The following is a 57,671-nucleotide window of genomic DNA, read 5'->3' as shown; positions in this document are numbered from 1 at the left end:
CTAATGGTGTACATATCCTGACTTTAGGCCAGTACTTACAACCCACACGTAACCACCATCCGGTTGTAGACTGGATACATCCTGATCAATTTGCAAAATACAAGGAAATTGGAATGCAGAAAGGTTTGAGATATGTAGAAAGCGGTCCGTTGGTCCGTTCTTCTTACCATGCAGAAAAACACCTTTTTGATTTTTAATCCGTAGCAAACAAGTTCAAACAAAAACACCTTTGAACTTGTTAAACATTCTGTATATTAGCAAACATTGGCACCGAATAAAAAAATATCCCTTACAGAAGATGATCTGGTGCGTGCACTGAAAGGTCAGGAGACTATCGCTATTCAGGCTTTATATGATATGTATTCTGCAGCACTGCTGGGGGTAATTTTCAGAATTGTACAACATTCGGAAATAGCTGAAGATTTATTACAAGACACTTTCATTAAGATCTGGCATTCGGCAGAAAGCTACGACAGTAGCAAAGGCCGTTTATTTACCTGGATGATTAATATTGCCCGTAATCTGGCAATAGATAAAATCAGATCCAAGGACTTTAAAAATGCCAGTAAAAACCAAGACCTTGAAAATAACGTAGATTTCATTGACCTGCAAAGAAAGGTAACTTTCAACGCGGATACACTGGGAATCAAAGACATGGTTACTGCACTTAAACCAGAATTTAATAGTGTATTAGACATGGTTTATTTTAAAGGTTATACCCATGTAGAGGCAGCAGAAGAACTGAATTTACCATTAGGTACGGTTAAAACCCGGATCAGGATGGCTATTATGGAATTAAGAAAGCATTTTAATTAAAGTGGAAGAGGCAAAAGCATATATCGAAACAGGCATACTTGAACTTTACGTTTTAGGGCATCTCAATGCTCAGGAACAACGTGAAGTAGAGAAAATGGCGGCAAAGTATCCTGCGATAAAAGAGGAGATTACCGCTATTGAAATTGCTATGGAACAATATGCGGTCAAACATGCTATTGAACCAACCAAAGGACTGGATAAACAGATATTCGAAAAATTAGGTATACCTGCTGATACGGTACCTGTTCATGAAGTACCTGTTCCAAAGGAAACTATTCCAGTACCAAATCACGAAGCTAAAATTATTCCATTGGTGGCAGACCATGCAGCTTCGACAATCAGAACATTAAGATATTCATTAGTAGCCTGCGTTGGACTATTGGTCGTGAGTGTGGCCGCACTTTATGCAACGCACGATAAGTTAACTATTGCCAATCAGCAAATCATTGCGATGAATGTTGACAAAGAAAAGTTTGCCAGTACGGTAAGTTTCATGAAAGATGAAAACAAAGATTTACAGGAAATCGCAGCTATTTCTGCAGACCCAACCTGGACAGCTGTAAAGCTTGCAGGAACAAAAATCTCTCCGCAAGCGAATATGATGGTTTACTGGCACAAAAAGGGACAGCATGTAATGGTAGATAATACTAAAATGGCTCTTCCTCAAAATGATGCTGCACACCAATACCAGTTATGGGCTATCGTAGATGGCAAACCGGTAGATCTGGGTGTATTTGATGCCAAATCAGGACCTGGAAAATTATTGCTGACGATGAAAGAGGTTGGCCATGCACAGGCTTTTGCTGTTACACTTGAAAAACGTGGTGGCAGTCCAAGTCCGACTATGGAAAAGATGATTGCTATGGGCGGCGTATCTATCTAGTTAATCCTTTTACTACTTCAGGAAGATGTTCAGCAATCGCTGATGCTTTGACAGAAACCCTGGTCATAGCAAGCTGATCTCCAGACGTTCCATGTATAAAACAGGCCGCATAGGCTGCTTCAATAGCTTTATAGCCTTGTGCAGCGAGTGAGGCAACTAAACCCGTCAGTACATCTCCCATCCCCCCCTGCCCCATTGCAGGATTACCAGTTGGATTAATCATAACTTTTCCTTGCTGATCAATTATAAAAGTATACTGATTTTTAAGTACGATCACGCATTTTAACTCCACAGCTTTTTCTCTTGCAGTTTCTAAACGCGCCCACCAGGATTCATGCGCACCGAAAAGGTGATCAAATTCCTTCATATGAGGAGTTAAAACAGAATCTTCAGTCAATTGCTTCATTAAGCTTTCATCATTCCCTAAAAGATGCAGCGCATCTGCATCAATAACCAGGGGAACTTTTAGCTTTAACAAACTTTTTAACAATTCAATAATTGTAGCATCAGTACCCAAACCCGGCCCAATAGCGATGATTTTGAATTTATCCAATCCGGATGATGCAATGGTGAGTTCTTTCCGGTCGAGATACATCACTTCAGGAAGGGCCGTATTTAAAGCTGTCAAACCACTTTCAGGAATGGAAAGCGTTGTTAAGCCTGCTCCACCATATAAACACCCTTTAGCGGCAAGGATTGCTGCGCCCATAGTTTCCTTTTGACCAGCGATGATCAGGGCATGCCCGTAAGTCCCTTTATGGGTAAAAGGTTTACGAGGTTGAATCAGGTCTTTGATATCATGCTGTTCCAAAAGCTGATAAGGAGAAACTTGCTTTTCGATAAATTCTTCATCCAGACCAATTGACACTACACGGAAACGGTTTAATGCCGCTGCCGACTCAGGGAAAAAGAAGTTGATCTTTGGCCGCTGAAAACAGATGACCAGATCTGCTTTGATAAAGTGATCAGTTTTTGTGATTGCGCCTTCAGCAGGAAATCCAGTAGGGATATCCACTGCAATTACCTGGCGGTTTAAGCCGTTGATAAATGTAGCAAGTTCCACATAAGCACCACTCAAAGGCTTGTTTAAGCCTGATCCCAGAACGGCATCAATAATGACTCCGTCTTTTATATTTTTGAGGTCCCCTACAGTTTTAACCGCGGTTAAAGGAAACCACAAATCCTTTAACCGGTTGAGGTTCGTTTGATATTCTGCAGTCTCTTTCTCAGAAAAATCAATCAGATAAACTGCAGCTGCGGTATACCCTTTCTCCTGCAGTATTCTTGCAATAGCTAACCCATCTGCGCCATTATTACCCTTACCACATAAAATATTGATGGGAGTTTCTACAACCTTTATTTCTTGTACAAACTCACTTACAAATGCCATAGAGGCAGTTTCCATCAATTCTATGGAAGATATATCCAGGTTCTTAATTGTAAATACGTCTGCCGAACGCATCTGCTGCTGATTGATTAGCTTCTGCATGTGATGTATAAGTTAGTGTTTCATTTCTTTTTTCAGGAACTTTCCTGTCAGACTGATTGGATTTTGAATCAGGCCTTCGGGTGTACCTTCAAAAATGATTCTTCCACCACCAGCACCGCCTTCTTCTCCCAAATCAATTACCCAGTCGGCCACTTTGACTACGTCCAGGTTATGTTCAATGACTAATACGGTATTTCCTTTATCTACCAACTCATTTAATACGCCCAGCAATACATTGATATCTTCAAAGTGAAGGCCGGTTGTCGGCTCATCCAGGATATAGAAAGTTTTTCCAGTATCCTTTTTGGATAATTCAGTAGCCAGCTTAACCCGCTGTGCCTCTCCGCCAGATAAGGTAGTAGAAGATTGTCCTAAAGTGATATAGCCTAAACCAACGTCCTTTAAGGTCTTTATCTTACGGTAAATGACAGGCATGTTCTCAAAGAATGCACAAGCATCTTCAATACTCATATCCAGTACATCACTGATTGACTTACCACGGTAACGCACTTCCAGTGTTTCCCGGTTGTATCTTCTGCCACCACATTCTTCACAAGGTACGTGCACATCAGGAAGGAAATTCATTTCGATAACCTTCATTCCGGCACCCTGGCAAGTTTCACATCTTCCGCCTTTTACATTGAAAGAGAAACGACCAGGTTTATAACCTCGTATTTTGGCTTCCGGTAATTGCACATACAGATTCCTGATATCAGAGAAAACCCCGGTATAGGTAGATGGATTTGATCTTGGTGTTCTGCCAATCGGCGCCTGATCAATTTCGATAACCTTGTCTATTTCCTTAATCCCATTGATCTTCTCATAAGGTAAAGGATGTTTTTTCGCTCTGAAAAAGTGATGGTTTAATATTGGATATAAAGTCTCCGTGATCAAACTTGACTTACCACTTCCGGAAACTCCGGTCACTGCAATAAATTTACCTAACGGAAAGTCTACAGAAACTTCTTTCAGGTTATGACCGCTGGCTTTGATGATAGATAATTTATGTCCGTTCCCTTTTCTTCTTCTAGCAGGAACAGTAATTTCTTTCTTTCCATTCAGATAGGCTGCAGTGAGCGTTCCTGATTTCAGAATCTCTTTTGGTGTTCCCTGTGCAACAATCTGTCCTCCGCGTAAACCTGCCGCCGGACCAACGTCAATAACGTAATCAGCTTCCAGGATCATGTCTTTATCATGTTCCACAACCAATACTGTATTTCCAAGGTCACGCAGATTTTTCAATGCACCAATCAAACGTTCATTATCGCGCTGGTGAAGTCCGATACTTGGTTCATCCAGAATATACATGACGTTCATCAGTTGTGAGCCGATTTGTGTAGCCAGACGAATCCTTTGTGCTTCACCTCCCGACAGGGTTCTTGCTGTTCTGTCCAATGAAAGATAATTTAACCCCACATCGGTCAAAAAGCCCAGTCTGGTTCTGATTTCTTTCAGGATTTCTTTAGCGATTATATTTTGTCTTTCATTTAAACGGCTTTCTAAATCATTAAACCAGCCCTTAAGGCTATTAATGTCCATTTCTGCCAGTTCAAAGATATTCTTGCCGTCTACTTTAAAGTGAAGACTTTCTTTTTTCAGCCTTGCGCCATTACAAGAAGGACAGGTTTTAAGTTTACGGAAGGTTTCCATATCATCAACGGCACCCTCTCCTTTTTTCTCATTCTGTTCTTCCAGTAATTTAATAATCCCATCAAACGTAATCTGATAGTTCTGTACATTCCACTTGTTATATTCAACAGCTACCGACAGTAAGTCAGGGCTACCATTAAGCAGAATATTTATATTTTCTTCTCCTAATTTCTCAATTGGAGTGGAAAGAGAAAAGTTGTATTTTTTGGCCAGTGCTTTAATCACCTGGAACATCCAGATATCACGGTATTCACCCAATGGGGCTAATCCACCGCTCATGATACTTAATTTAGGATTAGGCATTACCGATTCTCTGTCTACCACGAAGATATAGCCTAAACCATCACATCTTTCACAAGCTCCATAAGGAGAGTTGAAAGAAAAGCTGTTTGGCTGTGGTTCATCATAAGAGATCCCTGTAGTAGGGCACATCAGAAACTTGCTGAAATGAGAAACATTATTCTCCTTATCGCTGATTTTAATAATTCCTTTACCCACACGCATAGCAGTCTGGACAGAATCGATTAACCGTTTATGATCTTTTCTGTCTACCAGTAAGCGGTCTACAACAATTTCTATATCATGTATTTTGTACCTGTCAACCTGCATTTTTGGAGTCATATCCTGTATTTCTCCGTCAATACGCACTTTAACATATCCTTGTTTACGGATTTGTTCGAATAATTCCCGGTAATGTCCTTTCCGGCCTTTAACTACAGGTGCCAGGATATTAACAGCAACGCCCTCATATTTATTGTAAATATTATTCAGAATCTGATCCTCGCTCATCCTTTCCATTTTCTCTCCTGTATTGTAAGAGAACGCATCGGCAGTACGGGCGTACAGCAGACGCATGAAATCATAGATTTCTGTGATGGTACCCACAGTTGATCTTGGATTTTTGCTGGTAGTTTTCTGTTCAATGGCAATTACAGGACTCAGTCCTGATACTTTATCTACATCAGGCCTTTCCATGCCTCCCATAAATTGACGGGAATAGGCGCTGAAAGTTTCCATGTAGCGACGTTGTCCTTCGGCATAAATTGTATCAAATGCCAGTGATGATTTACCACTGCCACTTAAACCAGTTATTACAACCAGTTGATTACGCGGAAAAGAAATATCTATGTTTTTAAGGTTGTGAACCCTTGCACCGTATACTTCAACATCTTTTTGTTCACCCAGATCGATGGTATTTTTGCTCATATATATCTAAAAAATGCGATTGAAATCTTTGAAATAAAGAAAGCAAATTTGCAGCCACAAAAGTACCCATTTTTCTTTGAATAGCCTATCGCGGTTTATTTATTGTAAACTTTGAAATCCCTGTTCTTTTCAAATTAAAAGGGTTCCTTGATAGCAAACAATTATTTGACGTTAATGTTACTTTAAATATGAATTACAAAAGCAAGATTTTGGCATTATTCCTCCTGATTGGAGGAATTTCCAGTAGTAAAGCTCAGGATATACATAAAAAAGATGTTCCGGACGCAGTGAAAACTGTTTTCATTAAGGCTTACCCAAAAGCAACTGATGTAGACTGGAAAATGAAAGGCTCAAACTATGAGGCGAAGTTTGATTTGGGGAAAGTGGATCACAAGGCAACTTATACTGCTTTGGGTAAAACAATATCTTTTGAAAAGGATATACCCAATTCACAACTTCCGGCTGCAATAGCCAAAAGCATCCGGACCAAATATCCAAAAGGGCGGATAGATGATGTAGACTGGATTAATACTGGCGGCAAAATCACTTACAAGATTGATATTGAAGGTACGCCAGATGTAAATGTCTGGTACAGCGTTGATGGTAAGTTTATCAAAGAGGTTGCTGACTAAGACCAGGAATAAAGAATTAAAGCCATTGAGAAATATTCAATGGCTTTTTTGTTCAGCAAAACGGGACTAAATATTCGCCACAAGATTTCCGGCTGCTTTCTGCTGAATATGTGACAGGTAAGCTGCCGACATCATTTTTACACTATTCAAATGACTGTCAATATTTGATTTCAAATCTTTTTTATCCAGATCCCCCTGAATGAAACCAAGAAACTCTGCAATCACAGCTGTTTTGGCTTGTTCTGTTAACAGCTTGGAGTCATCAAATTTATGCAGCGCTGACAAGTCTTTCATGGTAATCACTTCCAACGGATGTTTCCCGCCCAGCATTCCTATATTCCGGAAGATATAGATATCAAAATGATTATTCCCGCCAACTTTATAATCTCTCTTGTCATTATGCTGGTGCTTATCTTTTGCCTGATAAGAGTGAATCTGAATATTTTGAAAAGGACCTTGCTGAATATTATGATATTCATGTTTTACCCGTCCATTCCCTTTATACAGATCTGCCCCGGGAATTACCCAGTCTCTTCTGCTAAAGCTGTTGTGCAATAAATTAATAGTAATATTCGCCATGTTTACGCCATCTTTTAACAAGCGTACCAATACAGTGGCGTCAATTTCTCCATAATCTTCAAATATATTCACCAGTTCTGCATCATCGTATACTTTCACCTGTTTATAATCCCCTTTAAAATTCGCCTCATAATCCTGCTCATTAAGTTGTTTGATAAATCCTTCAGGCAGAACCAAAGAACTGATGACTTCCATCTCATCCGGGGTTTTCGCCGCTATTGCAGGAGCATCATAGAACTGGCTGACAATATCAAATATATGATATCCACTATGCGACATCTTTCCATGGCCTTTATTATAGGAATGATAATCCTGTAAGACTATTTCTGAGGGCAAACGCCATTGCCCATCGCTATGACTGGAATGAATTGCTGTGACCGGGCAATTGGTAGCTGCACTCACCTCCTTGATTCTTTCCATGACATACTGGAAACCCGGATGATATCTACGCTGCACATTGATAGAAAAAATAGTAGATTTTTCTTGTTGAAAGTCATTATAAAGCTGTAGCAACTGCTGATAATCATCGAGGATTCCATTTGCTTGTAGCGGATCTGAGACTGCATTTTCCCTGGTGCTGACAGGTTTGTCCATCAGGATATGCAATTTCAAGCTCAATGCCCATTCTGCATAGGCATGATGAACTGATGGTTCCGTAGCAATAATTACTGCATTTATATTATTCTCTTTCACAAATTCATTTAAATCATCCCTTAAAGCACCTGGCAATTGTCCTGTAAATGGGTCAATAAATAGTGTCTTAATCTGATAATCATTTTTTTCAAAATGATGTGCAATCTTTGAAGCTTCCGGCTTAATATCAATTGCGAGTGAAATTTCGACTTCGAATTTTTGCTTCAGCTGAGTGAGTGCAGGGAGATATACGCGTTTTGAATGGGGACCGATACCCACTAAAATTATTCGTGTAACAAATTTCATCAGGAGCACATTTTTTAAACTCACTAAATATATAAGTTTTCAATTACACTAAAAGCCTTTCTAAATTAAAATAAAGTAAACGAATCGTAACCTGTAAGAATAAATTTTCAAGGTAGACAAAGGCCATTCAGGGAAGAAACTGCATAAAAAAAGCCGGCTATTGCCGGCTTTTAATTTCATATCAGTACTATTGTTACTCCCTGTTTGTATTGGTGTCGCTATGCATAGCCAATACGCCTTTGGACTCGCGGTAACCATACCGGGAAGGATCCCTGATGATTTCTTTCATCGAGATCAGTTTGTAAACATAACCGGCTGTTTCACGATTCAGTTTCATTTTGAAATAATTATCCTGATTTTGTCTGTTGATCTGCTTTCTCATGTGGTTGTCACCAACATTATAGGCTGCAGCGACTAATGTCCAGCTATCAAAAACACCATACAATTCTTTGATGTATTTGCAGGCTGCTATAGTAGATTTACGTAAGTTCTTACGTTCGTCAACTTCTGAGTTTACTGTCAGTCCGTAAGTACGGGCTGTACCCGGCATAAATTGCCAGAATCCATTAGCTCCTTTTGGAGACATTCCACCTTGTAAACCAGACTCTACAAGAGGCATGTATTTAAAATCGTTTGGAATCCCATAAGCAGCAAGAATAGGCTCGATAATCGGAAACCATTCTGCAGCCATTCGGTGCAGGCGATTTGTCTGGAGGTTACTGTAATTATACCCCGCAAGAGTTTTCTTCATTTTTTTCTGCACCCTGATGTCACCCAGAGGTAAAGTTTCTTCTGCGAAATTTAGCTGAGCTATTTGATTTACAGGCTCTTCTGTGATAATAGTGGTAGTCGTTGTAATGCTTTTTGTCGTGTTGTTAAGTCCTTTTTTTGAACTTTTAAATGCTTGGGGCATGTTGTAAGCAAACACTTTTGCCATAACCAATAATCCTAAAATTATTGAACATGTTATTATGTGTTTCTTTATCATTTTCCTCCTTTTTTTGGTGAACAATTATAAAACGCCTGCAAATGTACCTTATATTTATCTAATAATCAACATTTTACAGAAATAAGCAATAAAATCAAGGTTTAAACACCAATAGGCCGCGATTTTATTTTTAATAGACATCCTGAAAATATAAATGACTAATTGCGCGATTTTTATTAAATTTGCACCCCGCATTAATTATGTGGTTAACAGCGTATCATGACAAATAACAACAACAGGAACAGTCGGGATGACAAGTCCAAACCGGGAAACCGAAGCACAACAGGTAAAGGCCGTAGTGGAGCAGATAGTGCTTACAAGGGTAAAAGCAAGTTTGGGGATAAAGAGGGGAACGACAAGAGTAAATTTGGTGCTGGTAAAGATAACTACAGACCAAGAGCCAGTAAAGATGGTGATGATTTTAAAGCAAGACCTCCAAGAGACGGTGATAGTAGTTTCAGACCAAGACCAGGTAGAGATGGCGAGGCAAAAAGCTTCTCATCAAGACCTCCAAGAGACGGTGAAAGACCAAGAGCAGGCAGAGACGGCGATGCAAAAAGCTTCTCATCAAGACCTCCAAGAGATGGTGACAGACCAAGAGCAGGCAGAGACGGCGATGCAAAAAGCTTCTCATCGAGACCTCCAAGAGATGGTGACAGACCAAGAGCAGGCAGAGACGGCGATGCAAAAAGCTTCTCGTCAAGAGGTGGTGCTGGCGGCAAAACATTCAAACCACGTGCATTTAAAGAAGGCAGTTCTAAAGAGATGCCAAGAAATGAAGGCCGTAGTTATATAAAGAAAGACAATTTCAGTACTGATGGAGAAAGACCATTCAGAACTTTTGAAGATAAAAAAAGCACTTCCAGAAGTACAGATAGCAGACCATTCAGAAAAAGAGAAGAAGGTGCCCCCGCAAAACCATATTCTGGTGCGCCAAGGCCTTTTGCTGAAAAAGCGCCTGTTATGCGCAGCAGAAAGGAAAGCAGCTTTAATACTGTAGACGACGGAAAAATCCGTTTGAACCGTTACATTGCCAACTCTGGTATCTGTTCACGCCGTAAGGCAGATGAGCTGATTGCTGCAGGTGTGGTTTCTGTAAATGGGGTACCGGTTTCTGAACTGGGACATAAAGTAGATCCGGGTAAAGACGAAGTACGTTACAATGGCGAATTGCTGAAACGTGAAAAGAAAGTTTACGTGATCTTAAATAAACCTAAAGACTACATTACTACAACCGATGATCCTCAGGAACGTCGTACGGTAATGTCCTTGGTAGAAAAAGCAAGCAGAGAACGTATTTATCCCGTTGGTCGTTTAGACCGCAATACAACAGGTCTTTTATTAATGACAAATGATGGTGATTTAGCAGATAAGTTATCTCATCCAAAAAATGGAATTACTAAAATCTACCATGTTGAGTTAAGTAAAAGTTTAAGTCAGGGTGACCTGAACAAAATTCAGTTCGGATTAGAATTAGAAGATGGTATTATTAAACCAGATTCTGTATCTTACGTAGCCGGAGGTTCTAAACGTGAAGTAGGCATCCAGATCCACAGTGGAAAAAACAGGATTGTCCGCAGAATATTTGAACACCTGGGTTATGAGGTTGTTAAATTAGACCGTGTGGTTTATGGTAACCTGACCAAAAAAGACCTTCCTCGTGGAAGATGGCGCTTTTTAGAAGAACATGAACTGATTCAGATCAAACATCTGATCCAGTAATTATAAATGATTTATGAGAAAAATATTTTGTCTGTTAACCGCTACCGTTTCTTTTTTTTCTGCTAAAGCACAACAGGCAGATTATCACCTGGTGATCGGAACTTATACAGCTCCGGGTAAAAGTGAAGGAATTTATGTTTATGATTTTAACACGCCTGATGCTGCTGCTAAGTTTAAGTATGTAGAGAAGAACGTGATTAATCCAAGCTTCCTTACCGTTACACCCGATCGCAAATTTGTATATGCAGTGAACGAGGATGGTGAAAAAAGTATGGTAAGCGCCTTTAGCTTTGATGCGGTTGCAGGAAAATTAGGTTTTCTAAATAAACAACCTTCAAAAGGTGCGGATCCTTGTTATTTGATCGCAGATGACAAAAATGTATTGATTGCTAACTATAGCGGAGGCACCATCGGTGTTTTTGGCAGAACAGCAAACGGTTCACTGACTCCGGCCAAACAGGTTGTTAAACATGTAGGATCAAGCGTTAACAAAGACAGACAAAGCAGTGCTCATGTTCACATGGTACGTTTTACTCCTGACCACCGTTATGTGATCGCGAATGATTTAGGAAAAGATAAAGTATATACTTACGCTTACGCTAAAGATTCAGAACATAACGTGCTTGTTTTAAAAGATAGTATTGCTATCAAACCTGGCAGCGGACCAAGACATATCACCTTTAGCAGCAATGGCAAGTTTGCCTATCTGATCCAGGAAATGATTGCTCAGGTAACCGTTTTCAGTTATGCTGATGGCGTGTTCAAAAAGATCCAGGAAGTATCTATTGTAGCTAAAGATTTTAAAGGCGAAAATGGAGGTTCTGATATCCAGCTTACTGCTGATGGAAAGTTCTTATATGCAAGTAACAGAGGTACTGCCAATACGATCACCACTTTCGCTGTTGAAAGTAACGGTCAACTGACTAATAAAGGCCAGACCAGTACTTTAGGCAATGGTCCAAGAGCTTTTGTGATTGACCCAAGTGGTAACTGGTTATTAGTTGGACATCAATATACCAATAACGTTGTAATTTTTAAACGTGATAAGGTTACTGGCGCATTAAAAGACAGCGGAAAAAGAATTGAAATAGGTGCTCCTGTTTGTTTTGAGTTCGTCGCTAAACAAACAACACTGGACAGCAAGATGTAATCAGAATTATATATAAAAAAAGAGGCTTCAAAATGAAGCCTCTTTTTTTTTGGAATAAGAATTAAACGTAGCTATTAAGCAGGCTGTAAAGCAAGATTTTTAGCGATAATGTCATTGTAATAGTCTACATACAATGGTAATATCTTTTTCAGATCAAAGTCCTGTGCTCTTTTGAATGCATTTTCTTTAAACGTGTTCAGCACTTCATCATTTTCCAGGATCATGATGGCTTTCTTTGCCATATCATCCACATCACCTACATTGCTCATATAGCCGCAGAAACCATCTACATTCAATTCCGGTAAACCACCAGCATTAGAAGTAATGATAGGCACCTTGCAAGCCATAGCCTCTAACGCAGCCAATCCAAAACTTTCCGTTTCAGAAGGCATCAGAAATAAGTCAGCCACAGAAAGGATTTCCTCTACTGCATCTTGTTTCCCTAAAAAGCGTACATGATCACAAATACCAAGATCCCGGCATAACTGTTCGTTATTCGCACGGTCAGGCCCATCTCCTACCATCAGTAACTTAGATGGGATTTTATTCAGGATCAATCTGAACATCTTAATCACATCTGCCGTTCTTTTCACTTTTCGGAAATTCGAAGTATGAATGAGAATCCGTTCATTGTTAGGCGCAATAGCCTTTTTGAAATGATCTTTTGGTTTCAAGCTGAATCTGCTGAAATCTATAAAGTTAGGAATCACCCTGATCTCATTTGTGATATCAAAGTGGTTGTTCGTATCTTCTTTCAGGTCATTTGAAACCGTAGTAACTCCGTCAGATTTATTAATCGAGAAGGTAACTACAGGTTTATAAGTCGGGTCTTTTCCAACTAAAGTAATATCAGTTCCATGGAGCGTAGTTACAAACGGAATGTAAATACCGTAGGTTTCCAGGATTTGTTTCGCCATAAAGGCAGCAGAAGCATGTGGAATTGCATAATGTACATGCAGGATATCCAGCTTCTCAAATCTCACCACGTCTACCAGTTTACTGGCCAATGCAGACTCATAAGGCGCATAGTCAAACAATGGATAATCCCGGACTGATACTTCATGATAATAAAGGTTAGCAGAGAAAAAGTCTAACCTTGCAGGCTGGCTATAGGTGATGAAATGGACCTGATGTCCTTCATCGGCCAATGCCTTTCCCAATTCTGTAGCGACAACACCACTACCGCCAAATGTAGGGTAACAAACAATACCTATTTTCATCAATTATAGATTATCTATAACAGTTTTAACTAAACTGTTTCACCCGCAAATTACAGTACTAAAACTGAGCTTTGTGTTAAACAATTGCAATTATTTGATTTGTGACAGAATAACTTCTTCTGCACAACAGGATTATTTCTTCATTTCGGCCTGAATGACCAAAAGCATCTCATTTGGTCTTTGTGTACCAATGAAATATTCCAGACCATCGCGGTCTGTCAACACGACTGCATCTTTACCGGAAGAGTAAAAACGAATACTTCCTTTACGGTGCAGATTGTATACCGGGTTATTGAAAAGATAGCTACTATAAGTATCCTTTCTGACATCAGTGATACTATTTAAATCAATCTTCACCTTTTTTGCGGTCCACAAGCCATCAATGATCATACTTTTATTGTGGATGATCGTTTTATACTGAATCAGAAATAATAAGGCAATAGAGATACCAATGATCCCAAAACCCACCACAAGAAATAAGTCTTGTGTATTGTCGCGATCTCTTTCATATACATATGCACCAAAACAGAAAGCGGCCATTAACAAACGGATACATATCCTGATGTAATCACGACCTATATATTGTTTCTCCAGAAAAGCGTACTTATTGCTCATTTAATTTAATTTCTGCTCGAATATAGCGACTTTTTTTGTTGTAGCTGTTACTTTATATCTATTGTCCTGCCTTAAGCCTGCTACCCATACTACATCCCCGTTCCCATTAACGAGGATTGGAATACTATCTTTTTGGGGCAGAGGTATTTTCTGATCAATAAAGAAATCACTTAGTTTTTTATAGTTTCTCATTCCGATCGGCATAAAACGATCCCCCTCCTGCCATGTTCTGACCACTATAGGGAATATCAGCCGGTCTGCATCGACAAATGCTTTCTGTGGATTATTCTCAAAAGCCAACTGCTCAGTGTAAGAAATCTCAATAACCTGGTTGCCAAAGGCTATTGCTATATCCGAAGGATGAATGATCTTGTTCGTATAAACCTCTTCGGCTGTAATGGTTGTCACAATCAGTTCATCCCGGTTCAGTGTAATGCGATGACCAGCACTGTAAAAGGAAGTCCCGCTTTGCTTATTTAAAGAACCAAGCAGCTCTTCCACGACTGTTTCCGTAAAATTATAAACCTTTAACAGTTCAAACAAAAGAAGTCTTTTAGGGTTCAGTGCTTTAATTTTGTCCAGCGAAAGATAAACACCCTCTTTTCTCTCCTCCAGCAATGTCGTCCTGAGCCCGGCAACAGTTTGCTGCAAAACCAACTCCGTTTCTGCGAAACGAAGAATATTATGTTCAAAAGTCTGCTCCAGATTAGGATTGATCTCCTTAAGTAACGGGATTACGCCTAGTCTTAGTTTATTCCTCGCATAGGCCGTACTTGCATTAGAACTGTCTTCCACGAAATCATAACCTTTTTCTTGAATCACCCCATCTATTCCTGCACGGGATAAGAAGAGTAGTGGCCTGATTAAGTTATCCCGCTTAGGCAGTATGCCGTGTAAGCCTGCAATACCTGTCCCTCTCACTAAATTCAGCAATACTGTTTCTATCGCATCATCCTGGTGGTGTGCAACAGCGATATAACTATAATTTTCCTGTATTCTTAATTCTTCAAACCAGCGGTACCTTAAATCTCTGGCTGCCATCTGAGTAGATATTTTATGTTCAGCAGCATACGCTTTAGTAGCGAAATGTGTAACATATAACGGTACTTCCAGCCGTGAAGCCAGCGCACTCACAAAACGCTCATCTCTTTGTGACTCTTCCCCCCTCAGGCCAAAATTACAATGAGCAATTCCAAACTTAAATCCTCCCTCTTTAAAAAGATGGGCCATGAGTACAGAATCTTTTCCTCCGCTAACCGCTAAAAGAATCCGCTGGTCTGGATGGAATAAGGAATTCAGCCTGATGTAATCCAGAAAATTGTGCAAGAGTAACATCCGTCAAAAATAACGATTTGAGGCCAAAAGAAGCAGGAAGAGGTTTTTAAATTCACCGGACAAACAAAATATCAGATAAATTTTAAACAGGCGCCTAGAATGGTCATCAAAAAACTAACTTTGTAAGGTGCGAAAAATTCACATTTCAAGTAAAATAAATACGCTTTTTAACGTTTATGATACAATCATGAACTTCATCTATAGTAATCCCACCTTAAGGATTGCAGGGATCCTCCTGTTTTTCTTGTTACCCTTAACTCTTTCGGCACAGCAGAATGCAGTTCAAACGGCACAACAAAAAACTAAAATCATCCTTCAAAGTTCAGAAAGAAGTAAAATTATTACAAAAACTGATATCACTTATTTAAGAAAACCGGTTTTTAAACAGGATAACGCTATTCTTACCTGCGATAGTGCCGTCTTTTATACGTCCAAGAATTATTTCGAAGCATTTAATAATGTACACATCAATCAGGCAGATACCATCAATATTTATTCAGATTACCTGACTTATGATGGAAATGCGAAACTCGCCCACTTAACGAGCAATGTCCGTTTGCTGGACAGAACTTCCGTATTAACAACCAATGTACTGGATTATGCTATGGCTCCTAAAGTAGGTACTTATGTGAGTGGTGGTAAAATTGTGAACAAGGATGCGACCATCACCAGTAAGAATGGTTATTATTTTGCCAATAGCAGGGATGCTTATTTTCGTTATAATGTGCTGGTGGTTACCGAACAAAGTACAATTAAATCTGATACACTAAGGTATAATACACTGACCAACTGGGCCTATTTTTATGGCCCCACCAACATCAGGGAGAAAGATGGCGGAAATCTTTATACAGAAAACGGTGCATACAATACGAAAACTACTTATGCTTATTTTGGAAAAAACAACCTGTATACCTCCGGCAGTAAGTCTCTCAAAGGGGATAGTTTATACTATGACGGACGTGCTGGTTATGGTAAGGCAGTAAGAAATATTGTATTTAAAGATACTATTGATAAAATGCTGATGCATGGTCAGCTAGGCTATTATTACAAAAAGGACCAGCGGACATTGGTTACTAAAAATGCCTATGCAGGTATGGGTACCAGTGATTCTATTCTAGTCAAAGAAGTGAAGCGTCCCGATAGTTTATGGCTGGGGGCCGATACATTGGAAACACAAATGGTTTTGCAAAAAACATTAAAACTGATTAAAGGCCCTGTCATCAAAAAGGACAATGAATTAGGGGAAGAAAGCAGAGAAGGCAGCAAGGTAGGCAGTAAAAAGGCTAAACCCGGAGATCCGAAAAAACCTGTTGTTCCTGCTGCTGGAAATGGTAAAAATCCTAAAGCCCCGCCTTTAAAAGTCATTTTAACCGCAAAAGATAGTGTAAAACGGGACAGTATGCTGAAGGCGAAAGTCCCTGTTCAGAAAATTGATTCTATCTTCAGGAAAGCGGCGGAACTGAAGGCACAGGATACGTTGCACAAAAAGGCAGCGATTGCAAAAATTGATGCGGTAATTAAAAAGGGTATTCCGGTTTTAAGTAAAGAAACCTTAAAGGCAGATAGTTTAAAATCAGGTTTAAAAGCTGATCCAACTGTAAAAAAGGCTGCTCCGCCGAAGACCGCGCCTGATGTAAAAACAACTGACCCAGCATTAAAAACTGATACCGCAAAGATTAAAACAGCCATTGCAAAAGACAAAACTGACACCTCAAAAGTGAAATCGGATGCTATAAAGGTTAAAACTGATACCGCTAAAATCAAAACCGGGATTAAACCAGTGATTAAAAAAACAACTAAGGATAGTTTGCCATTTAATCCGGCAGATACTGTGCTTACCCGTATTATCAAAGCTTACCACCATGTGAATGTCTTCAAGTCCAACATGCAGGCCAAAGCAGATTCCCTGTTTTATACGAGTGCGGATTCGACCTTACGCTGGTACAAAAACCCAATTATCTGGTCACAAAATTCTCAGCAGACCGGGGATACTATTTATCTGCAACTGAGAAATAAAAAGATAAACTCCGTACAGGTAATCAGCAGTGCATTTGCTGTTAACGTTGATCCGGTAGATTCTGCCAAATTCAACCAGATTAAAGGTAAAATGATTACAGGCTTCTTTAAAGACGGAACATTAAACAGCATGTACGTGGATGGTAACGCAGAAAGTGTTTATTTCACAAAGACTGATGATGGTAAAAAATATGATAAAATGAATCAGACGATCAGCAGCCGGATTAAGGTTAATTTCCGGAAAAGTGAGATCTCGGATGTCGTGCCTATTAAGGATGTCGAAGGGGCAACTACACCCGTTGCCGACATCAAACAGGATGTAATTTTAACAGGTTTTATCTGGAAGCCAGAGTTAAGGCCACGTTCAAAAAGAGATATCACCAACCCAAAACCAGTCGCCAAACCGAAAGCAGCGGCAAAAGCAACAGGAAAACCGGTGGTTAAAACAGGCGCTAAACCGGGGGTAAAAACACCAGGGAAACCAGCGGCAAAAGACTTGAAGGATGCAGCTATTGATGCCATTTCTGAGCAGTTACCTGGCGGGGCTGGCAGCATCCTTAAAAAGGCTGCTAAAGACATTGATCCTCAAATGCTGAAAAAAGCAGCTGACTCTGTGAACCTGAAAAAGAATACGGATATCCCAGGATTGAAAAAGAGTGCTGACTCTTTGAAGAATAAAGTAGATTCACTAAAAAAGAAGATTAATCCCTTAGAAGTTATTCAAAAAGTACCACCAAAAATTGCCGATACGATTCAGAAAATAGTGCCTCCCTTACTAAAGAAAGTGGATTCTTTAACTAAACAGCCTGTTCCTTTAAAAAAGCAATAAGCTTGCGCATAGCAATTGCGCGATGACTGATCTTATTCTTCTCTGCCATTTCCATTTCAGCAAAAGTTACCTGATAACCATCTGGCTGAAAAATCGGATCGTAGCCGAAGCCATGCTCACCAGTGCGGCTTTCCCGGAGTGTACCCTGGATTGATCCCTCGAAGAGAAATTCTTCGCCATTTTGAATTAAAGAGACTACTGTTTTGAACCGCGCTGCGCGGTTCTGCTGTCCTTCCATCTTCTTTAAAACCAATTCAAGATTTGCAGCATCCCCTCTTTCACCGGCATAACGGGCAGAATAGATTCCAGGTTCATTGTTTAAAGCCTCAACTTCCAGACCACTATCATCTGCAAAGCAATCTAACTGATAATTTTCAACTACAAACCGGCTCTTTAAACCTGCATTGCCTGCAAAGCTATCTGCTGTCTCTGGAATATCGGTCATACAACCAATATCTTGCAGGTTCAGGACTTCGTACTGGCCAGCCAATAAAGAGCTGACTTCTTTTGTTTTATTTATATTATTGGTAGCAAAGACTAATTGTCTGATCATATAGAAAGTTTCTTAAGGCTGCCCCACAATGCTTTCTTTCCCGCCTGATCATCAGCAAGCTGATCCAGATTTCCGGAAAAAATAAGTTGTGCAGCACCTTGCATAATAATTTCGTTTACAGGTTGTTCTCCCAAACCAAGATGTAAAGGCGTGACGCCGAAAGCAAAGACCAGGTTACTTTTAAAGAAGTTACTGAATTCTTCAAAACCCGTATTCGCGTAAGCGGCATAATTGAGTAAAGCAAAGTCATTGGCTGTTAGCTGAAGAGCTTTCACGATATTCCGCAATAGCTCTTTTCCTTTGTCAGTACTTACCTCATTCCCGGCATCATTGACCAGGATTAAAATATTCTTCTGATTTTTACCCAGATACTTGAATACTATAGCTTCTGCAGCAGGGATTTTAACTTCAGCAACGGCAATCTTAATTTCAGGAACTTGCGGCGCGATCACCGGCACCACCACTTCAACAATGGGATCAGCAGTTACATGAACAGCATTGGCAGCCACATGAACAGGATTTTCAAGCACAGGAACAGGAGCTGGTTTTAGCTCAGGTTGTGCCGCAGCAAGTATTTTATCATCACTATTGACCAGGTAAATATCCTCTGTAAAAAATAAACGGAGAGCTTCTGTACTGGTAGTTAACTGTTCACCCATGAATTGTGCCTTTTTTGGGAAATATTTTTTGTGTTAAAATTAGTTAAATATCTTATTATAGTGCCTTAATTTATTACTTTTATACCTTAAAAATACCATTTAGACCTTTTGTGAGAAAAATCTGTTTTATTCTTGTTCTCTGTTTTTTCTATTTCAGTACTGTCGCACAAAGCGTAGCTGTAATCAACGGCAGCCCTGTAAGTCAGAAAGAATTTGTATGGGTATATCAGAAGCATCGTCCGGGGAATACCAAACCAACATTAACTGATCTGATTTCTTTTTTAAACATATACATTGATTTTAAGCTGAAAGTTCAGGATGCCCTGGAAGCCGGATTAGATAAAGACAGTACTTATATCGCTGAAACCAGGAATTACGAGCAGGCATTATTAGCTTCAGCACCACCAGAAGCTAAAGGTGCAGACTTTTCGCTGGTCGTTAACGAATTTAAAGAAGCACTTTTACTTTTCAATATTTCCGAGAAGAAAATCTGGGATGGCCTGGAGAATAACGATAAGCAGATACACGAGTATTACAATGCACATGCCGGGTCCTATCCGTCCCTATCTTATGAAGACAGTAAAAGTGAGGTAGCAGAAGACTATCAGAAACAACTGGACTGTAAATGGATCACTGCGCTACGCAACAAATATAAAATAACCATCGATCAGCATACCTTAAGCAAACTGATCAGAGAATAGCACAGACAAATCATTGAATAATAGTAAATTTGCAAATAGAATATAATTGAAAATAGTATAATGAAGAAAATTTTATTGATGGCAAGCGGATTGCTCTTCTTGTTTTTAAACGTACAATCCCAGACAAAAAGCGTAGATAAGGTGATTGCGGTACTGGGAAGCGATGTAATCCTATTGTCGGAATTAAACCAGCAATACGTAATGTACCTGAATTCAGGGAACCCGGTGGATGAGAAAGTAAAGTGTTACATCCTTCAACAAATGCTGGTTCAACATTTATTAAAACAACAAGCAAATATTGACTCCGTAATGGTGGACGATAAACAGGTGGATGATGAACTGGACAAAAGAATGCGTTACCAGATCCAGCGTGCAGGCGGCCAGGATAAACTGGAAGAATTCCTGAACCGTTCGGTACTACAATATAAAGATGAGCTGAGACCTGACGTTAAAGATCAGCTTCAGGCGAATAAAATGCAGGGGACTATCACTGAGAAAGTGAGTATTACTCCTGTAGAAGTAAGAAAATATTACGATTCTTACAAAAAAGACAGTTTACCAGATATCCCTGCTGAATATGAAGTTGGAGAGATCGTAATCAACCCGGAACTGACTAAATCAGAAAAACAGCGTTTCTTTGATAAACTTGATGCGATAAGATTACGCGTTAAAAGTGGAGAAGACTTCGGATTTTTAGCGAAGACATATTCTGAAGATCCGGGTTCAGCGCCAGAAGGCGGTGATTTAGGATTCTTTGACCGTACAATGATGGCTAAAGAATTTACAGCATATGCCTTTAAATTAAAACCAGGAGAACTTTCACCAGTATTTGAAACAGACTTTGGATTTCACGTGCTGCAGGTTGTAGAACGAAGAGGAGAGCAGGTTCACGCCCGTCACATTCTGATTCGTCCGCAAACTACCCCACAAAGTTTAGACCGTGCGAAACTGCATGCAGACAGTGTTTACAACAACGTAATTGCGAACAAACTGAGCTTCTCAGCAGCGGCATCCCTTTACTCTTCAAACAAAGAATCAAAATATAACGGAGGTATGCTCTTATTTGCAGATAACGTTACAGCAAGAACTACATTCATTCCAGCTGACAAACTAGATCCAAAAGTATTCCTTGTTGTAGATACGATGAAAGTAGGCGAAATATCAAGACCAGTACCATTTACAGGAGCAGACGGAAAAGAAGGCTATAAAATTATCCTTTTAAAATCTAAGATTGCACCACACAAAGGTAACCTCGAACAAGATTACGCTAAGTTCAAAGAAAAGGCTCAGCAACAAAAAATGGATCGTGTAATGAGCGAATGGTTTGAAAAAAGAAGAAAAAGCACTTATATTAGAATCGATCCTGACTACTCTACCTGTGATGAGTTAAAGATCTGGACTAAACCATTACCAGAAGAAACAAAATAATTATGCAGTACACTAACGACAAAGCGGCAGTTGATGCCCTTCACCAATTTTACAAGGATATAAAGAATGAAATTGGTAAAGTCGTTATTGGACAGGATGAAGCTGTTAAATCGGTACTCATCTCCATCCTGAGCAATGGACATTGCTTATTGGTAGGTGTTCCGGGACTTGCAAAGACACTACTGGTACAAACCGTAGCAGATGTCCTTGACCTTAACTTTAACAGGATACAATTTACCCCCGATCTGATGCCAGGGGATATCATTGGCTCAGAAATCTTAGGAGAAGACAGGAACTTTAAGTTCATTAAAGGCCCTGTCTTCTCTAATATTGTTCTCGCTGACGAAATTAACAGAACCCCTCCAAAAACCCAGGCAGCCCTTCTGGAAGCCATGCAGGAGAAATCAGTTACCGCAGCAGGCCACAAACACATTTTACCCAAACCCTTTTTCGTTCTTGCTACCCAGAACCCCATCGAACAAGAAGGTACCTACCCACTTCCCGAAGCACAGCTCGACCGTTTCATGTTCAACGTACTGCTTACCTACCCAAGCTTTCAGGAAGAACTCATTATCGTTAAAAACTCTACCGGCAATAACCCCGTTACCCTTAAAAAACTAATCAACGCCGAGCAGATTCAATACTTTCAGCAATTGATCCGTACCATTCCCGTAACCGACAACGTACTGGAATACGCCGTAAAACTAACTGGAAAAACCCGTCCCGGAAACCCATTGGCAACCCCGGAAATCAACCAGTACGTAAACTGGGGAGCAGGCCCAAGAGCCTCCCAATTCCTTATCCTCGGTGCAAAATGCCACGCCGCCATCTCTGGAAAGTACTCACCAGACATCGAAGACGTACAAGCCGTTGCAGAAGCCATTCTCCGCCACCGTATCGTAAGAAACTACCGTGCCGAAGCCGAAGGCCTGTCCGTAGAGAAAATCATCAGGAACCTGCTATAACAAGCTTTCCCATTACATCCTCCAACCAGTCTTTCCTTTTATTTCTCCAACCAGTCTTTCCCTTCATTCCCCCAACCAGTCTTTCCTTTTATTTCTTCAACCAGTCTTTCCCTTCATTTCCCAACCAGTCTTTCCTTTTATTTCTTCAACCAGTCTTTCCCTTCATTTCCCAACCAGTCTTTCCTTCATTTCCCAACCAGTCTTTCCCTTCATTCCCCCAACCAGTCTTTCCTTTTATTTCTCCAACCAGTCTTTCCTTTTATTTCTCCAACCAGTCTTTCCCTTCATTTCTCCAACCAGTCTTTCCCTTCATTCCCCCAACCAGTCTTTCCTTTTATTTCTTCAACCAGTCTTTCCCTTCATTCCCCCAACCAGTCTTTCCTTTTATTTCTTCAACCAGTCTTTCCCTTCATTTCCCAACCAGTCTTTCCCTTCATTCCCCCAACCAGTCTTTCCTTTTATTTCTCCAACCAGTCTTTCCTTTTATTTCTTCAACTATTTCACCTCCCTGCCCAACTGAAGAACTGTTATCCATATTTTTCATTGATTGTGGATTTCCGGCGAGCTAGTCTTTCCGGTTTACAATGGGTTACCCACCCAGGCGGCAAAAAAACAGGGTGTGCTGTTTTCCTGACCTTCGGCTCCTCTTCAGGAGGCGACCAGTCTGAAAATAGCACACCCTGTTTTTTTGATCTCCTCTGGAAATCCCCCCCGGAAAACCTACTTGACAGGCAATTCCAATCGCTGGAATAAATTGGGATAATCAGTGATGATACCATCGACCCCCAACCCCACCATATACTCCATATCCTTCAAACTATTCACCGTCCACGGTACAATCCTGATTCCCGCCTCATGGCACCTGTCCACTAACCCTTTCCCGACCAATACCGCATACGGACTATAAAATGTCGGGCTGAACCCTAAATCCTTAATATTATTCTCGAAATCCTCCTTCTCATCAATCATCAAAGCAGTTCTCACCTTTGGATAATGCTCATGTACATACTGCAAACACCTGATATCAAAAGCTTGTATAATTGCCCTTTTGACCATCTTTTTCTTCACAACCACATCCATCACCAACTGTGAAAACTCTGCTGGTTCAGGATGAAACTCCAAATCACCCTTACGGATCGTTTTGATCTCAATCGCATAATTAGGCTTAGGCAACTTATGCAACTTTACATAAGCCTCTACCGAATCAATCACCTCACTCAACAGCGGCTTATAAGCCCTATACTTCTGCTGACCAGGATACCGCTTATGAACCTTGCTCCCCACATCATACTTACGGATCTGGTCATAATCCATCTCATACATATTATACTTCTTCTCATCCTTCAGCGGAATATCCTTACCATCCGGTGTAAGACTGATCTCATTATTAAAATAAGGTTCATGAGAAAGCACCACCTGCTTATCTTTTGATATCACTACATTCATTCCTAAAGTCGTAACCCCAAGATCCAAAGCCCGCAACATGCCACCAATAGTATTCTCAGGCATTAAACCCCTGGCTCCCCTTTGCCCCTGCTTATCAAAACTCTGACTATAACCCTGTATAAAACATAACACTGCAACTCCAAATAGTAAGTATTTTTTCATCATTCTTTTATTTAATCATTTAACGGCTAAATAGCTTTTATGATACATAAAAGCTTATTTAACCAAAATCCCCTTTAAACACAAAAGGGCCTCTTAACACCAGTTTAAATTAAACTGATACTAAGAAACCCTTTTTATTTGAGAACAAGAAACTTAACGTTCCGCAGGAACGTAAATCTGTTGAATAAGATTCCAGTTAAAATCAGGCTGACGCTCATAAATGAACACATAATTAAAACTCTCTCTTAAATCAGTTCTGTAGTCAATAGTTGCAACTCCATACGTATAAGCTAAATCCCCGCCAGCCGCCTTATCAGCACCAACAGTTCTTAAGCTCATTTTATCAACCATGCTATTATAAAAAGCGATGATCTTATCTTTCCCGATTACAGGCTCATAACCTGGGAATACAACTCTTGCATCCGGATTAAGGAAACCACCATAAGCAGCAATCCCATAAGATTTCAAAGTCATGTTCAACGTTTTTTCAGTTGTTAAAATGATATCTTTCCCAGCAGCAGCCTGTTTTGGCCCACCGAACTTTGGTTTAAAATAATCCTTAGGCTCTACAAAATGAGTAGTTACCGGCTGTAAAGGTTTGTGGTGTTCCGCTCCTAAATCCAGTGCCAATTCCCATTTGCCATTGATTGCTTTCCAAACAGAAAGATACTCACCATAAGCCTTAGTCTCGCCATCTACCGTATAACCACCAGAAGTGAAACCCCAGTCACCGCTGCGGGAAACCCTCGCATAATCAGGTGCCCAGCTCAGATTTTTATCATTAGGCTGGTTTGCATAGAAAGTTTTTGCATCTACCGGATTAGGTCTGAAAACCAATGCACCTTTCGCACTGTAAGCATTAAAGGCAGATTTAATACCATCCTTTGCTGCAGTTGCTGCAAATTCCTCTTCCGCCTTTACTAATGATTTAGTAGTGCCATCAGTATGCTGAGCAGATGCCCCTAAAGTAAAAGTTGCAGCCATTAGGGTGCAGATAATTTTATTGATCATGGTTTAGTTTATAGTATAATAATATAAGGTGTTTTGATTAACGTAAGGAACTTCCGGTTATAATTTATTCCAGGTAGTCCCCTCTTTACTATCTTTTAATTGGATGCCAATATCCTGAAGACCAATACGTATCTTATCAGAAGTAGCATAATCCTTGTTTTCTTTTGCGCTCTTTCTGATATCAATCACCATATCCAACACATCATTAAGCTCCGTATTTGAACTTTCCTCATCCTTTAGCCCGAAGATATCATATACAAAATCCTGCATCAGCTGTTTCAACTTCTCCAGTTCAGCAGCAGAAATACTACCCTTACCATCATAAACAGTATTGATAATTCTTGCTGCCTCAAACAATTCTGCAATAACTACAGGACTATTAAAATCATCATTCATTGCCTTTACACAATTCAACCTGATCGGCTCGATTTCAAAATCTCCCGTTGCAGCAGGTGTCAGTTTTTCAAGCAGACTCAGAGAATTCATCAGTCTTCTGAATCCTTTTTCTGAAGCATCCAATGCATCATTCGAGAAATCCAGCGTACTGCGGTAATGCGCCTGAAGCATAAAGAACTTAACTGTCATTGGGCTATATCCCTTAGATAACAAAGGATGATCACCAGAAAATAACTGTAACGGCATAAAACCATTTCCAGCAGTTTTAGACATTCTCGCTCCATTAACCGTTAACATATTGGTATGCATCCAGTACTTTGCAGGATGTTTATGATAACAAGCCTCCGACTGTGCAATTTCATTGGTATGGTGCGTAGCCGCTAAATCCATACCACCACCATGAATATCGAACTCCTCACCCAGATATTTTGCACTCATCGCAGAGCACTCAATATGCCAGCCCGGAAATCCGACACCCCATGGAGACTGCCAGCGCATTAATGTTTCAGGTTTAGCCTTAATCCATAAAGCAAAATCCAGTCTGCCACGTTTCTCATCCTGTCCACCTAATTCTCTTGTATTAGCCATCATATCATCCAGATTACGATTAGTTAATACGGTATAATTATAAATCTGGCTATATTTCTCTACATCAAAATATACAGTTCCATTAGTTTCATAAGCATAACCATTGGCGATGATATCTTTGATCATTTCAATCTGCTCGATAATGTGACCAGTCGCTGTTGGTTCGATGCTTGGTGGAAGCGTATTGAACATACGCAGTACATCATGGAAACCCAATGTATATTTCTGTACAATTTCCATGGGCTCCAATTGCTCCAGCTTTGCTCTTTTTGCAAACTTATCATCACCCTCATCGCGATCACCTTCCAAATGGCCGGCATCCGTTATATTACGAACATAACGAACCTTGAACCCCATATACTTCAGATATCTGAAGATTAAATCAAAAGAAATGAAAGTACGGCAATTACCCAAATGCACATCACTGTAAACAGTAGGCCCGCAAACGTACATTCCAACATGATGGCCGTTTAAGGGTTCAAAATTCTCTTTTTTGCGCGTAAGGGTATTGTATAGCTGTAAACCGTTCTCCATTAGTATATATATTTATTTTAGTCCGGGAATATGCAGGACTGAAGATAACAAAGATAAAAATTTGTAAGTATATTAATTGATTCTTAAGTCACTTCTTACAGGGAAATGATCAGATAATCTCGCTTGTATAATCCGGTGATTAATTACCTTGATAGTCCTGGTAGCTGAGATATAGTCTATCTGGAAATTTGGAAATTTTCCATTATAAGTACGGCCAAGGCCCGTTCCCTGTTCTACAAAGGTATTATGAAGCGATTTTGTCAACTGTGTTACCGCATAAGAAGCAGGTGTATCATTAAAATCACCCGCAATCAGGAAAGGCGTTTTACAGGATTTCATATGATCTTTCATAATATCAACCTGTCCGCTTCGTTTCAGAAAAGCCGTTTTCAACATACTTACGATCCTTTTTGCCGGTAAAATCTCCGTATCCATTTTCTGCGTTACTTTATCCAGGTAATTATAATCCTGCTTATCAAAAGAGATCGACTGTAAATGAACATTATATACTCTTACCTTCTCTTTATTGATCATCACATCTACGTAGATGCTTGCATTGCCTCCATGATTTGTGCTAAACAAGATACTGCCCTTATTCACGATCGGATATCTTGAAAAGATAGCCAGCCCGGCAGATTCATAATCATTACCAGAAGAAGGTATAAAATAATAGTTGGAAGTTTTCAGGATACGCTTTAGACTATCAGTGATTGCAAACGTTCCTTTGCGGCGGGTGTAATACTCCTGGAAACAGATAATATCAGGATTTTCGTCTTTCACGACAGCCAGCATCTGCTGTTTAACAGATTCATTGCTCGCTTCTCCATAAGGCTTAAAGCTATGCACATTATAAGTCATCATTCTCACCAGTTCAGGAGTCGATTTTGGACCATCACCAGATTCCCCGACAAAACCAACTGTAGCAATTAAAGGATGCCAGCCTATGGCGATGATTGCTACAGTACCTAAAGCAAATACAATTCTGCCCCGTAATATCCACCAAATGATAAACAACACATTTAAAAGCAGTACAAACGGATAAGCCAGCCCAAAAAAAGCAATGAGCTCATGTTCACGCGGATCAAGATTACCAGCCAATATCCCTAACAAAAGAGCAAAAGCCGTAACCATCCCAACCAGCAATGTGATCTTCCCTAAAAACGTAAGCTTTTTTTTCTTCATTAATCCTTACTCGCCTTGAATAAAATCTCCTTTTCTTCTCTGCTTAACTTATCATAACCTGACTTGGAAACTTTATCCAGCACAGCATCAACCTCTTTTTGGTTGACCTTATTACTTTTATTTCTTGCACCAGCACCAGGTTTATCGTTCTTAACCACCTTTAAGGTCGGTTTACGCTCAAACCAGGCGCTTAAATCGTTTCCACCCTGCAAAAGCTTAATATAAACAAAACCAAACAATGCACCACCAAGATGTGCAAAACTGCCACCCGGATTTTGAGAAGCAATGCTGATCAGATCGATCACAATATAAGCCATCAGCAAATATTTTAGTTTCACATTTCCGATAAACATCAGGCTCATTGAATAATCCGGAACTAAAGTAGCCGTAGCCACTGCAATAGCCATTACAGAAGCTGATGAACCAATGATTATTGCTGCAGGAATATAAGGAGCAAAAACAGGGAAAATATTATAAGCAAGCGCATAAACGACTGCCCCCATCACGCCACCAGCAAGATATACCAAATGGAACTGGCGGGGTTTCAGGAAGTCCAGAAAGATCCTGCCCATCCAGAACAGCCATAGCATATTAAACAGGATGTGAAAAATATCATTGTGAAAAAACTGATAAGTCAGTATTGTATAAAAGCGAAAAGGCAGTTTAGGTAATGCTGCAGGAAAAGCAACATACTCACTCACATAATCCAAAAACCGGACATTCGTATTCCCGGCAAGAAAATACGTAACCCCAAAAAGGGCTACAGCAACATATACAATCGTATTGATCCCAATGTAAAAAAATACCGGGTTCCCAGACTGGAAAACTTTATATTTCAGTTCCTCAAACAGATTTTTCTTAGTCATAATAATCGTAAAATGTATTTTTCTCTTTCCATAACTTCACGAGTATAAACCCGAGCAATGCACCACCAAGGTGTGCATAATGCGCAACCGAGTCTCCCTGGACACTTGCTACTCCCAAACTCAGTTCTATCAAAATATAAACAGGGATGATATACTTAGCCTTAACAGGTACAGGAATAAACATGATATAGAGTTCGGCATTCGGATAAAGCATTCCAAAAGCAACCAGCAAACCAAATATAGCACCCGAAGCCCCAACCATAGGGCCGGAATAAATGCTTAACAACGTTTGCCCCTGATCAGGACTTAAACCCCTTAAATTCAAAGAAGCCATGCCCTTTACAATATCAATAGTTACAGCGCCGGGATTAACCGCAGACCCCGTCATTTGATAAACTTCAAAAGCCTGAACGCCCCATTGTAAGGCCAGTGCACCCAGACCAGTGATCAGGTAAAAATTAATAAACCGTTTAGTGCCCCACCTGGTTTCCAGGACAGAACCAAAAGAGAACAGCGCAAACATATTGAATAAAATATGGGTAAAGTTCCCATGCATAAACATATACGTAATTGGCTGCCAGATTTTAAATAGCGGAGAATCAAAGTAAAAAGCACCCAGATAATAGCCCAGGTCAATCCCTTTAGATTCAAAAACATATTTCGCCGCAAAAAACAACACATTGATGATCAACAGGTTCTTAACAACTGGAGGTATATGAATATTATTCATCATTACTTATCAAATTTTCTATCAATTTCTGTCAGTGACATCGTCTGGATGACAGGTCTGCCACTAATACTAAAGTTTGGTGCCTTACAAGCAAACAGCTGCTCAATCAGCATATTCATCTCTTGCTGACCTAAAACAACACCACTTTTAATCGCACTATTTTTAGCCATACTCCTTGCCAGCGCATCCCTTTTATCCAGCTTTAACTCTTGCTGAGAATTCTTAAATCCTTCTATTAAATGTTCAAAAAGCTGAGTTTCATTAATCTGGTTACTTCCCAGATCAACAGGAATTCCCTCAATGACTAAAGTATTTTTCCCAAACTCTCTGACCTCAAAGCCCAGACTCTTGATATCATCCAGTAAACTTTTCGCTAATTCATAATCATTCGGACTTAAGGTGACCGTTTGCGGAAATAAACTTTGCTGAGAAGCCCCCTTACGGTCTTCCAGGTTAATGCTAAAACGCTCGTACAATATTCTTTCGTGTGCCGCCTGCTGATCAATCAGCATTAAACCAGACTTGATCTGCGAAATAATATATTTATTATGCAGCTGCATCAGTTGTTTTTGTATCGGCGCATATTTGTCATCAGGCCCATTTCCAGGCAATTCCATTTTAACCTGCTCTGCCGGCTTCTCCTTAGAAATTTCATACAATGAACCCCAATTCTTAGCTACAGGCTGATGACCGCTGCCATTAGAACTCCTGAATCCTGTTTCTATACCGCTAAAACCAGTCTCCTTACCACCAAAACCAGTCTCCGTACCTCTGAAGCCAGAAGAACCAGAGCCTTTATCACTCTTTTCGTCCGCAAAAGGATTAAAATCAGGATTAAAACTAATACTCGGAGGAATAATTTCATCCAGGTTCTTAGGACTGATCATTCCGCTGAAAGCAGTTTCCTGATCAAAATCAATTGTCGGGCTGATATTAAACCTTCCCAGAGAACGTTTAACCGCAGAATGGATAATCGCATAAATAGATTTCTCATCCAGATATTTAATCTCTGTTTTGGTAGGATGTACATTGACATCAATCTTAGCCGGGTCAATATCTATAAAAAGCACATAGAACGGGAAGTTATCATCTGATAACAAATCTTCATAAGCTTTATTGATCGCATGGTTCAGGTAATTATCCCTGATGAAACGATTGTTCACAAAAAAGAACTGCTCCCCTCTTGTTTTCTTTGCAAACTGAGGCTTGCCTATAAACCCTTTCAGGTTAATAATCGTGGTATCTTCCTCTACAGGAATCAGCCTTTCGTTATAATTATTTCCAAATAGATGGACTATCCGTTGTTTTAAAGCAGAAGAAGGGAGTCTGAAAATCTCCATTCCATCATGATGCAAACTGAAAGAGATTGCAGGATTAGCCAATGAAACCCTTTGGAATTCATCGATAATATGTCTCATTTCAGCAGGATTGCTCTTCAGAAAATTACGTCTGGCTGGTGTATTAAAGAATAGATTTTTGATACATATACTGGTTCCCTGCGGTGTAGCTACAGGCTCCTGTTTAGTTATCGTTGCGCCTTCAATCTCGATCAGCGTACCCAGTTCATCTTCATAACGGCGGGTTTTCATTTCAACCTGTGCGATTGCAGCAATAGATGCCATAGCCTCCCCACGGAAACCCATGGTACGGATAGCAAATAAATCTTCTGCTTTGCGCACTTTTGAAGTTGCATGACGCTCAAAACACATACGTGCATCAGAAACGCTCATCCCACATCCATTATCGATCACCTGAATAAGTACCTTTCCGGCATCTTTCAAGATCAATTGTATCTTATTCGCCCCCGCATCAATGGCATTTTCCATCAACTCTTTCACTGCCGATGCAGGTCGCTGAACTACCTCTCCGGCAGCAATTTGATTCGCAACACTCTCGGGTAAAAGTTGTATTATATCTGACATTTAGTTCCTTGGTAAAGGTCGCTAATTTAACGAAAATAAGCCTTATACATAAATCTTTTGATTATAAATACCATTTAATGACGAACCCGGTACAAGCTTTTTATATCTTTAGCGTTCTGAATGAACTATAAGCTTTTTATGTACAAAAACAATCTTGTTCAAACTATCACCGTTTGTCTTCTTGCGATATCAACCTTCAGTGCTTGTGCACAAGATCATCAAAGAAATGAAGACTTGCTGAAAGTCAACACTAACATCCTTCAGCATACCGTTTTGCTGAATAATCAGCAGAACATTATCCCGCTAACAGCCTTAGAAAAGAAAAACATAGCCTCAGTTAGCCTGGGTTTCGCTTTTCAGAATACTTCGGACAGTTTGCTGAATAAATATGCGAAAGTCACCCCTTTCAGCTCCGCAAAATATGAAAACTCACCCGAACTCCTAAAGCTCGAGGACGACCTGAAATTCTTCAACACCATTATCATTTCCATCCAGGATCTCGAAACAACGAAGCCGAAATATATCAATTTTATCAACTCACTGGCCAAAACCAAATCAGTTATTGTTGCCCTGTACGGCCAGCAAACCAACCTGGTTCCCTTTGACTCCCTAAACGCCCCTATAGTCTGGACTCAGGACAAAAGCATACAATCAGCTTCACTCATCCCACAAATAATTTTTGGAGGAATAGCTGCAAGCAACAAACTACCCCGTAACATCTCAGGAAAATACCTTGCCGGATCAGGTTTTACCACTACCGTTACCCGTTTACGTTACACCGTTCCCGAAGATGCCGGTGTCAACAGTGATAACCTGCGGGATATTGATAGAATTACTGCCGAAGCAATTGCCGCGAGAGCCGCACCAGGCATGGTCGTATTAGTCGCAAAAGACGGCAAAGTGATCTTTAATAAAGCTTACGGAACCCACACCTACGGTGGCCCTGCAGATAAAGTCACCGATATATTTGACCTCGCTTCCATCACCAAAATAACAGCGACCACACCTATGGTCATGCGTTTAGTAGAGCAAAATAAACTAAAACTAGATACCAATATTGGCGCATACATTGCCCTGGCAAGACCAACTGCGATGAACGAAATTCCGGTACGCGAAGTCATGCTGCACCAGGCAGGCTTCATTCCTTACATCGCCTTCCACGACGGCGTTAAAGCAACCGACCATAGTCCGGATTCATCCGCAGCTTACCCTACAAAAGTTGCTGACGGATATTTCATCAGAAAAGATTATTTCAAAGACGTCATGTGGCCTCAAATGCTGAACGCCCCAATCAGAACCAGAGGTAAATACGTATATAGCGACATCAGTATGTATGTCATGAAAGATATCGTGGAGCAAATCAGCGGAGAGCCTCTGAACATCTATACAGCTGAGAACTTTTATGCACCCTTAGGCATGCAAACTGCCGGTTTTCTGCCAAGAAACAGATTCAGCAGAGATCAGATCATTCCAACAGAGGACGACACCTATTTCAGAAAAACATTACTGGTAGGTTACGTTCATGACCAGGGAGCAGCGTTAGTCGGTGGTGTTTCAGGACATGCAGGTCTGTTTGCCAGCACCAATGACATGGCCATTATGTACCAGATGTTTCTGAATAAAGGAACCTACGGTGGCCAGACCTATTTCAAACCGGGCACAGTAGAGACCTTTACCGCACAACAATCCAACGTGAGCAGAAGAGGACTGGGATTCGACCGCTGGGATCCGAACCTCTCTAAGAAATACCCTTCTTCAACAGCTTCCTCACAAACCTATGGCCACACCGGTTATACTGGTACAGCAGTCTGGGTAGACCCATCAAGAGGCCTGGTTTACGTGTTTTTATCCAACCGTGTTAATCCATCAGTCACCAATAAGCTAGTCAGCATGGGTATCCGTTCCCGTATTCAGGACGTCATTAATCAGGCAATCGACAAAGGAATGGACAAATAAACCAAAAGGCTGCAAAAAATAAAATCCCTATAAAACAGGGAGATATAAAAATAAACCGTTTTTTTTAAAGAAGAGATTTTGTATTCAGGATCAATTTTTCTATAATTGCACCCGGTTAGCGAATAACCGGACATTAAAGCCTTCTTAGCTCAGCTGGTAGAGCAACTGACTTGTAATCAGTAGGTCATTGGTTCGATCCCGATAGAAGGCTCGGAATAACAAAAAAGGGTTCATTTTCATGAACCCTTTTTTTATGCTTAAGATTTCTTACTTCTTCAAGCCTATTTCTCTTAGACGTTCGTCCAGATACTCACCAGCCGTCATATCAGTATATTGTTTTGGATGCGCCTCATCCACACAAGAATCAAGACTAGTTAAGTCCATATCAGAACGTGGGTGCAGGAAGAAAGGTACTGAAAAGCGTGAAGTCTTCATCAGCTCTCTTGGTGGATTAACCACCCTGTGCGTAGTAGAACGAAGCTTATTGTTCGTTAAACGCTGCAACATATCACCAACATTCACAACGATATCAGAATGATGCGCCTTAATCGGCAACCACTCATTGCTGCGAGTCAGCACTTCTAAACCATCAGCACTAGCACCGATCAGTAAAGTAATCAAGTTAATATCCTCATGCGCACCAGCACGTACAGCATCATCAGGTAATGCTTCAGGATTCTCGATCGGGAAGTAATGAATACCTCTCAAAATAGAATTTCCGTTATGCACATGCTGATCAAAATAATCAATAGGTAAGCCTAAATAAGTAGCAATCGCTCTCAACAAATGTTTACCATTACTCTCCAGCTTTTGATAAACCTCATTCGTTACCTCGTTGAATCCTGGAATCTCTTCCAAATACTCATTATCAGGATACTCATATTTAATCGGATCACCATCAACTACCGTCTGACCAATTTGCCAGAATTCTTTAAGATCTGCAGTTTTAGCACCCTTAGCAGTTTCTTTACCCGGGCTCGTATAACCACGTTGTCCCGCAAGCTCAGGTTTTTCGTATTTTGCTTTCTGATCAGCCGGCAAACGGAAAACCCCTTGAATATTCTGATATAATTTATCAATCAACTCCTGGCTTAAGCCATGATTAGTAATCGTTACAAAGCCCGAATCATTGAAAGCTCTGCCCAGTTCGTCAGAAAATTTTTTACGATCGTGTTCCGTTCCGTCAATATAAGAACCAAGATCTAAGGTTGGAATATAAGGTGTAGACATAATATTTCTTTAATGTTTGATTCAAAACTATAAAACAATTGTTAATAAACTCGCTTAATATGAATTACACCACAGCATCACACTAATTTACAACATTTTAAGTTATTAACATTTACCAACAAACCCCCAATATAACCGATAATATCAGTTGACCACTATACTTACCAACACCTGGCGATCGACTAATGTTTTTATTAACAGAATTACCGCACACCCAATCAACAACCACATTTTATCAGCACACTGTCAATTTAGGACACCAACAAAACCACAACCCCTTTACCCACGTATTTCTAATCATAAATCCATTAAATTTATATCCTAAACACACACAAAATGAAATACCTGGTAATCATAATGCTTCTGTTTGTATCCATAAACGGAGCAAACGCACAGCAGAAAAAACTACAGAAAGCCACCTTCGGTATGGGCTGCTTCTGGTGCTCAGAAGCCCTCTTCCAGAAACTAGATGGAGTAACCGCAGTCAGATCAGGCTTTGAAGGAGGCTCTTACCCAAATCCAACCTACGAAGAAGTTTGCTCAGGCACAACCGGACACGCAGAAGTTATTGAATTCAACTACGACCCAGCAAAAATCTCCTACGATGATCTGCTCGAAGTATTCTGGAAAAGCCATGACCCAACAACCCTAAACCGTCAGGGAGCAGACGTCGGCACCCAATACCGCTCAGTAGTCTTTTATAGCACTCCTGAGCAAAAAGCAGCAGCAGAACACTACAAAGCACAACTCAATAAAACAAACGCTTACGGCAAACCAGTAGTCACTGAAATCACAAAAGCAGAAACTTTTTATAAAGCCGAAGGATACCACCAGGATTACTTTAATAAAAATTCAGATCAGCCCTACTGCAGACTGGTTATTTTACCAAAATTGGAGAAACTGGAAAAAGTATTCAAAGCAAAGCTGAAACACTAATCAATAAAACTGGTAATCAAAAAAGGCTAATCATCCTGCCAAATTGGAAAAACCAGTTGAACCGCTAAAAAAATAAATGACCTGTTTTCAGTACCTAATTCATTCTTCATGAATTCCAGTATGAAAACAGGTCATTTATTTTTTAGCGGTCCAGTGCAGTAAACATAGCTTTCTCATACATAAATTATGGTCATGTTATTTCTTACCTTAAAGAAAAACAAAAACCATGAAAAAAAATTATTTCATTCCGCTATTAACCCTGGCTACCCTACTCGTCCAATGTAAAAAATCTGACCAGCAGGAAACCAGCAGTAAAACCTCAAAAACAGGAATCAGTGCAACCCAAGCCACCTTCTGCGCGAGTTGTCAGGAAAGCCCAACCAAAGTAAACACCAGCGAAGCTGTCAACTGGGCAATAAAATTTGCACCCCTCATCAAATTTGACCGTGCAGCCCCCGAATACCCTTCTCCCGTAGAAGACATTTGGGCAAATACTCTTCAATCCAGTATCACCTGCAACGGCAAACTAGTCTTTCAAAAAGACCCAGAATCCAAAAGCATGGACTTCCCCACCTATTACGATGTACAAACACACCCTACAGACCCCAACCGCATCTTTATAGAGTATTGGTGGGCATACAAACGCCAAAGACCATGTATTGGAAATGTTGGCGGTCATGATTATGACCTGGAACATATGGTCCTTCAAGTGGATAAACAAGCCCAGCGCATCATCACCACCACCTACTTTCAACACTCAGGATGGTTCACCAGAAACGGAAGAAATCTGGCTGAAGGAAAAAGAGTGGAAGCCTACGTAGGGAAATTAGCTCACGGTATGTACCATGATTCCAGAGACAAGACTATCATAGGATTTGAATGTTCTTATTACGGTGATTACAGAAACCCTGGTGGCACTAAAGACGAAGTCCTGACTGCCAACAACCTCGTAAGAATGGGCTGTGACAAAGATGAATTCAGTTTCAATGGAGACTGGGGAATTGGCCCGGGGCCGCTTTACAGAGACCGTAACTACTGGAACTACAATGCTTGTATTGGCAAAGATACTTTCGGAACAAATGGCTGTGCAGCCAGTGAATTTGGAGACAACAAGAAAATAGGAGATTTATAATTAATAAAAAAAAGCGGCCTTCCCAATTGGGGAGGCCGCTTTTTAACAGATTTCTACCAGGGAATTAAGGAAATTTAACCCCTCTGTATTTCGTCACATCTACAGTTGGAACACTAGATCCATACTGTGAATTGATAGATTTAATAAACTCATTCGCTACAATCGCGTAACCAAATGGAGTCAGGTGAATCCCATCTAAAGAGAAAAGATTTCCAGTAATATATGCTGCGCTAACTGCCGCACCGTTCACTACCTTACCAGCCCCGTAAGCTTTAAGCAAAGCATTGGCGTCTACTAAAGCAAGGCCATTTGCCGCTGCCACACTTTTGATCGTTGCATTATAAGAATTTGTATAATCAGCAACCACAGCAGCTTCTGTTTTATCCAATACATATTTACTTTCAACTGGATTTCCAGGATGTAAACCATAAGGCAAACCTGCCCCGTTAGGTTTTCCGATCAAGTTTGCAGCTTTTAAAGGAAGTAAGAAATAATCCTCTGCTGTAGCAGGTCTCGGAGCTCCCGTACCAGGCTGAATAAAGATAGCCTGCACAGTTGGCGCAGAAGCCTGAACCGCTGTTAACAATGCTTTTAAAGTAACTGTTGTAAAATAAGGCGTACTCAAAACATCAGGAATAGTAGCGACTACACCTTTAGCACCAGTACCACCAGCTCCACCTTTGATCATTGTACTTGCAGCAAGATTATACAATTGCGTAAATAATGCTTTATCAGTAGGGAAATCTGCTGCAACAGCAGCCCCACCAGTTGCATAACCCAAAACGTCATTATTACCTAACCACATACTAAAGAAAGTAAAAGGTTTAGCATTGACAAAACTCAGGTAAGACGTTGTATTCGCTGGTGAAGTATTTGGCAGCAAACGTTCAAAATAAGGATTTAAATTCCCGTAATAAGTAAGCGTAATATTGTTCAATCTGATTCCCGGTACACCGTAATTGTTCAGATCACCTGCATATTTTGTAAAAAGAGGAACCGTTCCGAAACCCGGAACATTCGCCGAACCGATCACTGCCTGCGCAGGTACATCAGTAATGACAGGATCTCCTGTAGCCGTGAAGCTTGATAGTTTTTTATAACCTGATCCATCAGCCTGGTTTGCATTGAAAAAAGGCATGCTGAAAGTACCACCACCAACAGTTTGCATTTGCGTACCAATCATCAGTGGAAATGCATTCTGCTGACCTTCCAGATATAATCCGCCATCAGCGAAACCTGAAGTTAAAGAGTTTCCGACCGCAATATATCTTGTAAAATCTGCACTCCCTTTACTGGGGGTTATTGTTTTTAGTTCTGGCTTGCAGGACGCAGCTGTAACAACAGCTACTGCAAGAATACTTCTGAATATAAATTTCGAGTTCATAATGTTTTGCTGAAAGGTGATTACCATTTATAAGATAAAGCAATGCCAGGGATATAAGCAACGGTTTTGAAATCCCCGCTTAAATTGGTTTCTATATTGGTTTCATTTCTTGATTTAACATTTTCATACAAGAAAGATAAATCAATGCTGAAACGCTCAGATGCTTTGTAACCTAAACCTGCACTTAGCAGAATACGGTTAGCATCCGGAACCTCTGGTGTTACGTACCCTTTTCCAACAGGTGTAAATGCGTAGGCAGCACCTAGTCTTAAAGCTAAACGCTCGGTCGCCATATTCTGAATACCTACACGTAAAGCACCTCCATCATGGTAATTTCTCGGAGAACTCGTGTTTGGAATTCTTGAATTGTTATTGTAGTCAAAAGCAAGTACTTTGTATTTACTCCAGTGAACCCAGTTTGCATCCACCGCAATGATCGTTTTTGAAGATGGATAAAATCCTAAACCAATAGAAGATGTTGCCGGTAAAGGCAAGTTAGCACTAAACTTAGTCGGGAAACCATCTTGCAATGCCGGTGGAACCCTGAAGATAGCATCTCCTTCTTTTACCTGTGCAGTTACCTGCGAACGGTGTGTTACACCGATGGTTACCCCAGATACAGTTTCTACATAGATACCCGCATTCCAGCCGAAATCATTAGAATGACCTTTAAGCTGAGCAGTAGCCGATGTACCATCGTTTAAAGTAAGCGGCACACCTCTCTTTAAATCAACCTTTCCATTGGTATAGACAAAGCCCGCACCGATACCAATATGATCAGTAATCTTGTAACTTAAAGTAGGCTGTACATAAATAGCCTGAAGATCTAATGAAGTCACTGTATATTTACCAGTCCAGTTTGGATCCCAGTGTACAGCACCACCAAATGGCACATAAACACCCAAACCAAAACGAAGCCTGTTATTCGGATTACCAAACACCGCGTAAACAGATGGATCTACTGTTAATTTTTCTTTGGTATATTCTGTAATGTTCGAACCATTCTCTCTGAAAGCAGCTTTCAGGAAAATTGCGCTTCCGCCGGCCTGTACACCATTCTTTTTAAGGAAAGACACCGCACCAGGGTTAAAAAACACAGCTGCTTCATCTAAAGCAACCCCTGTACCTGCACCGCCCATTGCGGTTTGCTTTTGTCCCTGAAGGTTAACCTGGTAGGATTGGGAGTAGCCCAGAATAGGCACTGCCAGTAAAAAACTTAGTAAAATCTTTTTCATATTTGGTTGGTATTAAATTGACGTTTTGCTTGTTGCTGTAAAAATCGGATCGCTCATTTATTTTATGCAAGCATAACAATTAACGATTTTACTAAAAAAACAAAACTTATCCAAATCTTAAGGGAGATTTCTTTTCGTTCATTTAATTCAATATCATCCAAAAGTAAAATCAATCTTGGTTTTGATCAAACCTAAATAACATACTTACATTTGTTAACACTGTTATTAATTAGATGTTACAACAGACATACAACCCTTAAAATAAAAAAATATGAGTTTAATAGATGCGCTTAAATGGCGGTACGCAACAAAAAAAATGAACGGAGAAAAGGTCCCACAAGCCCAGGTTGACCAAATTATTGAAGCTGCACGTCTTGCGCCAACTTCATCTGGCCTTCAGCCATTTAAAGTAATCGTAGTCACAAACCAGGAATTAAAAGCAAAAATCCAGAGCGTTGCTTTTGGACAATCTCAAGTAGTTGATTCTTCACACTTGCTTATTTTTGCAGCATGGGATAACTATACGGAACAAAACATCAGAGCTTCTTTTGCCCGTACCAACGCTGAGCGCGGCCTTCCTGATGAAACTCCATCAGATTATGAAATCCAGTTAAGTTCAAACTACACGACAAGAACTGAAGAAGTAAACTTTAACCATGCCGCAAGACAAGCATATATTGGTTTTGGCGTAGCACTTGCAGAAGCTGCCTTGTTAAAAGTAGATGCAACTCCAATGGAAGGATTTAATCCTGCTGAGCTGGACGAATTATTAGGTTTAAGACAAAGAGGTCTTCGCAGTGTTACCCTGTTACCATTAGGTTACAGGAGCGAAAGCGAAGACTGGTTGGTAAACTTGAAAAAAGTACGTACCCCAAAAAATGAATTCGTTATCGAATATAACTAAAATAATACCTGTTTAAATTCAAGCAGTAAATAAAAAGGAGTCCGGGAAACCAGGCTCCTTTTTTTGGGATAAAAAAAGCAGGGTTTCCAGCACAATGACTTCGGTAAGCGTAGGGGTTAACTCTGATATGAGGCCACCTTTTCCTGTAAATACGTAGACTTGATATAGACTAGATGTAGATTCACAGGTAACTTAACCGGAACACGCTATAACCGGCCTGTTAACCATCCATAAATGTCAAAATATGTTAAAGGTTCCCGAAGGTTATGGAAGCTCCTGCATAATTCAATATATTAGCAAGATTAATCTTGTATCACCCGCCATTCATGAACTACTTTAAAATATCATTTGCATTATTTATACTTTGCTTTTCTTTAGGATTCCAGGCATCAGCACAACAGGATACCGTTATGCTCAGCAATATTCTTAACAAATCAAAGATCATTGCAGAACAGCATCCTGTAGAAAAAGTCTATCTCCATTTTGATAAACCATATTACAGCGTTGCGGATACCATGTTCTTCAAAGCTTACCTGACCTCTGAACAGAATATTCCTTCGCCATTGAGCAAAGTAGTTTATGTAGATGTGATCAACAGCCAGGATTCCCTGGTCAAATCGATGAAACTGCCAGTGACCAACAGTGTAGCTTACGGAAGCCTGGAGCTTGATATGGTTAACTTTAAACAGGGCAATTATTATGTCAGAGCCTATACCGTCTGGATGTTCAATTCCAGCCCGGATTATTTCTTCACTAAAACTATTCCGATTGGAGAAGCTATTGACAAGAAATTGATTACCCATTTAACTTATAACAACGTACAAACCGATAAAAGTCAGGTCATCAATGCACAGATTCAGTTTAAAAATCTCGACAAGGCCATTCTTGCCAATAAACCAGTCAACTGGAGCGTCATGTCAAATTATGAAGTGGTAAGTAAAGGCAGGGGCGTTACAGACCAGAATGGGATTTTAAAAATAAGTATCACCCCAAAGAAAAATGAAATCATCACCAAAGGAGACCTGACCACAGAACTTAACATGGGTAACCAGGAAGTCCTGAATTCTTCTTTTGTGCTTAAACCAAAAGCTGGAAGTACTGATATTCAATTCTTCCCTGAAGGCGGAGAACTCGTGAAGGGTATCCCGACACAAATCGCCTTTAAAGCTATTAAACAAGATGGGCTTGGTATTGAAGTTAAAGGAACTATTGCTGATAGCGATGGCAACCAGATTACTGCATTTAGTTCTACCCATCTGGGCATGGGCGCCTTCTATCTGAATGCAGAAGGTGGTAAAACTTACAAAGCAACTGTCACTTTCAGTGATGGTTCTAAAAAAATAGTAGACTTGCCAAAGCCTGTTGAATCAGGAATTTCCGTACAGGCGAATACCACGAATCCGGAGGTGATCAATTTCAAGATCGTAGCCAGTGATACCTACTTCCAGCAAAACCAGGGTAAAAGTGTTTATTTGATTGCACAAAATGCCGGCCAGGTATATTATGCTGCACAAACTAAATTACAGACACAAGTTACCGCAGCAAAAATACCAACAGATAAATTTCCTTCAGGAATTGTTCAGCTTACACTTTTCTCTGCAACCGGAGAACCAATCAGTGAGCGTTTGGCCTTTGTACTACACAAAAATGCGATGAACCTGACTTTAAAATCAGACCTTCCTGCTTATAAAGTCAGACAAAAAGTAAGAATGACTATTTCTGCTAAAGATTCTACACAGCGTTTAGTAGGGAATTTCTCTCTTAGCGTAACCGATCAGCAGAAAGTTCCGGTAGATGAGACTACAGAAACAACGATATTGAGTTCTTTGTTACTGACCTCAGACCTGCAGGGATTTGTAGAACGTCCAAACTATTACTTCGTGAAAAACGATGAAAAAAAGCGTGCAGAACTTGATATTTTAATGCTGACTCAGGGTTACCGCCGCTTCTCTTACAAAGAAATTATGACTGGCAGGTTCCCTGCAAATACTTACCTTCCAGAGCAGGGAATGAGTATCACAGGTATTTTAAGAGACAGAACAGGAATGCCGGTCAGAAAAGGAGCTTTACGTTTAACCAGCCCAGGAAGAACACTTTCTTCGGAAACACTGACTACAAACTCTGGCCTTTTCGCTTTCCCTAACCTGGTTTTCGAAGATGGTGCAGAATTACTGATCAATGCAAAATATAATGCAACAGGAAGCAATATGATGATTGTCCTGGATAGTCCTCCTTTCCCTGAGGTAACCAGCAATCCTTATCCGGCTACTGAAATTGCCAATATTGACAGCACACTTTCATCTTACCTGGATAACAGTAAAAAACAATACAGCAATCTGCGTACACTTAAAGAGGTGAAAATTACCGGAGCGACGGTCAAAAAACCAAGCCACACGGATTATACAGCTTTAACAGGATTAAGTATGATGCCAGACCATATGATTGATGGAGAAAGATTAAGTGGTTGTAATGACCTTTTAACCTGCCTTAAATCTATGGCGATGGGACTTACCTTCGATACAGACAGGTTCTTCATTACCCGCGATTATATGCAGGGAAATAAAAGTACGCCGGTACAGGTATTCATTAATGGAAATGCAGTAGATGCGGTCAACCTGGGCAGTATTCAGCCTGCGGATGTAGAGTCCATTGAAATTTTCTTAAAGGATCAGCTGGGCCTTGTTTTCAAGAATTACAACTGTAATGGCGTATTGGTGGTGAATACGAAAAAGATTCCTAAGTCAAATATGAGCCTGGCAGACTTAAAGAAAATGATGCCACAGAGCAACATGCTTAAGTTTACCCCTAAAGGATATACAAAAACAAGAGATTTTTATGCACCTAAATATCTGACGCAAACCAGCTCTTATACAGGGAACGATTTAAGGACCACGATTTACTGGAACCCTAAAATCGTCACCAATGCAACTGGAGATACCGTGCTTGAGTTTTATAATGCAGACGGTAAAGGAACCTACAGAGCAGTGATTGAGGGCGTAGATGCAAATGGTAATGTTGGCCGTTATGTATACCGTTATACTGTTAAATAAGCAGCTGGAATACTAGCTGTTGATATAACCTTCCAATTGGGAAATGGTCTGCTTTTGATCCTCGATGATGAATTTAACCACATCGCCAATTGAGACCATCCCAATAATCTGGTGGTCAGCCAATACGGGTAAGTGCCTGATGTGCTTATCCGTCATAATCTCCATGCAGTGATCCAGACTGTCGTTTGGAGAAACTGTAATTGGACTGGCGGTCATGACTTCACTTAAAGGTGTATCTGCAGAAGTTTTTCCCCGAAGGACGATTTTCCTGGCATAGTCTCTTTCAGTAAATATTCCTGATAACTGACTGCCTTCCAGGATGAGCAGCGCACTGATGTTTTTCTCCATCATTACGCTAAGGGCATCCAGAACAGATGTTTCTGCCGTAACCGAAAAGATCTGTGCTGATTTAGTGCTGAGTAGTTGTTTTACGGTTTTCATAACATATTAAGAGTTAGCTAATTAAATTTACTAAAAAATATTCAGAAGCTAACTCTTTATTATTTACCTATTTTTTCTCCAGCTGGCACTTTAACCCTTCTTCAGTCATTACCCCTTCGTACCTGTCCTCTACAAAATTTTCATCGTCACAGTCCCAAAGAGAATAGCCATTCAGGTAACGGTCCAGGTTTTTACCAATCCGCAGTTTAGTTCCTACAGGTAGTTTAATCAGTAATTCAACCCGCTGGTCTCTCCAGTATTCCTGTTTTTTCAAATGTACTTCAGAACCAAATTTCAATAAGGAATCCTGCTGTGCAAAATCATAGCGGATATTCTTTGCATGGTTCAGTGCCATAGCGAAATCCCTTCCTTGTGAACTGTAACTTTGGATCAGTACAGGCACGTTACCTTCACTTTTTTCTATTCTGATCGATACATTTCTAGGGGCAGCGGATGATCTTTCAGGATCTTTCTGAATAATCTTTCCGATAAAATCGGATGAATTTAAGCGATATTGTAAGCTATCTTCTTTACTGAAGAACATAGTTTTATCCATTTCCAATGTGTAAACCGGGTAAGTCTTTAAAGATAAGGTCTGCGTAAAGCTAGCTTGTTCTTTAAATTCAGTACCCGTTTTTGCAATAAAGAAAATCCCAACCGAAAGTGCACATAACCAGATTAAAAGCAGAGCATAAGATAACATCTGGTGAATAGGACGACTATTAAAAGCAACTCTTATAGAAAGCAGAATCATACCCAGTAAAGGGATCGCTATGGTGAAGAAAGCCGCCACACTAAAAATGGTCAGGTAAGATCCGTTTACAATGTTAAAAGGGAATACCTGCGCAGCGCCAGAATACCAGACACCAAGAATGGAAGCCAGTGCCACAAAATCACTCAATAAAAACACGGAACCAACCAGCAGTAAGACAATGGCGATGAACTTAAAAATAATCTTCCCGGAACCTTGTAAAAACGTTCCCAGAACAGTGATGAATTCTGTGATGAAGTTACCAGAATGTTTCACAAAAGGACGCAAATGCTCATTCGCATTTTTCAGGTTATCTTTTAGATTGGATAGTTCTTCTTCAAAACTTCTTTTAAATCCCTGCAGGTTTGCCGCTTCTCCTTTCATGGCCATGCGTTCTGCCCGGGTAGAAGCTTTAGGGATCGCTATCCATAAAACCAGGTAAGCAATCAAACCTGAACCACCTAACATCACCGATAAAGCGGCAACGATCCGGATAATGCTTACATCCATTTTAAGGTAATGGCTCAAACCAGCACAAACACCTGCAACCATGGCCTCGTCGGTGTCTCTGTAGATTTTACGTTCCGCAAATGCAGAAGAATATGTGTTATTGTAATCAGCTGCAGGATCTTCTTCAGACTGTTCTTCAAAATCTTTGACCGAGCCCATTAAGCCGATTACAACCTGTACATCTGCCAGTTCAATCACTTGTTTCTGCTGTGTGTGCAAAATCTCAGTAAACATTTCTGCAATCCGGTTCTCAATGTCAGAAACAATTTCAAAGTCATCCGCACTTTTCCCGAAGTGTTGTTTAACCTCAATCAGGTAAGTGGTCAATAGTTCATAGGCGTCTTCCTCAATGTGAATGATGGAATTGCCAATATTTATGTTTAGTGTCTTCTTCATGAGTTTAAGGGTTAGTTTGGTTCTTTGATTTTGCAATAGCGAATGATAACTCTTGCCAGGTTCCGTCCAGTTGGGCCAGCATTGCAGTCCCTAAAGGTGTCAGTGTGTAATATTTACGAGGCGGCCCTGAGGTTGATTCTACCCAGTTATAACTCAGTAGTCCGTTATTTTTCAACCTGGTCAATAACGGATAAAGCGTCCCCTCTACAACCAGTAATTTGGCTGACTTTAATTCAGCGATGATATCAGAGGCATAAATCTCTCCTCTTGATATAATCAGGAGCACACAATATTCCAGTATGCCCTTCCGCATTTGCGTTTGTGTATTTTCTGCTATCATAATTCAAAGTTATGTGTTTTATATAGTAATATGCAATACATAGTACTATAGGCAACATAAAAAACAGTATAACTAGCTGATTTAAAGCTGAATAATTTTAAATAAAAAAATGAAGAGAAGAATTTTAGGGGATTAAACGCGTCCGCCAGCCAGATTACTGATAAAAAACCACCAGGTAATGAGCCCGGGAATCAGTCCGATTACCCCACCGACTAACCAGATCCATCTTCGGGAAGCGATAGCAATCAGCACGCAGGCAACGAAGTAAAGGCCCGCTACAATAATTTCTGCGCCCACACTATACCACAAGGTAGCAACCGTGCCTACAACAATCAGGATCGCATTAAGTTTAAGCACATCAAAGGTTGACATTGCTGGCTGATCTTCACCTTTAAACACGTAGGGGTAAGCAATGGCACAGCCAATTAAAAAGACAATAAAGAAGATAATAACCGGTAGCGAGATCATAAAAAGGCAGATTGATATTTCAAATATACGGCTAAATCCAGGCCAAAGATTTCAAGACAAATAATGTTTGCTAATTAGTACAGACACAAATGATTGCATCAGTAACTCTCCCACAAAAACACCTGCTAGCTATAAAATAAAAAAGCCTTGTCAACAGAAAGAAATAATTATCAACATTTTAACAGTATTCTCTTTTTTGGCGCAGGGTTTGTTTTAGGTTAAACATCATTGTATCATTAAATACCTCTGCTTATGCTAATTAAATTGAATCTGATTACTCATGCCTTTGCCAGGTCAGAGCGCGAGAAACAAGAAAAAGCACTTACCCAAAAACAGTGGGTTACATTGGATAGAATAGTGATGTTGATTTTGTTCCTTGGCGTGATCGCCGGAGCTATTATATTTTCGTAAATAAGAATCTAAATAATATATTAATTTTTTAGCGTTCATGGAGATGAACGCTTTTTTTATGCCTATAACAATAGCGTATCAATGCGGTGTGCCATTACTCTTTCCTGTATTGGTGACCAGGAATAAATAGTAAAATGCCCATCCTGAGAAGCTACCAACGCAATTGCATCATTCTGATCCTGTATAAACTGTGCAGCAGAAAGGTGACGTGTCCCTCCTACTTTAGCTGGATGCATCACCACTGCCCCGCCACCAGCAATGGGTTCTATAAAGGATAATTCTTCAATCAGCTCTTTACCTTTTGCGCGTCCTATTTTAGCGCCAAAAGCCAGGAGTTCATAATCATCACTGATTACTGTTGCTCCGTCTATAGCCGTTAAACCAGCCAGATGCTCTACCTCTCTTTTCAACACCGTTTGCCAAAAGATCTGGCTCGCCTGTTTCCGGTCTTGCTTTAATAGATTTGACAACCCACAAAATGCAGGTTGTATTCCATATTGAATTGGCTTGATAATCGATTGCAGCCAGTTCTTTGTTCCGTTAGGAACGACCAGCAGCGTTCCTCCACGCTGATGAGAGCGCATAGATACAGCCAGTTGAATCAGCACATTCACCGTGTCATTCCAGTAAGAAGGTGCCGTAAGATCCAGCAATGACAACAACATTGGCGGACAATCCGGGTGCCTGGCACTGTTCACATCCACAATCTTAATCTGATCACCTTTAAGGACAGCTATATTGGTAAATTTTCCAAATCCATAGATCCTGCGGTGTTTAATCACCAGCAGTGCAGGTTCAGAGACGTCTAATACAAAACAAAAATTAGGGATACTGGTTGTGGTTCCCCAAATATAGAGTTCACCATCTTCCTGCCACACACCGATATGAATACCGGGACGTTCAACACCGGGTGCAATCTTGGTTAAGATAGTCGGGTTAAGCGGTAAACGATTTTTAAAAAGCAAGGGGCTGCCTCCTTGTGCAGGTGGTAAAAAAGCCAGTGATATTTTTGGTGAATGACCTTCTTCCTTTCGGATACTCGCCCAAAAGGTGGCATCAATAATCGCCTCTACAATCTCTGCCGAAGGCAATGGAGCAAGATCTTCCTCTCCACTTTCTCTTGCCGCAGCAAGATGCTGAGCAAAAATGGCTTCAACTTTAGGAGCGATAATTTGAGCTGCCTGATAAGTGGGTTTATAGATCATGGCTTAAAGTTAAGATATTAAATTATTTTTTCCATCGCTTTTTACTCCATTCCGCCTGCTCATCTGCTGATAAAAAAGTCCAGGCCACAAAACGACTTTGCTTCTGTCCCTGAGCCATTTCTACAGTTCTCACGCCTTTAACACCTACCTTATCCAGGGCATAATAAACCGTTGATAAATGAGCACTTTTTGACACTAATGTAGTAAACCAGACGCATTGCTTAGCAATCTGCGCGCTTTCTTCAATCATCCTCCTGATAAACTCTACTTCGCCGCCTTTACACCATAATTCAGAGCTCTGTCCACCGAAATTAAGTACGGCTTCTCTTCCCTTCTGTTTGCCCAGGTTACGCACTTTACGCTGACTGCCCATTTGCGCTTCTTCTGCAGAAGCATGAAAAGGTGGATTACATAAAGTCAGGTCAAATAGCTCGCCCGGTTTTACTACTCCTTTGAATATACTGGAAGCGGAATTCTGCATTCTGAAAGTTAAATCACTGGCTAACGGAGGATTAATTGCAGCAATATTTTCTGCTGAACTAATTGCGCGTTTATCTACGTCTGAACCAACAAATGACCAGCCGTATTCCTGATGTCCGATAATCGGGTAAACACAGTTTGCACCCACCCCGATATCCAGCACTTTGACCGAATTCCCTTTAGGGATTTCGTTTCCATTAGCCGAGGCCAGTAAATCTGCCAGGTAATGAATATAATCGGCTCTGCCCGGAATTGGCGGACATAAGTAGTTTTCAGGAATATCCCAATCGGACAATCCGTAAAAATAGATCAATAAGGCTTTATTTAAAGTTTTTACCGCTTCAGGATTTGAAAAATCGACAGATTGATCACCATAAGGGTTGATAAATACAAATTGCTCTAGTTGCGGGCAACTGTTAATTAATTGTGGAAAATCATACCTTGAACGGTGTAGATTTCGGGGATGCAGTACTAGTTTTTCAACGGACATAATTTAACGCTTACCTCAAAGGTAAGCGTTAATTGATACATATAGGGGATTTCCCTTGGTAAAAGCTTAAATAACTGCTAAGATTTAACTACCGGGGCTAAGAATTCTGAAGAAAGTGCAGCTGCATTTAACATGAAATTATGCAGCTCATAGTTTTTTATGAATGGCTTTAACAATTCACTTCCAGGGCCAAACATAGTCAGTTCTACATAGTCTGCGGTATGGTTCATTCCTGCCCATTGTACCAATGTATATTTTGCCTGAATCTTTGCCAGCTCGTTAAAAGGCAGGTTAGCGGCATTGTATAACTGCCCGGGAATGATGTCAGAAAAGTGTGCGAGTAATTGCTTTGCTTCGGCAGCTGTAACTCCAATACCCGTTCCTGCTTCAATTAATTCAGCTACGTTTTTCTCGCTTGATGAATTGTTCAGCTGATTTAAAATCCATTCATTGCTATGTTTGAAATGTTGAATGCGGTCAAAGTCTTTGTTGCTGTCTCCATAGAATAAACCAGGGTTTGCATTGCCATGGTCTGTAGTGATAATGACAAGTGTCTCGCCGTCTTGCTCTGCAAATTCAATAGCCTGACCTACGGCTTCATCAAAAGCCAGCTGATCAAATATCAAACCTCCGGTATCATTACCATGCGCAGCCCAGTCTACTTTTCCTCCTTCTACTTGTAAGGCGAACCCCTTAGGATTGTCTTTCATCAGCGCAATGGCTTTGTTCATCATTTCGGCCAGAGAAGGTGTACTTTTCAGCAATTCAGGAGAGTTTTTCCGGTCTAGCTCATAAGGTAAACCATCTGGTGCAAAAATACCGAGTACCGGGCCAGCGTTTGTAAGGCGCATAAGCTCGTCTCTGTTCTGAGCAACTTTAAAGCCTTGAGCCTGAAATTGAGGGATAATACTCCCGCTTTTTCTTTTGGTATCAAAGTGCTCTGAGCCACCGCCCAGCATCACATCGAACTTTAATTTCAGATACATTTCTGCGATTTCATCTTGTCCGTCACGGCTATCTATATTGACACAGAATCCTGCTGGTGTAGCATGGGTAATTGGGACTGTAGTTACACAGCCTACCTTTTTACCACTCTGTTTAAATTTCTGTAAAATTGGCTGCGGTGTTTCCCCTTTCGGGCCCACGTTCAAAGATCCGTTCTTAACACGCATCCCTCCACCCCATGAGGAACTCGCAGCTGCAGAATCCGTAACCAGAGAACTTGCTGAGGCCGTATCCATCAGTGCACGGGTAACTTTTGAGTCTTTATAAAGTTGTATCCAGTTTGTGCTTTTACCAAAGGTTCGGTTTGCATAAAGGTCTGCCATGTTTAAAGTGCCAATACTCATTCCATCGCTAACCAGCATAATAATGTTCTTCGCTTTTTTAGCCAATGGTTTGGATTGAGCCAGCAAGTCTGACGGTGATAAAAAAGGTAAACCAATTCCGGCTAATAAACCTCCTTTTAATAATGATCTTCTGTTCATGTGTGTGCAATTAGTAACCGCAAAAATATCCTTCGGCTATGCGCTTAACCTGAACCTGACATTACCATATTGTTAATAAAAGCAGAAACCGCCTGTTTCTTGATAAAAAACAGGCGGTTTCTGATAAAAATGGGCTATTTAATGATTGGTCCTGACAGCACCACCTTCTGCGCCATGACCACGTTTGGCACAGTACAATCCGAAAATCAGGATATATAAATAACATAATGCAGGCAGGATAAATGAAGTTTGAATGCCTGATGAATCAGCAATACTGCCTTGAACCAATGGTAATAAAGCACCTCCTAAAATCGCCATAACCAGTAAAGATGAACCCTGACTTACGTATTTTCCTAATCCCGAAATCGATAGGGTATAAATATTGGAAAACATAATCGAGTTAAACAATCCGATTCCCAAAATAGGATATAAGGCCATGCTGCCTTTGCTGAAAATAGAAACCAGCAATAAAACAATATTCACTGCTGCAAAAATTACCAGTGTACGTGCCGGAGCAGATTTACCGATTACAAAAGCCACAATATTCAACACGATAAACACGATAAAGAAGCTCGTTTGTGCAAAGGTCAGGTCAACGATACTAAAGACCAGTAAATAGACAGCCGCAGCGGCAAGAACCATATAAATAAACTTCTTGGTTTGTGGCAATTCACTTAATGAGATCGCGCCTAAGAATCTTCCAATCATTGCTCCACCCCAGTACAGGGCAAGATAATTTTTACTGACCACTTCTGTCAGGTTAGTTACATCTGGTTGTTCCATAAAGGCAATCAGTAAGCTTCCGATACCTACTTCGGCACCTACGTAACAGAAGATACCAAAGATTCCTAGTTTTAATTGTGGAAATTTCAAGGCACCTAAACCTCTTTCTGAAGATTCTTCACTGCTGAAAGATGGAAGCTTAACCCGGCTGATGATTAGCGCAAGCACGACAAGGATACCTGCAAAAATCAGGTAAGGGATACGGGTAGAGTCTGCTGAAGCGGTACCGTTTTTTTCCAGGAACAGGGTAAATATTAAATGACCTCCAAGAATTGGGGCAATGGTTGTTCCGAAAGAGTTAAAAGCCTGAGTCAGGTTTAAACGACTCGAAGCGCTTTCTTCTGGCCCTAATAAGGTTACATAGGCATTCGCAGTAATCTGCAGAATTGTAAATCCTAAACCCAGTACAAATAAGGCAGCCAGAAACACACCGTAAATTGACAGGGTTGCTGCAGGATAGAATAAGCAGCAACCGACAGCCGAAAGCAATACCCCTGCAATAATTCCTTTTTTATAACCGACTTTGTTAACTGGGTCTCCGTTAAAATATGAAATCAGGAAGTAGATTAATGATCCGATAAAATAAGCACCAAAAAAGGCGAACTGTACCAGCATTGACTGTTGAAAGTTTAAGTTAAACTGCACTTTTAAGTGCGGAATTAAAATATCGTTCATACAGGTAATAAATCCCCACATAAAGAAAAGGAGCGTCATTGTAACAAGCGGGATAATAGAACTATTTTTTTTAACGGGAGTAGTGGTTTCCATGTTTGATTAAAATATCTGAATTGTTAAAGCGAAAAGGTCTTGTTTAAATAGCCCCTAAATCGAATCAGCAAATAAAGGAAAATAAACTGTTTCTTGAATAAGAAATTGTGTTGATTAGGTAAAAATAACGATGTAAGTGGGTATTAAAGTCAAATATTAGTTTTTCTTTATAAGTTTGATGATAAGCTGATGCTATGCGAAGATTAATCAAGAGTTTTGGATATGCGTTATCCGGGATCGCTTATACGGTAAAAACGCAAATGAACTTTCAAATCCACCTGGTCGCAACTATATTGGTTGGAATTGCAGGCTGGTATTTTCAATTATCTGGCAATGAGTGGCTATGGATTGTTCTGGCTATTGGCCTGGTCCTGGTTGCTGAACTTTTAAATACGGCAATTGAGTTATTGGTCGACCTGGTTTCGCCAGAGTTCAATGTGAAGGCAGGAAAAGTTAAGGACGTAGCTGCGGGCGCTGTCATTGTTGCGGCTTTCATTTCTGTAATTATAGCGGCTATTATTTTTATCCCAAAATTGATCTGATATGCTCCACAAAACCCGTGGAATAGTTTTAAAAACGACTTTATACAGCGAAAGCAGTGTAGTGGTGCAAATCTTTACCGCGAAATTCGGCATTCAGTCTTATATGGTGAATGGGGTCAAGAAGCCAAAAGCTAAGATCCGGATGAATATGCTGCAGGCACTTCACCTGGTCGATATGGTTGTTTACCATAAGACGAATTCCAGTATCCAGCGGATTTCTGAACTCAGGCCTTCTCCGGTATTCCGGACTATCCCTTATGATATTATCAAAAGTACGATAATTATGTTCCTGAATGAAGTGCTTTATAAAAGTATCCGTCAGCAGAATGCGGATGAAAATATTTTTGATTACATTTTTAATGCGGTTTCCTGGTTTGATGAGACGGATCAGGGAGGTGCGAATTTTCACCTTGCTTTTTTGCTGAAGTTATCCCGGTTTTTAGGTTTTGCACCAAGTACAGAGACTAAAAGCGATCAGAGTTATTTCGATTTACAGGAGGGTGAATTCAAGTCTCTACCTCCCGTTCATCCATATTTTATAGAAAAAACAGCAGCAGAATTATTTATTTCTTTGTTTACGACTCCTTTTGAAAAATTAAATGAAATAAAAATAGACAATGCGACAAGAAGGCTCATTCTTGATAAAATACTGATATACTACACCTTACACACGGCTTCTTTTGGAGAAATAAAATCTCACCAGGTATTGGAAGAGATCTTATCTTAAAAATATTAAAAAAGTTTTGGAGTTTTAGTTTAGAGGTGTATATTTGCACTCCCAACAACGAAGAAGGTTATTCAAATAGCAGAAACGACGAGGGAAGAACCAAGGGGAGATTAGCTCAGCTGGTTCAGAGCACCTGCCTTACAAGCAGGGGGTCACTGGTTCGAACCCAGTATCTCCCACCAACAAAAAAGCCCGCCAGGCTGTCACATGGCAAGAACCAAAGGGAGATTAGCTCAGCTGGTTCAGAGCACCTGCCTTACAAGCAGGGGGTCACTGGTTCGAACCCAGTATCTCCCACCACTAATAGCTTAAAAAATCCGTTCTTTCTTTAAGAACGGATTTTTTTTTGATCTATTTTCTTACAGTCTCTGCCTTTACCCCGATCAAGTTATAAACTTGTGGAGGAGGCTCTTTTTTAAGCATAAATTTTGGCATGCTCAACAGAAAGTCTTTGCGATCACGGATGTGCTTATGCCTCTGGAAGTTGCGCTGAAAGCTTTCAATTTGCATGGGAATGACTCAGGCGAAACAAGGCCGGGCTGTTAGTAAATAAATTCAAAATAGCTAAATAACAGATCTATACCGGCCGGGTACTGCCTGAGTACTGTCCGAGTACTCGTTAGGGTAAGAGCAATGCTAAAGTAACGCGAGAGCATGGCAAGTCCAGGTCAAAACAACTAGTTGAAATGACTTAGAGTTGCTATGCTTAAAGCCTGTTTACAACCCGCTGTCACCCCGACCACCACTCAGGCACAACCAGATCATAACCGGATGAAGATTAATGGAATTATAATTTCCCCTTTAACTAACGCACGGACAACACTGCGGATAACCGCGGACAATTGCAGACAGCCGCGGACAATTACGGACAATTACGGACAATTACGGACATTTTTTACGCATCAGGATAATCTTTAACGCTAATAGCCTACATTGGTGGAAAGGCATTTATTTATTATGGGATGTTTAACGGGTAAATTTTCAAAGGGAATCCTTGACGATTTCATTTTTAAAGCAGCAGTTTGGAGTACAGGTTGTTTCAAAAGTTCTGTAAGGGGCACAAGGAAACAATCAATGGAAACCGAAAGGCATCAGAGAACTTTCGTCAAAGTAGCAAGCCTGGAAAATCAGGAAGTAATTAGCTTATTAAAGAATCGTAACCAGCTGCTTTGAACTCAAAAGATATCAACCCAAAACTTGAAATCTAATCCCTGATCCACAAGTTGATGACTTGATTCCTTTACTCCGCATTCTTTTTAATTCCCCAGCGCACCAATCTCACAATCAGCCACAACACAAAAACAGTCAATAAAAAACTGATAACATCAGCAATCAAAAGAGGATAGGAATTAACAATGATGTCCATGGTGCTGGCTTAAATAAGCTGCGAATGTATCATTAAATTTAGTTTTCCACAAACACAATAATTAATACTAAGCTAACATTAGAGCCTTTTAATCCGTATATTTTTGTCCGCTAAACAAAAATTTTACCTATGAAAAAAAAGCTACTCTTAATCTTACTGTTTTCAGGTCTTTTTCTCCCGGCGCAACTGTTTGCTCAGCTAGCGAGCTGGAACTTTACCGGACCTGGTCTTTTAAGCACTGCTACAGCAACAAATGCTGACCCCGGACTTTCCTTTACCCCGATATTGACACGTTCTGCAACAGCGGTTGCCAGTGCAGGTGCTAACTCTTTCCGAACGGTTAAATTCGGAAATACAGGTATTTCAACAACCAACCCCAATTATTTTGAATTCACCCTTACGGCGGCCGCTGGCAAAAAGATGTCTTTATCAACAATCGACGCGGCATACCAGGGTACTGCAAGTTATTTCTTAAATGCAGGTGCATCCAATCAATTTGCCTATAGTCTGGATAACAGCACATTTACCCTGATTGGTTCACCGACTATGATTACCAAAACAGGAGCAGCTCCTGTAGTTTATCCAACTATCGATTTGTCGGGCATTGCTGCACTACAAAACGTAGCTGCAGGAACTGTGGTTACTTTCCGTTATTTTGCCAGTGGACAAACTTCTACAGGCGGATGGGGGTTCTTCTCCCCTGATCCCAACCAGGGACTAAAAATTGGAGGTACAATTACAGATTTGGGCGGGGGCGCTGATATTACCCCTCCGGTTAATGCTTCAGGTTTTCCTAAAGCCAGTGCGATTACTTCGGCTTCTGTTGACCTGTCGAGCAACATCGATGAAACAGGAACAACCTATTATGTTTTAATTCCTGCTACAGGAACTGCCCCATCAACCACCACACAAATTAAGGCTGGTACAGATGGAAACGGAAACCCTGCGTTTAAATCAGGTTCTTTAAGCAACACACCAAATTCAGATGCGGTCACTACACTAAATGGTTTAACCCCTGCTACGGCTTATAATCTTTTTGTGGTATCGGCCGATGCAGCTGCAATACCGAACATTCAAACGGCTTTCACCACACTTCATTTCACCACAATAGGTGCTGCCGATTTAACGCCTCCTGTTCATACAGCAACTTACCCAAAGCTGAGCAATATCGCAGCCAATTCAATCACGCTGCTCAGTAATATTAACGAAGCAGGAACAACCTATTATATTTTAATTCCTGCTACAGGAACTGCACCTTTAACACCGGTACAGGTTAAAAACGGATTGGATGGAAGTGGGAATCCTGCTTTTAAAGCCGGATCTTTTGCCAATACGCCAGCTACTGAAGCTTCGGTAAGCCTGACAGGGTTAAGTTCCTCTACTGCTTATCAGATTTACGTAGTCGCAGCAGACGCAGCGCCTGCCCCTAATCTTCAAACTACATTTACGAAACTTACTGCAACAACCATTGGAACACCACTGGTCAGCGCTCCGGTTATCATCAGCCAATATTATGAAGGTACATCTGTCAACAAATGGATCGAATTAACCAACCTGAGCAATACACCTGTAAATACGGCTGTTCCGCAATTAAAATTGGCTTTATATAACATTTCCGGCGATGCCGGGACAATTAATATCACCCCCACCCCCTCTCAGACTATGGAGCTGAATGTAATTATTCCGGCTCAGGGTTCTGTATTAATCGGAAATACGGGTAACGGAAATGAAGTCCCTTATTTAACAGCAGCCAGTGCAGCACAAACCAGTAATTCCGTTATTAATTTCAATGGAAATGACGGGGTAGCTTTACTGGATGCTTCGAACAATATTATAGATGCTTTTGGACAGGGCGTAAATGCAAAAGACGTTTCTTATGTAAGAAATATCACGGTTACTGCACCTGGCCCGACTTTTATAGCCGATGATTGGACAAGACTGCCTCTGGCCACTGTTCAGAATGCGATTGACGATGATGATCTCAACGGCTTAGGAGTACATTTCCCGCCGAACTTGTCTCCATGTGTTGCACCTTCAGTTCCTGCTAAAACTTTAACTTTCAGCAAGGTTAATACAAGCAGTATAACTTTATCATTCACAGCTTCTACGGATGCAAATGAATACCTGATTATCCGCAGCACAAGCAGCACTTTAACAGCAATGCCCCAAGATGGAACTGTTTATAATACTGGCACTGCACTAGGTGGCGGAACGGTTGCAGGCCGTCTGATCAATACGACTTTAACTGATATTAATTTAACCAGTTCAACCCCATACTATTATTTCATTTTTCCATCAAACAATGTTTCCTGTACAGGAGGGCCAAAATACCTGACCACAAATTATCTGACAGGAAATCAGACAACACAAACCTTATCAGTCTGTGCAACGCCGGTTAATCAGCCAGCGAACTTTACGGTAACTTCTTCCAATTATAATTTCATCCAGGGCAGTTATCAACCAGCAAACGGAGTGGATGAATACCTGGTCGTGATGAGTACCAGCAGTTCTTTGACGGCTAATCCACTCAATCAAACCGTTTACAATGTTGGTGATCAGCTTGGCGGTGGTACAGTCATTAAAAGAGGTACTGGAAATAGCTTTATCAAAAGTGGCCTGGCTCAAAACACAGCTTACTACTTCTACATTTTTGCCTTGAACAGCAGCTGCAGTGGTGGCCCTTTGTATTTAACAACCGCTCCATTGACTGGTCTGCAAAAGACAGGGATTTTAGATGCAGACAATTTAAATTTCTATTATGGGAACCTGCACAGTCATAGCAGTTATTCTGATGGAAATAAGGACGATAAAACTAAAAAACCTGAAGATGATTATGCATTTGCCAAGAATGCTATGAAAATGGACTTCTTAGGGATATCTGAGCATAACCATACACAAGCAGGCATGTCGCTGGCTTATTGGAAGCCTGGTATGGAAGCCGCAAAAAACGCAACCACTTCTACTTTCCTTGCGCTGCATGGGATGGAATGGGGTGTAATTAGCGGTGGCGGTCACGTTATTGTTTATGGGATTGATTCCTTAATTGGATGGGAAGCTGGCGAGAACCAGATCTTTGTCCCTAAAAGTACCTATACTGGTAATAATGGATTATTTAAGGTGGTTAATCGGCATGGCCTGAATGCCATTGCAACGCTGGCTCACCCGAATACAACTGATTACAATAATATCGCAGCTACTTATGATCTGAGTGCGGACAGTGCAATTGTAGGTGCGGCTTTAGAAAGCGGGCCTGCATTTTCAACTAACCTTACTTATTCTGATCCGGCCAGTTCGATGAGCTACCTGGGTTATTATAATAAGATGCTTTCCAGAGGATATCACTTAGGTGCAACTATAGATCATGATAACCACAATATGACCTTTGGGCGCCATACACGCGCCAGATTGGTCGTATTAGCGCCAGCGTTAACAGAAAATGATCTGTTTGACGCGATGAAGAAAATGCG

The 57,671-nt window shown here is 40.5% G+C and carries 46 protein-coding genes and 3 tRNA genes (2 of these 49 cut by a window edge); 22 read left to right on the top strand and 27 right to left on the bottom strand.

The features are described 5' to 3' along the window. From lipA to ABIB30_RS06970, 3 genes are all read left to right on the top strand, one after another. Positions 1–197 carry the 3' end of a lipoyl synthase gene (gene lipA, locus ABIB30_RS06980; RefSeq protein WP_068403659.1) on the top strand. 682 nt of this gene lie to the left of the window's left edge, so 197 of the gene's 879 nt are visible here — the last part of the coding sequence; its start codon lies off the left edge, out of view; the stop codon is at positions 195–197. Positions 198–264: 67 nt separating this feature from the next. Then, positions 265–816 carry an RNA polymerase sigma factor gene (locus ABIB30_RS06975; RefSeq protein ID WP_354300538.1) on the top strand — a complete coding sequence of 184 codons (552 nt, stop codon included), beginning with the start codon at positions 265–267 and terminating at the stop codon, positions 814–816. A gap of 1 nt (position 817) precedes the next feature. Beyond that, a complete protein-coding gene (locus tag ABIB30_RS06970) occupies positions 818–1,699 on the top strand; it encodes an anti-sigma factor (RefSeq protein ID WP_354300536.1) in 882 nt (293 codons plus the stop codon). Here ABIB30_RS06970 and ABIB30_RS06965 read toward each other — a convergent pair. Both ABIB30_RS06965 and uvrA read right to left on the bottom strand, forming a co-directional pair. Further along, the gene (locus tag ABIB30_RS06965) at positions 1,692–3,188 is read right to left on the bottom strand and encodes an NAD(P)H-hydrate dehydratase (protein WP_354300534.1); all 1,497 of its coding nucleotides are present in this window, start codon (positions 3,186–3,188) and stop codon (positions 1,692–1,694) included. The genes ABIB30_RS06970 and ABIB30_RS06965 overlap by 8 nt on opposite strands. Positions 3,189–3,200: 12 nt before the next feature. After that, on the bottom strand, positions 3,201–6,044 hold the full coding sequence (gene uvrA / locus ABIB30_RS06960) for an excinuclease ABC subunit UvrA (RefSeq protein WP_354300532.1): 2,844 nt from the start codon (positions 6,042–6,044) through the stop codon (positions 3,201–3,203). Positions 6,045–6,232: 188 nt separating this feature from the next. Between uvrA and ABIB30_RS06955 the strand changes: the two genes are divergently transcribed. After that, positions 6,233–6,676, top strand: coding sequence for a PepSY-like domain-containing protein (locus ABIB30_RS06955; RefSeq protein WP_354300530.1), 444 nt, complete (start codon positions 6,233–6,235; stop codon positions 6,674–6,676). A 66-nt stretch (positions 6,677–6,742) separates the two neighbouring features. Here the strand turns inward: ABIB30_RS06955 and ABIB30_RS06950 are convergent, their stop codons facing one another. Beyond that, positions 6,743–8,194: a Gfo/Idh/MocA family oxidoreductase gene (locus ABIB30_RS06950; protein ID WP_354300528.1), complete on the bottom strand. Its 1,452-nt coding sequence runs from the start codon at positions 8,192–8,194 to the stop codon at positions 6,743–6,745. 193 nt (positions 8,195–8,387) lie between these two features. Beyond that, positions 8,388–9,131 (bottom strand): lytic transglycosylase domain-containing protein, encoded by a 744-nt coding sequence (locus ABIB30_RS06945; protein ID WP_354300526.1) that lies wholly within the window; start codon positions 9,129–9,131, stop codon positions 8,388–8,390. 270 nt (positions 9,132–9,401) lie between these two features. Between ABIB30_RS06945 and ABIB30_RS06940 the strand changes: the two genes are divergently transcribed. Together ABIB30_RS06940 and ABIB30_RS06935 are read left to right on the top strand one after the other, a co-directional pair. After that, the gene (locus ABIB30_RS06940; RefSeq protein WP_354300524.1) at positions 9,402–10,904 is read left to right on the top strand and encodes a pseudouridine synthase; all 1,503 of its coding nucleotides are present in this window, start codon (positions 9,402–9,404) and stop codon (positions 10,902–10,904) included. A 13-nt stretch (positions 10,905–10,917) separates the two neighbouring features. Continuing rightward, positions 10,918–12,054, top strand: a complete 1,137-nt coding sequence (locus tag ABIB30_RS06935; protein WP_354300522.1) for a lactonase family protein — start codon at positions 10,918–10,920, stop codon at positions 12,052–12,054. Between the two features lie 74 nt (positions 12,055–12,128). Here ABIB30_RS06935 and bshA read toward each other — a convergent pair whose 3' ends face one another. The 3 genes from bshA to tilS all read right to left on the bottom strand — a co-directional run bounded on the left by bshA (position 12,129) and on the right by tilS (position 15,224). Further along, positions 12,129–13,274: an N-acetyl-alpha-D-glucosaminyl L-malate synthase BshA gene (bshA, locus tag ABIB30_RS06930; RefSeq protein WP_354300520.1), complete on the bottom strand. Its 1,146-nt coding sequence runs from the start codon at positions 13,272–13,274 to the stop codon at positions 12,129–12,131. A 132-nt stretch (positions 13,275–13,406) separates the two neighbouring features. Further along, positions 13,407–13,889 (bottom strand): hypothetical protein, encoded by a 483-nt coding sequence (locus ABIB30_RS06925; protein ID WP_354300518.1) that lies wholly within the window; start codon positions 13,887–13,889, stop codon positions 13,407–13,409. Then, entirely contained in the window at positions 13,890–15,224 is a 1,335-nt protein-coding gene (gene tilS, locus ABIB30_RS06920; protein ID WP_354300516.1) for a tRNA lysidine(34) synthetase TilS, read from the bottom strand. It abuts the gene before it with no gap. Positions 15,225–15,411: 187 nt separating this feature from the next. Between tilS and ABIB30_RS06915 the strand changes: the two genes are divergently transcribed. Further along, positions 15,412–18,069 (top strand): OstA-like protein, encoded by a 2,658-nt coding sequence (locus ABIB30_RS06915; protein ID WP_354300515.1) that lies wholly within the window; start codon positions 15,412–15,414, stop codon positions 18,067–18,069. Here ABIB30_RS06915 and rdgB read toward each other — a convergent pair. Both rdgB and ABIB30_RS06905 read right to left on the bottom strand, forming a co-directional pair. Further along, positions 18,038–18,622, bottom strand: a complete 585-nt coding sequence (gene rdgB / locus ABIB30_RS06910; RefSeq protein WP_502931082.1) for an RdgB/HAM1 family non-canonical purine NTP pyrophosphatase — start codon at positions 18,620–18,622, stop codon at positions 18,038–18,040. The two genes, ABIB30_RS06915 and rdgB, sit on opposite strands and share 32 nt — an antisense overlap. Continuing rightward, positions 18,619–19,281, bottom strand: a complete 663-nt coding sequence (locus tag ABIB30_RS06905; protein WP_354300513.1) for a hypothetical protein — start codon at positions 19,279–19,281, stop codon at positions 18,619–18,621. The genes rdgB and ABIB30_RS06905 overlap by 4 nt, the downstream gene beginning before the upstream one ends. A gap of 110 nt (positions 19,282–19,391) precedes the next feature. Here ABIB30_RS06905 and ABIB30_RS06900 point away from each other — a divergent pair, with 110 nt between their 5' ends. The 3 genes from ABIB30_RS06900 to ABIB30_RS06890 are packed head-to-tail and all read left to right on the top strand — an operon-like array spanning position 19,392 to position 22,375. After that, on the top strand, positions 19,392–19,982 hold the full coding sequence (locus tag ABIB30_RS06900; protein ID WP_354300511.1) for a hypothetical protein: 591 nt from the start codon (positions 19,392–19,394) through the stop codon (positions 19,980–19,982). 60 nt (positions 19,983–20,042) lie between these two features. Further along, complete coding sequence (locus ABIB30_RS06895; RefSeq protein ID WP_354300509.1) at positions 20,043–21,410, top strand: peptidylprolyl isomerase; 1,368 nt, start codon at positions 20,043–20,045, stop codon at positions 21,408–21,410. A 2-nt stretch (positions 21,411–21,412) separates the two neighbouring features. Further along, positions 21,413–22,375: an AAA family ATPase gene (locus ABIB30_RS06890; protein WP_354300508.1), complete on the top strand. Its 963-nt coding sequence runs from the start codon at positions 21,413–21,415 to the stop codon at positions 22,373–22,375. Between the two features lie 720 nt (positions 22,376–23,095). Here the strand turns inward: ABIB30_RS06890 and ABIB30_RS06885 are convergent. The 7 genes from ABIB30_RS06885 to mutL form a co-directional block, all read right to left on the bottom strand. After that, positions 23,096–23,986, bottom strand: coding sequence for a glycerophosphodiester phosphodiesterase family protein (locus ABIB30_RS06885; protein ID WP_354300506.1), 891 nt, complete (start codon positions 23,984–23,986; stop codon positions 23,096–23,098). Positions 23,987–24,136: 150 nt separating this feature from the next. Further along, positions 24,137–24,994, bottom strand: coding sequence for a nuclear transport factor 2 family protein (locus tag ABIB30_RS06880; RefSeq protein WP_354300504.1), 858 nt, complete (start codon positions 24,992–24,994; stop codon positions 24,137–24,139). A 57-nt stretch (positions 24,995–25,051) separates the two neighbouring features. Next, positions 25,052–26,512 carry a cysteine--tRNA ligase gene (gene cysS, locus ABIB30_RS06875; protein ID WP_354300502.1) on the bottom strand — a complete coding sequence of 487 codons (1,461 nt, stop codon included), beginning with the start codon at positions 26,510–26,512 and terminating at the stop codon, positions 25,052–25,054. A 72-nt stretch (positions 26,513–26,584) separates the two neighbouring features. After that, positions 26,585–27,694, bottom strand: a complete 1,110-nt coding sequence (locus ABIB30_RS06870) for an endonuclease/exonuclease/phosphatase family protein (protein ID WP_354300500.1) — start codon at positions 27,692–27,694, stop codon at positions 26,585–26,587. Further along, complete coding sequence (locus tag ABIB30_RS06865; protein ID WP_354300498.1) at positions 27,694–28,560, bottom strand: rhomboid family intramembrane serine protease; 867 nt, start codon at positions 28,558–28,560, stop codon at positions 27,694–27,696. Before ABIB30_RS06865 ends, ABIB30_RS06870 begins: the two co-directional genes overlap by 1 nt. Then, a complete protein-coding gene (locus ABIB30_RS06860) occupies positions 28,553–29,290 on the bottom strand; it encodes a rhomboid family intramembrane serine protease (protein ID WP_354300790.1) in 738 nt (245 codons plus the stop codon). Before ABIB30_RS06860 ends, ABIB30_RS06865 begins: the two co-directional genes overlap by 8 nt. Positions 29,291–29,292: 2 nt before the next feature. Then, positions 29,293–31,212, bottom strand: a complete 1,920-nt coding sequence (mutL, locus tag ABIB30_RS06855) for a DNA mismatch repair endonuclease MutL (RefSeq protein WP_354300496.1) — start codon at positions 31,210–31,212, stop codon at positions 29,293–29,295. A gap of 120 nt (positions 31,213–31,332) precedes the next feature. On the opposite strand from mutL, the gene ABIB30_RS06850 reads away from it, so the two are divergent. Together ABIB30_RS06850 and ABIB30_RS06845 are read left to right on the top strand one after the other, a co-directional pair. Continuing rightward, a complete protein-coding gene (locus ABIB30_RS06850) occupies positions 31,333–33,168 on the top strand; it encodes a serine hydrolase domain-containing protein (RefSeq protein ID WP_354300494.1) in 1,836 nt (611 codons plus the stop codon). 138 nt (positions 33,169–33,306) lie between these two features. Continuing rightward, a tRNA-Thr gene (locus tag ABIB30_RS06845) sits at positions 33,307–33,379 on the top strand. A gap of 56 nt (positions 33,380–33,435) precedes the next feature. Here the strand turns inward: ABIB30_RS06845 and ABIB30_RS06840 are convergent. Continuing rightward, a complete protein-coding gene (locus tag ABIB30_RS06840; protein WP_354300492.1) occupies positions 33,436–34,398 on the bottom strand; it encodes an isopenicillin N synthase family dioxygenase in 963 nt (320 codons plus the stop codon). A 336-nt stretch (positions 34,399–34,734) separates the two neighbouring features. On the opposite strand from ABIB30_RS06840, the gene msrA reads away from it, so the two are divergent. Both msrA and ABIB30_RS06830 read left to right on the top strand, forming a co-directional pair. Beyond that, positions 34,735–35,334 (top strand): peptide-methionine (S)-S-oxide reductase MsrA, encoded by a 600-nt coding sequence (gene msrA, locus ABIB30_RS06835; protein WP_354300490.1) that lies wholly within the window; start codon positions 34,735–34,737, stop codon positions 35,332–35,334. A gap of 226 nt (positions 35,335–35,560) precedes the next feature. Next, a complete protein-coding gene (locus ABIB30_RS06830; protein WP_354300488.1) occupies positions 35,561–36,466 on the top strand; it encodes a hypothetical protein in 906 nt (301 codons plus the stop codon). Between the two features lie 64 nt (positions 36,467–36,530). Here the strand turns inward: ABIB30_RS06830 and ABIB30_RS06825 are convergent, their stop codons facing one another. Continuing rightward, positions 36,531–37,850: an SGNH/GDSL hydrolase family protein gene (locus ABIB30_RS06825; RefSeq protein ID WP_354300486.1), complete on the bottom strand. Its 1,320-nt coding sequence runs from the start codon at positions 37,848–37,850 to the stop codon at positions 36,531–36,533. A 20-nt stretch (positions 37,851–37,870) separates the two neighbouring features. Further along, positions 37,871–39,085 (bottom strand): OmpP1/FadL family transporter, encoded by a 1,215-nt coding sequence (locus ABIB30_RS06820; protein ID WP_354300484.1) that lies wholly within the window; start codon positions 39,083–39,085, stop codon positions 37,871–37,873. A 271-nt stretch (positions 39,086–39,356) separates the two neighbouring features. Here ABIB30_RS06820 and ABIB30_RS06815 point away from each other — a divergent pair, with 271 nt between their 5' ends. Continuing rightward, positions 39,357–39,989, top strand: a complete 633-nt coding sequence (locus ABIB30_RS06815; protein ID WP_354300482.1) for an NAD(P)H-dependent oxidoreductase — start codon at positions 39,357–39,359, stop codon at positions 39,987–39,989. A 326-nt stretch (positions 39,990–40,315) separates the two neighbouring features. Further along, entirely contained in the window at positions 40,316–43,039 is a 2,724-nt protein-coding gene (locus ABIB30_RS06810; protein ID WP_354300480.1) for a carboxypeptidase-like regulatory domain-containing protein, read from the top strand. 12 nt (positions 43,040–43,051) lie between these two features. Here the strand turns inward: ABIB30_RS06810 and ABIB30_RS06805 are convergent, their stop codons facing one another. The 4 genes from ABIB30_RS06805 to ABIB30_RS06790 all read right to left on the bottom strand — a co-directional run bounded on the left by ABIB30_RS06805 (position 43,052) and on the right by ABIB30_RS06790 (position 45,945). Beyond that, positions 43,052–43,480, bottom strand: coding sequence for a CBS domain-containing protein (locus ABIB30_RS06805; protein WP_354300479.1), 429 nt, complete (start codon positions 43,478–43,480; stop codon positions 43,052–43,054). A gap of 67 nt (positions 43,481–43,547) precedes the next feature. After that, the gene (locus tag ABIB30_RS06800) at positions 43,548–45,137 is read right to left on the bottom strand and encodes a PspC domain-containing protein (protein WP_354300477.1); all 1,590 of its coding nucleotides are present in this window, start codon (positions 45,135–45,137) and stop codon (positions 43,548–43,550) included. A gap of 4 nt (positions 45,138–45,141) precedes the next feature. Beyond that, on the bottom strand, positions 45,142–45,477 hold the full coding sequence (locus tag ABIB30_RS06795; protein ID WP_354300475.1) for a PadR family transcriptional regulator: 336 nt from the start codon (positions 45,475–45,477) through the stop codon (positions 45,142–45,144). A 132-nt stretch (positions 45,478–45,609) separates the two neighbouring features. Beyond that, positions 45,610–45,945, bottom strand: a complete 336-nt coding sequence (locus ABIB30_RS06790; protein WP_354300473.1) for a hypothetical protein — start codon at positions 45,943–45,945, stop codon at positions 45,610–45,612. Between the two features lie 252 nt (positions 45,946–46,197). On the opposite strand from ABIB30_RS06790, the gene ABIB30_RS06785 reads away from it, so the two are divergent. Then, positions 46,198–46,356 carry a hypothetical protein gene (locus ABIB30_RS06785; protein WP_354300471.1) on the top strand — a complete coding sequence of 53 codons (159 nt, stop codon included), beginning with the start codon at positions 46,198–46,200 and terminating at the stop codon, positions 46,354–46,356. Between the two features lie 62 nt (positions 46,357–46,418). On the opposite strand, the gene ABIB30_RS06780 is transcribed toward ABIB30_RS06785, so the two are convergent. From ABIB30_RS06780 to ABIB30_RS06765, 4 genes are all read right to left on the bottom strand, one after another. Further along, the gene (locus tag ABIB30_RS06780; protein ID WP_068403726.1) at positions 46,419–47,561 is read right to left on the bottom strand and encodes a putative sensor domain DACNV-containing protein; all 1,143 of its coding nucleotides are present in this window, start codon (positions 47,559–47,561) and stop codon (positions 46,419–46,421) included. A 22-nt stretch (positions 47,562–47,583) separates the two neighbouring features. After that, a complete protein-coding gene (gene rlmF, locus ABIB30_RS06775; RefSeq protein ID WP_354300469.1) occupies positions 47,584–48,531 on the bottom strand; it encodes a 23S rRNA (adenine(1618)-N(6))-methyltransferase RlmF in 948 nt (315 codons plus the stop codon). 77 nt (positions 48,532–48,608) lie between these two features. Then, a complete protein-coding gene (locus ABIB30_RS06770; protein ID WP_354300467.1) occupies positions 48,609–50,018 on the bottom strand; it encodes an alkaline phosphatase in 1,410 nt (469 codons plus the stop codon). Positions 50,019–50,156: 138 nt separating this feature from the next. Beyond that, a complete protein-coding gene (locus ABIB30_RS06765) occupies positions 50,157–51,515 on the bottom strand; it encodes a sugar MFS transporter (RefSeq protein ID WP_354300788.1) in 1,359 nt (452 codons plus the stop codon). Positions 51,516–51,763: 248 nt separating this feature from the next. On the opposite strand from ABIB30_RS06765, the gene ABIB30_RS06760 reads away from it, so the two are divergent. The 5 genes from ABIB30_RS06760 to ABIB30_RS06740 form a co-directional block, all read left to right on the top strand. After that, positions 51,764–52,111, top strand: a complete 348-nt coding sequence (locus tag ABIB30_RS06760) for a diacylglycerol kinase family protein (RefSeq protein WP_354300465.1) — start codon at positions 51,764–51,766, stop codon at positions 52,109–52,111. Between the two features lies 1 nt (position 52,112). Next, the gene (gene recO / locus ABIB30_RS06755) at positions 52,113–52,838 is read left to right on the top strand and encodes a DNA repair protein RecO (RefSeq protein ID WP_354300464.1); all 726 of its coding nucleotides are present in this window, start codon (positions 52,113–52,115) and stop codon (positions 52,836–52,838) included. A gap of 104 nt (positions 52,839–52,942) precedes the next feature. Then, positions 52,943–53,020: transfer RNA gene (locus ABIB30_RS06750), tRNA-Val, on the top strand. A gap of 40 nt (positions 53,021–53,060) precedes the next feature. After that, a tRNA-Val gene (locus tag ABIB30_RS06745) sits at positions 53,061–53,138 on the top strand. Between the two features lie 1,195 nt (positions 53,139–54,333). Then, positions 54,334–57,671, top strand: the 5' portion of a protein-coding gene (locus ABIB30_RS06740; protein ID WP_354300462.1) for a CehA/McbA family metallohydrolase. The gene runs 1,861 nt beyond the window's last position; only the first 3,338 of its 5,199 coding nucleotides appear in the window; the start codon lies at positions 54,334–54,336; its stop codon lies off the right edge, out of view.

Origin of the sequence: Pedobacter sp. UYP1 (genome assembly GCF_040547305.1) — a bacterium.
Lineage (GTDB): Bacteria > Bacteroidota > Bacteroidia > Sphingobacteriales > Sphingobacteriaceae > Pedobacter.
Note: the sequence above shows the minus strand (reverse complement) of the source record. Positions and strands in the feature narration are given on the sequence as shown.

Bases quoted from the DNA above. Each gene is read 5' to 3' on its own strand.
- ABIB30_RS06840 (WP_354300492.1), bottom strand. From the start codon at position 34,398: ATGTCTACACCTTATATTCCAACCTTAGATCTTGGTTCTTATATTGAC.
- ABIB30_RS06765 (WP_354300788.1), bottom strand. From the start codon at position 51,515: ATGACGCTCCTTTTCTTTATGTGGGGATTTATTACCTGTATGAACGAT.
- ABIB30_RS06890 (WP_354300508.1), top strand. From the start codon at position 21,413: ATGCAGTACACTAACGACAAAGCGGCAGTTGATGCCCTTCACCAATTT.
- ABIB30_RS06860 (WP_354300790.1), bottom strand. From the start codon at position 29,290: ATGAATAATATTCATATACCTCCAGTTGTTAAGAACCTGTTGATCATC.
- rdgB (WP_502931082.1), bottom strand. From the start codon at position 18,622: ATGATCAGACAATTAGTCTTTGCTACCAATAATATAAATAAAACAAAA.
- ABIB30_RS06955 (WP_354300530.1), top strand. From the start codon at position 6,233: ATGAATTACAAAAGCAAGATTTTGGCATTATTCCTCCTGATTGGAGGA.
- ABIB30_RS06805 (WP_354300479.1), bottom strand. From the start codon at position 43,480: ATGAAAACCGTAAAACAACTACTCAGCACTAAATCAGCACAGATCTTT.
- tilS (WP_354300516.1), bottom strand. From the start codon at position 15,224: ATGTTACTCTTGCACAATTTTCTGGATTACATCAGGCTGAATTCCTTA.
- ABIB30_RS06865 (WP_354300498.1), bottom strand. From the start codon at position 28,560: ATGACTAAGAAAAATCTGTTTGAGGAACTGAAATATAAAGTTTTCCAG.
- ABIB30_RS06945 (WP_354300526.1), bottom strand. From the start codon at position 9,131: ATGGCAAAAGTGTTTGCTTACAACATGCCCCAAGCATTTAAAAGTTCA.
- ABIB30_RS06795 (WP_354300475.1), bottom strand. From the start codon at position 45,477: ATGATAGCAGAAAATACACAAACGCAAATGCGGAAGGGCATACTGGAA.
- recO (WP_354300464.1), top strand. From the start codon at position 52,113: ATGCTCCACAAAACCCGTGGAATAGTTTTAAAAACGACTTTATACAGC.
- ABIB30_RS06810 (WP_354300480.1), top strand. From the start codon at position 40,316: ATGAACTACTTTAAAATATCATTTGCATTATTTATACTTTGCTTTTCT.
- uvrA (WP_354300532.1), bottom strand. From the start codon at position 6,044: ATGAGCAAAAATACCATCGATCTGGGTGAACAAAAAGATGTTGAAGTA.
- bshA (WP_354300520.1), bottom strand. From the start codon at position 13,274: ATGAAAATAGGTATTGTTTGTTACCCTACATTTGGCGGTAGTGGTGTT.
- ABIB30_RS06940 (WP_354300524.1), top strand. From the start codon at position 9,402: ATGACAAATAACAACAACAGGAACAGTCGGGATGACAAGTCCAAACCG.
- ABIB30_RS06895 (WP_354300509.1), top strand. From the start codon at position 20,043: ATGAAGAAAATTTTATTGATGGCAAGCGGATTGCTCTTCTTGTTTTTA.
- ABIB30_RS06935 (WP_354300522.1), top strand. From the start codon at position 10,918: ATGAGAAAAATATTTTGTCTGTTAACCGCTACCGTTTCTTTTTTTTCT.
- ABIB30_RS06870 (WP_354300500.1), bottom strand. From the start codon at position 27,694: ATGAAGAAAAAAAAGCTTACGTTTTTAGGGAAGATCACATTGCTGGTT.
- ABIB30_RS06815 (WP_354300482.1), top strand. From the start codon at position 39,357: ATGAGTTTAATAGATGCGCTTAAATGGCGGTACGCAACAAAAAAAATG.
- ABIB30_RS06785 (WP_354300471.1), top strand. From the start codon at position 46,198: ATGCTAATTAAATTGAATCTGATTACTCATGCCTTTGCCAGGTCAGAG.
- ABIB30_RS06760 (WP_354300465.1), top strand. From the start codon at position 51,764: ATGCGAAGATTAATCAAGAGTTTTGGATATGCGTTATCCGGGATCGCT.
- ABIB30_RS06925 (WP_354300518.1), bottom strand. From the start codon at position 13,889: ATGAGCAATAAGTACGCTTTTCTGGAGAAACAATATATAGGTCGTGAT.
- ABIB30_RS06885 (WP_354300506.1), bottom strand. From the start codon at position 23,986: ATGATGAAAAAATACTTACTATTTGGAGTTGCAGTGTTATGTTTTATA.
- ABIB30_RS06820 (WP_354300484.1), bottom strand. From the start codon at position 39,085: ATGAAAAAGATTTTACTAAGTTTTTTACTGGCAGTGCCTATTCTGGGC.
- ABIB30_RS06915 (WP_354300515.1), top strand. From the start codon at position 15,412: ATGAACTTCATCTATAGTAATCCCACCTTAAGGATTGCAGGGATCCTC.
- ABIB30_RS06780 (WP_068403726.1), bottom strand. From the start codon at position 47,561: ATGATCTATAAACCCACTTATCAGGCAGCTCAAATTATCGCTCCTAAA.
- ABIB30_RS06905 (WP_354300513.1), bottom strand. From the start codon at position 19,281: ATGGGTGAACAGTTAACTACCAGTACAGAAGCTCTCCGTTTATTTTTT.
- ABIB30_RS06950 (WP_354300528.1), bottom strand. From the start codon at position 8,194: ATGAAATTTGTTACACGAATAATTTTAGTGGGTATCGGTCCCCATTCA.
- ABIB30_RS06800 (WP_354300477.1), bottom strand. From the start codon at position 45,137: ATGAAGAAGACACTAAACATAAATATTGGCAATTCCATCATTCACATT.
- ABIB30_RS06965 (WP_354300534.1), bottom strand. From the start codon at position 3,188: ATGCAGAAGCTAATCAATCAGCAGCAGATGCGTTCGGCAGACGTATTT.
- ABIB30_RS06880 (WP_354300504.1), bottom strand. From the start codon at position 24,994: ATGATCAATAAAATTATCTGCACCCTAATGGCTGCAACTTTTACTTTA.
- mutL (WP_354300496.1), bottom strand. From the start codon at position 31,212: ATGTCAGATATAATACAACTTTTACCCGAGAGTGTTGCGAATCAAATT.
- ABIB30_RS06830 (WP_354300488.1), top strand. From the start codon at position 35,561: ATGAAAAAAAATTATTTCATTCCGCTATTAACCCTGGCTACCCTACTC.
- ABIB30_RS06770 (WP_354300467.1), bottom strand. From the start codon at position 50,018: ATGAACAGAAGATCATTATTAAAAGGAGGTTTATTAGCCGGAATTGGT.
- ABIB30_RS06825 (WP_354300486.1), bottom strand. From the start codon at position 37,850: ATGAACTCGAAATTTATATTCAGAAGTATTCTTGCAGTAGCTGTTGTT.
- ABIB30_RS06790 (WP_354300473.1), bottom strand. From the start codon at position 45,945: ATGATCTCGCTACCGGTTATTATCTTCTTTATTGTCTTTTTAATTGGC.
- ABIB30_RS06850 (WP_354300494.1), top strand. From the start codon at position 31,333: ATGAACTATAAGCTTTTTATGTACAAAAACAATCTTGTTCAAACTATC.
- msrA (WP_354300490.1), top strand. From the start codon at position 34,735: ATGAAATACCTGGTAATCATAATGCTTCTGTTTGTATCCATAAACGGA.
- rlmF (WP_354300469.1), bottom strand. From the start codon at position 48,531: ATGTCCGTTGAAAAACTAGTACTGCATCCCCGAAATCTACACCGTTCA.
- cysS (WP_354300502.1), bottom strand. From the start codon at position 26,512: ATGGAGAACGGTTTACAGCTATACAATACCCTTACGCGCAAAAAAGAG.